Genomic DNA, 57,671 nt, shown 5'->3' on the forward strand with positions numbered 1-57,671 from the left:
CCTCGCCACCAAGCTCGCTCCCACATTTGATCGATGGGGATAGAAGGAAATCAGTTTTCCTTGCGCACGGTGGCTACGTCATCAGCCTTGATGCGGATACGCTTGCCGGCGATATCGGTGAATTCGTAAAAACCGTCGGCGGTTTTGGCGTTCGGTGTGTCCTTGGTCAAATACTGTGTGCCATTTTGCAGCGTCACCACGGTTTGCGTGGCGCAACCGGCCAATACCAGAAAAGTGAGTGCAACCAGCGGCAGACCCAAATTCTTCATGTTCATAACCCTTACCGTTAACCCTGGAAAGTCCCGCGCCAAAGGCGGCGGGGTATAAATGTTACGCCATCGACTCGACTATCTGATCACTTTTATACAAAAAGTTGCGTGCGCCATTTATCTATTACCGATTGCAACACCGCATTGGTAACGGCACTCTGTATGCATAACCAGTATTTGATCAGCGCGCACCATGGCCAACCCCCTCGAAGATCCGCTCTATTACCTGCATAACTTCCGCCAGGTCCTGCATTGGCTGGGGCAGCGCTATGCCGATCTGCTCGATCCTGACGAACAGCATTTCATTCAGCAATTTGACAGGTTGCCGCAGGCGTCCCAGGCGCTGCTGGTGCGCATGGTGATGCGCAAGGGCGTGCATTTTCGCGCGGGTAAGCTCAACTATGTCGAGATCGGTTGTACCCATGCCGCTGCCGCGCCGCTGCTGGCACTAGGCTGGGTCGATGACCAGCCGCTACTGGACGTCGCAGACCTGTTCGCGCTGCTGCAAAAAGCCGAAATCCTGAACGCCTTCAGCCCCTGGATCGACCAGCCGAGAGCCAGGAAAGTCGATTGGCTGGAAGGGTTGTCGCTGCAGTTCACCGACCGCCGCCGCTTTGCCCACTGGTGCCCCGGGCTGGCCGATACGCTGTACAGCCTCACCGTGATGGAGTTGTGCGACCGCCTGCGCTTGATGTTTTTCGGCAACTTGCATCAGGACTGGTCCGAGTTCGTGCTGGCCGACCTTGGCATCTACACCTATGAAAAAGTCGAGTTCTGCGCCGAGTCCCGTGGCCTGCGCAGCCGTGACGATGTGCACGGCTACCTGTTCCTGCAGCAGTGCCAGCACGCTTTTGAAAGCGGTACGGCGTTGGAAGAGGTCCTCGCCGACATTGCTACCCTGGGCACCGATAACCCCTGGCTGGAGAAGCGCCGCGCCAAGCTGTTGTTCCAGATCGGCCAGTATTGCGAGCGCAGCGCCGAACTGGCCCTGGCGCAGCGGATCTACCGCACCTGTGCCTACCCCGGCGCGCGCTCGCGACTGATCCGCGTGCTGGAGCGCCAAGCCGACTACGTCAAGGCCATGGCCCTGGCGAGCGCCGCGCAACAGGCACCGGAAAGTGCGGCGGAACACCAACACCTGTTGCGTGTGATACCGCGCCTGCAACGTAAATTGGGCGGGCCTGCCGTCCCCAGGAGCAAGCCTCGCGAAGTCACGCGCCTGGACCTGGAGCTGGCGCTGCCCGAGCCGTTGATGTCGGTGGAGTACTGCGTGCAGGCCCACCTGAGCGAACCCGATGCGCCGGTGCATTACGTCGAGAATGGGCTGATCAATTCGCTGTTCGGCCTGCTGTGCTGGGACGTGATCTTCGCACCGTTGCCGGGCTCGTTTTTCCACCCGTTCCAGCGCGGTCCGGCGGACCTGCACAGCGAAGACTTCCAGCATCGCCGCGCGCCGCTGTTCGCCGCGTGTTTCGAGCAACTGTGCGATGACCGTTATAAAACCAGCATCCGCCGACGCTACGTGGAGAAATGGGGGATCCAGTCACCGTTCGTGTTCTGGAACCTGCTCAGTGAGGAGCTACTGGAACAGGCGCTGGAATGCCTGCCCGCCGCGCACCTGCGCTGCTGGTTCGAGCGCCTGCTGCTGGATATTCGCGCCAACCGCGCCGGCATGCCGGATTTGATCCAGTTCTGGCCGGCGCAAAAGACCTACCGCATGATCGAGGTCAAGGGCCCCGGCGACCGCCTGCAAGACAACCAACTGCGTTGGCTGGAGTTCTGCGCGCAGTACCAGATGCCGGTCACCGTCTGCTACGTGCGCTGGGCGGAGCAACCTGCTTGAGCTACAGCGTGGCCGTGCGGGCGCTGTGTGAGTTCACGGCCAAGGTCGGTGACCTGGACCTGCGTTTTACCCCGTCGCCCAGTGCCCAGGAAGGGATTGTCGGGCACCGCACCGTGGCTTCGAGGCGCAGCGCGCACTACCAGAATGAAGTGGCCCTTGAGGGCGAGTACCAGCAACTCAAAGTACGGGGCCGGGCCGATGGCTATGACCCGGACGCCAATCGTCTGGAAGAGGTGAAAACCTATCGTGGCGACCTCGATGCCCAACCCGCCAACCATCGGCAATTGCATTGGGCCCAGGTCAAGGTGTACGGCTGGCTGATGTGCCAGAAACTCGGACTCGCGCAAATCGATCTGGCGCTGGTGTACTTCGATATCGTCGGCGAAGGGGAGACGCTGCTCCACCAGCGCTGCCGGGCGGACGAGCTGCAAGCCTTCTTCAACACGCAGTGTGCGCTGTTTCTACGCTGGGCCGAGCAGGAGATGGCGCACCGCGCCGCGCGCAACCGTGCGGCGCAAAGCCTGGCGTTCCCGCATGCCGATTTTCGTCCCGGCCAGCGCTCGTTGGCCGAGTCGGTGTACAAGGCCGCCAGTACCGGCCGTTGCCTGATGGCCCAGGCGCCTACCGGCATCGGCAAGACCATCGGCACAATCTTCCCGCTAATCAAGGCCCTGGCCCCCCAGCAACTCGACAAAATCCTTTTTCTCACTGCCAAGACCCCAGGTCGCAAACTCGCCCTCGATGCGGCCCGGGTGCTGCACGCCGACGAGTTACCCTTGCGCGTACTGGAGCTGGTCGCCCGCGACAAAGCCTGCGAGCACCTGGAGAAAGCCTGTCACGGCGAGTCCTGCCCGTTGGCCAAGGGTTTCTACGACCGTCTGCCGGCCGCGCGCGAGGCCGCCGCCCAGGTTCGCCTGCTGGACCAGCGCACGCTGCGCGAGGTCGCCCTGGCACACAGCGTCTGCCCGTATTACCTGAGCCAGGAAATGGCGCGCTGGGCCGATCTGGTGGTCGCCGACTACAACTACTATTTCGACTTCGGTGCCCTGTTGTTCGGCCTTGGCCAGCTCAACGGCTGGCGCGCCGCGGTGCTGGTGGACGAAGCCCACAACCTGGTGGAGCGGGCGCGCGCCATGTACAGCGCCAGCCTCGACCAGTACAGCCTCAAGACTCTGCGCGATACGGCGCCCGAACCGCTGAAAAAACCCTTGCAACGCCTGAACCGTGAATGGAATGCGCTGCACAAGGACCAGATCGCGCCGTATCAGGCCTACGCCGCCAGGCCCGAAAAGCTGGTGCAGGCCCTGAGCCTGTGCACCAGCGCCATGGGCGACTATTTCAACGATCACCCCGAATCACTCAGCGGCGATCTGCAAGCGTTCTACTTCGAGGCCCTGCAATTTGCGAAGGTTGCCGAGTTGTTCAACGAACACTTTATCTTCGATATCAGCAAGCGCCCGCTCAATGCCAAGCGCAGCAGCTCCACCCTGTGCCTGCGTAACGTGGTGCCCGCCGAGTTCATCCGCCCCCGGCTCACCGCCGCCCGCAGCAGCGTGCTGTTTTCGGCCACGCTGAGCCCACGCCACTATTATGCGGATTTGCTCGGCTTGCCCGCGGACACGGCCTGGATCGATGTGGAATCACCGTTCAAGGCCGAACAACTGCAGGTGCGTATCGTCGACCGGATCTCCACCCGGTTCGTGCATCGCCAGGCGTCACTGGCGCCGATTGTCGAGCTGATTGCGCGCCAGTTCGCGCAACGACCAGGTAATTACCTGGCGTTTTTTTCCAGCTTCGATTACCTGCAGCACGTGGCGCAGTTGCTGGTCGAACGACACCCGCAGATCCCGCTGTGGCAGCAATCGCGGGGCATGGCCGAAGCCGAGCGTCAGGCGTTTCTCGACCAGTTCACCGAACACAGCCAGGGCATCGGCTTTGCCGTGCTCGGCGGCGCGTTCGGCGAGGGCATCGACTTGCCCGGCACACGCTTGATCGGCGCGTTTATCGCCACCTTGGGCCTGCCGCAACTGAACCCGGTCAATGAACACATGAAGGCACGCATGGGCGCGATCTTCGGTGCCGGTTATGACTACACCTATTTGTATCCCGGCATTCAGAAAGTTGTGCAGGCAGCGGGGAGGGTGATCCGCAGTCAGCAGGATCAGGGGGTGGTGCTGTTGATCGATGACCGGTTTGGCGAGGCGCGGGTACGTCAATTGTTGCCGAAGTGGTGGTCAATCGATAGCTGAGAGGGACGGCACTCCAAATGTGGGAGAGAGCAAGTCGCACCGCCCCTCCCACAGTTTTTATCGGTGGGGGTACTTAGACCACTTCCAGATAAGAGCTGTGAATCGAGCGCGCCAACTCACGCACGGTGTCGATAAAGTCCGTCAGACGGGCATGCAGGCCGTCCTCCAGAATTTCGTCGATCCCCGTGTAGCGCAGGCGCGCTTCAAATTCCGCTGCGAGGCGTTGCGCGGTGCGCCCATAACTGCCGGGCAGGTCGGCGAGGATATGGCTCAGTTCCTCGATACACGCATGCAACGAGCGCGGCACGTCGCTGCGCAACAGCAGCAGCTCCGATACCGAGCGTGCATTCAGCGCATTCGGGTACAGCTCGGTGTACGCCTCGAACGATGACAACGCCCGGAGCAGGGCGCTCCACTGGTAATAACCGCGTGCCGACAAATCGCTGACTTCTTCCGATTCCTCGCCAAACATTTCGTAGCGCGCATCCAGCAGGCGCAAGGTGTTGTCGGCGCGCTCGACGAAAGTGCCCAGGCGAATGAACCGATAGGCGTCATTGCGCATGATGGTGCCCGAGGTCGCTCCCCGGAACAGGTGCGAACGCTGCTTGACCCAGTCACAAAAGTGGCTGATGCCATGCCGTGCCAGGCCGCCGGCGGCGATGCTGCGCATTTCCAGCCAGGTGGCGTTCAGGTTTTCCCACATGTCGGCGGTGATACGCCCGCGTACCGCGTGGGCATTGCCGCGGGCGGCGCGCAGGCAGTTGTAGATGCTCGCGGGGTTTTCTTCGTCGAGGGCGAAGAAGTGCAGCATACGTTCGGCATCCAGCGTCTGGTGGCGTTCGAGGTAGCTGTCCAGGGTGCCGCTGCTGAGCAGCGACATGGCCAGTTCATCGAGGCCGTCGGTGTGTCCGGCCTGGGGCATCAACGACAGCGAGTAACTGACTTCCAGCATGCGCGCCAGGTTCTCGGCGCGTTCCAGGTAGCGGGACATCCAGTACAGATCTGCGGCGGTTCTACTCAACATGATTCAGCCCTCCACCACCCAGGTGTCCTTGGTTCCGCCGCCTTGCGACGAGTTGACGATCAATGAGCCTTCACGCAGGGCCACCCGCGTCAGGCCGCCCGGCACCAGGCGGGTTTCCTTGCCCGACAGCACGAAGGGACGCAGGTCGATATGTCGGGGAGCGATGCCGTTTTCGACAAAAGTGGGGCAGGTGGACAGGCTCAGGGTCGGTTGGGCGATATACGCGTGGGGACGGGCCTTGATGCGCTGGCGGAAGTCCTCGATCTCGGCGGCGCTGGCGGCAGGGCCCACCAGCATGCCGTAGCCGCCGGAGCCCTGGGTTTCCTTGACGACCAGTTCGGGCAGGTGGGCCAGCACGTGGGACAGCTCATCGGGCTTGCGGCACTGGAAGGTCGGCACGTTTTGCAGGATGGGTTCTTCATCCAGGTAGAAGCGGATCATTTCCGGCACATAGGGGTAGATCGACTTGTCATCCGCCACGCCGGTGCCAATGGCATTGGCCAGCACCACGTTACCCGCACAGTAAGCCGCCACCAGGCCGGGCACGCCGAGCATCGACTCGGGGTTGAACGCCTGCGGGTCAAGGAAGGCGTCGTCAATGCGCCGGTAGATCACATCCACGGCCTTGGGGCCGTCGGTGGTGCGCATGAACACCTTGAGGTCGTGCACGAACAGGTCGGCGCCTTCCACCAGTTCCACGCCCATTTCCCGGGCCAGGAACGCGTGTTCGAAGAACGCACTGTTGAAACGCCCCGGGGTCAGCACCACCACGTTGGGGTTGTCCAGGCGGCTGGAGCTTTTCAGGGTCTTGAGCAGCAGGTTGGGGTAGTGGTCCACCGGCGCGATGCGCTGCTTGGCGAACACTTCGGGGAACAGGCGCATCATCATCTTGCGGTCTTCGAGCATGTAGCTCACGCCGCTGGGGGTGCGCAGGTTGTCTTCGAGTACGTAGTAGGTGCCATCGCCGTCGCGTACCAGGTCGACGCCGGAAATATGCGAGTAGATGCCGCGATGCAGGTCCAGGCCGACCATGGCCTTCTGGTAACCCTCGTTGCCCAGCACCTGGTCCGCCGGAATGATGCCGGCCTTGATGATGCGCTGGTCGTGGTAGATGTCGGCAAGGAACATGTTCAACGCGTTGACCCGCTGGATACAGCCGCGTTCGATCACGCTCCACTCACTGGCGGGGATGCTGCGGGGAATGATGTCGAAGGGGATCAGGCGCTCGGTGTCCTGCTCGTCGCCATAGAGGGTGAAGGTGATCCCGGCGCGGTGAAACAGCAGATCGGCTTCACGGCGACGCTGAGCCAGCAGTTCCGGCGGCGTATTGGCCAGCCAGCGGGAGAATTCCTGATAGTGCGCACGGCACACGCCGTGAGCGTCATTCATTTCATCAAAGAAAGATCGAGCCATTCCAGTACCTTGTCAGTGCCCAGTGTTACGCGGATGGCACTGCCGCTTAAAAAAACGCATGTCTTTATGAGCCCGTGGCTATGGGTGCCAACAGACCTGGTCCTTACTTTCTTATGGGGTCGGCTCTGGGTCGGGGGGTAACGAATGCTCCTTTATTCGGGCAGATGAATGGTTTAAGCAATGCCTGTGCCGAAACCGCTCTGGCGTGACGATTACCTTGTGCTGAGCGGGTTTGTAGTGAGCGGGTTTACCCCGCGCCGGGCTGCGCAGCGGCCCCAAAAAAGGAGCGCTACGCACTCCAGCGCGGGGCAAGCCTGCTCACTACAGGTCGTGTCGCTCATCCCCACAATAAGGCAGGGCGCGCACAGCTTTGGTGCGTGAACAAACTTGAACTTCACCTACCCCTGATTCTTCTAAACAGTTTCGCCACTGTGTGGAGCATCGCCGTGCCCAGAATCATCGCCCCCGATACCCCCGAAGCGGCCCTGACCGATCACAGCGAACACAATGCCAAGATTTTCGGCTCGCCCAAGGACCGCCTGGACTTCTACCGCCGCGAGATCCAGTACGAAACCTCGATCCTGGCCAACCGCACCGACGCCTACCTGACGGCGCAGTCGTTCCTGGTGATCGCTTTTGTGTCCGGTATGGGCAACCTCAACCCGGAGTGGGGCAAGTTGTTCACGCTGGTGGTGCCGATGTTCCTGGCATTGTTGGGCATTCTCAGCTCACTCAATGCCTGGCCGGGTATCCGCGCGGCCTACGAAATCATCGACCACTGGCACTACAAGCAAAGCGAACTGCTGCGCAGCGAGCCGGTGATGGGCATGGCCTATGACGAGTCGCCGTTGTTCTCGGAAGTGGAGTCATCCCACAAGGGCTATCGCAAGTCCCTGCTGTTCTCGATGCGCGCGCCGTGGTTGTTCATGGTGTTCTGGTTACTGCTGGGGATCTATGCGTTCTACATCCAGATCGACAACCCCATCCGGTGATCCATCGCATGGAACTTCAACCGGCGTCGTAGCGCCTTAACTTTACCCAGCACAGGCAGAGGTGCACCATGAGCACAGATAACGATCCACAAGTAAGCAATCGTAACGACCCGGCCATCGACGGCTCGCAACCCACTGCCGCCGATGCGCCGAAAGACCCCAGGCCCGCCAGCGATCCCAAGGCCAGGGACAACGACTACAGCCCTGACTTCAAGCCTGAGCCCGAGCACAAGCCTGAAACCGATGCCGATATCGACACCCAGGGCGGTTAGAGGAAACGGTCATGTCCAAAGAACTGGATGAAGAACTCAACGACCCGGGCAACGAAGACCCGGGTTCGTTGATGGACGATGCGCAGGTGCCGCTGAATGATCCCGACGCCGAGTCCGAGGCAGACCCGCCCAACCCCTGAAGTCAGTCGGCTACTAGCAAAGGCATTGTGTTCGCCCTTAACTGACTGACATCAGGGGCAGCCCGCTCACTGCTGGCGCAATAACCGCTCCAGGTTGTCCACCGGCAGCGGTTCGCTGAACAGATACCCTTGAATCTGGTCACACCCGGCTTCCTTCAGAAACGCCATCTGGGCCTGTGTCTCTACGCCTTCGGCAACCACGCGCAGTTTCAGGCTGTGGGCCAGTTCGATGATCGTGCGGGTAATCGCCGCGTCCTGGGGGTTGGTGGTGACTTCGCGAATAAACGCGATATCGATCTTCAGCGTGTCGATGGGAAAGCGGCGCAGATACGCCAGGCTTGAATAGCCGGTGCCGAAGTCGTCGATGGCGATCTTCACGCCCTTGGCGCGCAGGCGTTGCAGGCTGGCGATGGTGTGCTGGGTATTTTCCATCAGCGAACCTTCAGTCAGTTCCACCTCCAGGCAATGGGCTTGAACACCTGTCTGATCAAGGATCAGCCCGATATCGGCAATCAGGTCGCCCTCGATCAGTTGATGGCCGGAGACGTTGACCGCGACTTCAACCGCGCCGATGTCGCACTGCTGCCATTTAGCGATCTGTCGGCAGACTGTCTCGATCACCCAGCGCCCCACGGGCACGATCAGGCCCAGGCTTTCCAACACCGGCACGAACACCGCGGGCGAAACCGCACCGTACCCCGGCCGATCCCAGCGCAGCAAAGCTTCCAGAGCGCAGATGCGTCCGCTGGCCACCTCGACCTTGGGCTGGTAATGCAGCGTGAACTCATCGTGCTCAACGGCCGTGCGCAAGGCGGTTTCCAAATCCTGGCGAGCCAGGTCGTGCACGTTCATACGGGTGGTGTCATCGCGCTGGCGTTGCAATTGCTGCTCCAGCATCGCGCTGTGTTTTTTCAACTGGTCGCCATGGCTCTTCAGCCGCAGCAAGTTGCGCACCCGCAGCCACAGTTCGATGTGCTCCACCGGCTTGTTGATGAACTCTTCGGCACCGGTGTGCAGGCCGCTGACCCGTGCGCCGGGTTCGTTGAGGGCCGAGAGCATGATGATCGGGATATTCGACGTCGCCGGGTTACTCTTGAGCCGGTTGGCGACCTCAAAGCCGTCCATGCCCGGCATCATGACGTCCAGCAGGATCAGGTCGGGCGGTTGCTGTGCCACCAGTGTCAAGGCTTCTTCACCGCTACTTGCACTGCGTGTCTGGTAACCCTCGTGTTGCAGCAGGGTTTCCAACAGCTTGCGAACCTGAGGTTCGTCGTCAACGATCAACAGCGTTGCGGGTGAGCTGGCCATGGAGAAGACTCATACGGGGGGTGTGAGGGTCGGGTTCAGCAGGGTGTCGATCACTTGGTACAGCTCTTTGTAGCGCAAGGGTTTGATCACATACGCGTCACAACCGGCCAGGCGGGTTTTTTCGCGGTCTTCCTTCATCGCCATGGCGGTGAGGGCGATCACCGGAATGTGCGTAGTGTGCGGGTCCTGCTTGAGCAAGCGCGTCGCCGCCAGGCCGTCCATGCCCGGCAACTGGATGTCCATGAGGATCAACGCCGGTTTCTGCTCGCGTGCCATGGCCAATCCGGTTTCGGCATCGGCGGCCCACAGCACGCTATGCCCGGCTGTGACCAGCAGCAGGCGCGCCAGGCGCATATTGGCTTCGTTGTCCTCGACGATCAGGATTGTGGCCATACCGCCTCCGTAGGCTTGGCGCGGTGCAGCGGCAGCCACACCACAAAACGCGCACCCTGGCCCTCGCGACTGGTCACGGCCACGCTGCCGCCATGTAGGTCGGTGAGTTGCTTGACCATCGCCAGGCCCAGGCCGGTGCCTTCGAATTTGCGCGCCAGGCTGCTATCGATCTGGCTGAACGCCTTGAACAGCTTGCCCATGTCATCGGCGGCAATGCCGATACCGGTGTCGCTCACGCTCAGCTCCAGAAAGCGTTGGTGCACGCTGGGTTGCAGCGCGAAGCCATACACGGGCCAGTCGCCTGGCACCAGGCCGACCTGGTCGCGACCTACCTCGCGCACCGCCAGGTGCACAAAGCCTGCGTGCGCGCTGAACTTCACCGCGTTGGCCAGCAGGTTGTAGACGATCTGTTTGGTCTTGCGCTGGTCGAGCATCAGGGTGCCCAGGTCGCCCTGGCTGTCCAGTTTCAACTGGATACGCTGCTGGGCGGCCTTTTCCCGCACGATCAGCAGGCTGTTGCCCAACAGACCCGCGAGTTCCACCGGTTCCAGCTCCAGGTCCATCATCCCGGCCTCGACCTTGGACAGGTCGAGAATGTCGTTGATCAGCGACAGCAGATGCTGCCCGCTGGTGAAGATGTCGCCGATGTATTCACGCTGGGTATCGCTCATGGCGCCCACCAATCCATCCTTTAATGCCTCGGAAAAACCAATCACCGCGTTCAACGGTGTGCGCAGTTCATGGGACATGGTGGCGAGAAATTCAGACTTCATGCGGCTGGCATGTTCCAGCTCCAGGTTCTTTTCCTCCAGCGCGCGTTCAAAGCGTTTGCGCTGGGCCTCTTCCTGTTTTCGCGCGGTGTTGTCGGTGCCGATCAACAGGTAGCCGATGATCGTATCGCTGCGGTTGCGCAACGCCGTCACCGAGACCATGGCCGACAGGCGACTGCCATCCTGGCGGATATAGGTCAGCTCGTAAATGTCCTCAATTCCGCGTGAGGCCTTGAATACCAGGGCTTCAAAGCCGGGGGTGATGGGGGTGTCCAGCTCCAGGCTCAGGGCGGCGGCGCGGATGATCAGCTCGGCGGGGTCGGAAATGTCGGCGGGGGTGATGCAGTTGACCACATCGGCGGCGGCATAGCCGAGCATGCGTTCGGCACCGACATTGAAGATCTGGATCACGCCTTTTTCGTCGGTGGCGATGCTGGAGAAATACGCGCTGTTGAAAATCGCGTCTTGCAGCGCACCGGCTTTGAGCAGGGTTCTCTGGCGTTTGAACTCAACCAGTTTTTCGGCCCGCGATTGCGGCAGGGAGGGGGGCGTCATGTCCATCGCTTGAGCATTCCATGATTGTCAGGCCCGCCATCGGCAATCGGCGATGGCGCAGAGCATGCTCACAGAAAATCGCGGGAGGGCGATGAGCAGGAGATGACGTGCTGTGACAATAGCAGAACTGTGCACAGCGCGTGCACAGGCACTCAAGCGGATTTACCGGAAAAACAGGGCGGCAGGCGGCCGCCCTTGATTGCGTCAATGGGCTCAGTCGAATACTTCGGGTGAAACCGTCCATACACTGCACGGCATTTTGTACAACAGCGCTTCGGTGGTGCTGCCCAGCAGGCGCGTGAGGCCAGGATGGCCGACCCGGCCCATGACGATCACATCAACGTTGTAGGCGTCGGCATAGCTGGCCAATACGCTGGCCGGAGTGCCCAGGATCATGTGGCGCTGTTCGGGGGGGATGCCGTTGCGTGCGGCCAAGTCGTCGAACGCCCTGGCTTGCTCGTCGAACAGCAGCTTGGCCGCTTGCGAAGAGAAAAACTCAGCGCCACTGCCAAACCCATACTCCTGGGCACCCAGGTCGGACAGGTCATGTGCGTAGATCACCTCGACGTCGGCATCGCACGCGGTGGCCAGCTTCGTCGCCTCGTGCAGGATTCGATCGTTCAGCCCCTCGTAGCGGCCATCGCGATGGAACGGGTCGACCGCTGCAACGATCTTGCGTGGCAACGCATGCCTGACCTTGCTGACAAAGTGCAGTGGCACCGGGCATTCGCGCAGCAGGTGGACATCCAGCGGGGTAAACATCAGCCGCGACAGCCACGACTCATGCTCCAGCGCCTTGATCACCAGGGCCATCGGTTCTTCCTTGAGGCGAAGCAACAGCTCCTTGAGCGGGTGTTCAACCCAGACCACTTCGGTGGTGACCGTCAGCCCGAGGTTGCGCAAAGGCCGGGCCTGGTCCTCCAGCCAGTGTTGGTGGCGCTCCACATACCCCAGGCGCATCTGCTCCAGCGCCTGCTCGTTGACCAGTCCGGCGGTCGCCAGCCCTTCCAGATAGTCGAAGGCCAGAATATGCAGCGCAGCGCCTTCGGCTTTCGCCAGGGCGGCGGCGCGTTCAAGCGCGGGGCTGCGCTCCATCAACGGTGTAACCAATAACAGGAAACGTGCTTGAGCAGGCATGGTGATCTCCCGTGGCAGCGAGGGGCATCGGGCAGTGATGCCTTTTGCTGATCATGAGCCTGGCAGCCGGGCCGGGGTTGATCTGCATCAAGTGGCCTTGCGGCCGGGTGAGACCGGCGACGATCGGTCAGGCAAGGTTACTGCTCAAGGTGCATCCACGGGGATATCCAGTGTGGCCCTGAAACCACCGGATGCCAGGTTTTCCAGGCGTATCTGGCCTCCGAGGCGTTGGGCGATGGTGCGCACGATAGTCAGGCCCAGGCCCGCTCCCTGTGCATTGCCGCGGCTGTAGAACCGCTCGAACAACCGATCACGTTCGGCCTCATCGATACCTGGGCCCTGATCGTCGACGGTCAGCACAAAACGCCCGGCCTGCTCGCGCAACCCGACGGTGATCACCCCCTGTTGCGGGGAAAAGTTGGCTGCGTTGGTCACGAGATTGGTCAGGGCGATATCGATGGCGGCGGCGTCGGTGCTCACGTCGTAGTCGGCTGCGTCGACGTCGAGCACTAACTCAAGGTGCTTGCTCAATAGCCAGGGCGTCAGCTGGACCAGTGTTTCGCGCACCGTGGTCGCCAGGTCGATGACATGCGTGGGCGGCGTTCGCCGCCCGGTTCCAGGCGCGCCATGGTCAGCAATTGGTTGACCAGTCGGCTCGTGCGATCGACGCCGCTGATCAAAAAAGCCAGGGATTCACTCCGTTCGGAGTCGGTGCCGGCTTCCAGCAGATTTTGCGCGTGCACCCGCAGGACTGCGAGGGGGGTGCGCATTTCATGGGCGGCATCGGCGATAAAACGGCGCTCGCGGCCGACCATGTCCTGAATCTGCGCCAGCATACGGTTCAACGCTGCCTGCATCGGTTCAAGCTCGGTGGGCAAGGGCTTGAGTTGCATCGGCTCCAGGGTGCCGGACTGCCGGGCGCGCAGGGTGGCGGCCATGTCGGCCAGCGGTTTGAGCCCCCAGCCGATGGCCAGCCAGACCAGCGCCGCCAGGATCAGGCTGCCCAGCACATTGGGCCACAACGTATGGCGCACGATGCGGCCGACGAGGTCGGAGCGCACATCGTCACGTTCACCCACCCAGATACGCAGGCCACTGTCTTTGTCCTTGAGCACAAACCCTCGCCATTGGCGGCCGCTGACGTCCTCGACATTCACGTACCCCGGTTGGGTGGGAGGCGTGGCAAATGCCGGCGCGCTGCTGGTAAACACCAGGCGTTCGCCCGCTGTGTTCCACACCTGGAAGGCAATTTTGCTTTCATAAGGATGGCCGTCCACCTTCGGCACCGCTTCCCCCAGCGCCTTGTTGAAGGCCCGATACAGGTCAGCCTGGTCCTGGCTGGCCAGCGGCATGCTCATCACGCCTTGCAGCAGGCGGGCGTTCTGCGCCAATTGTGCGTCGTAGACCTCGGTGATTTCATGATTGCTGTCGTGCAGGTTGAGCCAACTGATCACCAATAGGCCGCTGAGCAGCAGGCCGATGATCAGGGTCAGGGTGCGGCGGCGAATGGACATCATCCGCGCTCCTCCACCAGGTAGCCCACGCCGCGCACGGTGCGGATCAATTCGCTGGAGAATTTTTTGCGCAGGTGGTGGATATGCACCTCCAGAGTGTTGCTTTCAGCCTCTTCGTTCCAGCCATAAAGCAGTTGCATCAATTGGTCACGGGTCATGACGCGGCCGGGCGGCGAGAGCAGTTCATGCAGCAGTTGGTATTCCTTGGGCGTCAGCACCACCGGTTGGTTGTGGTAGGAGACATGCTGGGTGCCGGGGTCCAGGCGGATGCCGGCGTGCTCGATGAGGGCCCGTGCGCGCCCGGCGCTGCGCCGCAGCAAGGCGCGCAGGCGGGCCTTGAGTTCGGCCAGGTCGAAGGGTTTGATCAGGTAATCGTCGGCACCGGCATCCAGCCCGGCGATACGGTCTTCGGTGGCGTCCCGCGCGGTGAGAATCAGCACGGGCACGGTGGCGCCACTGTTGCGCAGGCGACGCAGTACCTCCAGCCCGTCCATGCGCGGCAGGCCCAGGTCGAGCACCGCCGCATCAAAGGTTTCGCTGAGCAGGGCATGCAAGGCGCTGCTGCCGTCCTGCAGCCAGTCGACGGTATACCCCTCGCGTGTCAGTGCCTGGTGAATGCCTTCGCCCAGCGCAACGTCATCCTCGATCAGTAATAAACGCACAGGGTCCCCTGTCAGTTGAGTTTGCGGTGGATCTCGGCCAGCACGCTGTCGATTTCTTGGCGGCGTCCGGCGTCGGCCGTTTCACGTCCGGGGCGTGGCGCGGCGAGCAGAGCTTTGCGCAGGGCGTCACGGGCTTCGCCGTAGCGCTTTTGGCGGTACAGGTGATCACCCCAGAAGTACAGACTATCAATGCCGGCCGGGTTGAGTTGCAAGGCTTGTTTAAGTAACTGATCGGCCTTGTCGGCATCGCCGAAGCCGATGGGCCAGCCGGGGACGCGGTCATACAACGCGCCAAGACTGGTATAGGCCGAGCCTTGCAATGCAGTGGGGTCCAGGGCGAGGGCTTTTTCGAGGTCGATCTTGGCCGACTTGACCTTGCTCAACGCGCCGAGCCCACCCTGGGCGCCGGCCCAACTGCTGGTGACGATGCCGGACCAGATCCAAGCCTCGGCCGCCTGGGGGCGTAGCTGCGTGAAGGCAGTGGCCTGGGTGGCAAGCTGTTCGAAGGCATGTGGGCGCTGCTCTTCGGGCAGGTTGTATTGGATATGCGCCCAGCGCAGTTGGATATCGCTCAGACGTTGTTGGTCGGCGGTATCCAGCGCCCACGCCAATGGGCTCAGAAGGGTGAGCAAAAGTGCGGCGAAGAGGCGTTTCATGGGGCGGCGTCCTTATTGACAGGTGAGTCGCTCAAGCGGCGAATCAGCGGCAGGTGTTTACGCAGGCTGCGGTCCACCAGGTTCGGCAGCAGGCTGTTGAGGCGCACGAAGAAACGCTCCGGCCAACCCAGGTACAGGTCGCGACGGTCGTTGAGAATGGCCTGGGTCACCGCCGAAGCGACGGCGTGCGGGTCGTCGACATTGGACTTGAGCGCGTCGTTCAACGCTTGCGCCGCCGGGCTGTTCATGCCGGTGCGGGTGCGCGCGGGGCGACATACAGCACACCCACGCGGGTGTCCGCCAGCTCCCGGCGCAGGGCCTCGGAAAATCCGCGCAGCGCGAATTTGCTGGCGCAATACGTAGCGTATCCGGGGTAGCCAATCGAGCCGTAGGTTGAGCCGACGTTGACCACCATGGCGCCGGGAGCTTGCTTGAGCAGCGGCAGCAACAGCTTGGTCAGGCAGATCGGTGCGGCGATGTTCAGCGCCAGCATTCCGTTGATGTCGCTGTCGTCCAACTGTTCAAGCATCGCGAAATGATTGATCCCGGCCGTGTTGATCAGCAGATTGACGCCGCCGATGGCTTCGGCAGCCGCCAGCACCTTGCGCCGGTCGGCCAGAAACGTCAGGTCGGCATTCACCCAGCACAGTTGCTGCGGATAGCGCGCGAGCAACGCCCCCAGCGCTGCGCCATGACGGGCCACCGCCAGCACCCGCGCACCACTGGCGCACAGCTGGGCCGCAATGGCCAAGCCGATGCCGCCGCTGGCACCGGTCAGTACCACGCGCGCATCAGACAGGCGCATGGCTGGCCTCTGCGACGCGCGGCAGGTGACGGAACATATCGGTATACAGCGCGTACACCACCCTTGACGCATGGATAACGGCCGCCTGATCGGCCGGGTCGTCCAAGCGGTTCATCAAGCCGCGGTAGGTCGCCATGTGGCCGATGTCCAGGGAGCCGTGGGAACTGAGGTAGCTGAAGGCTGTGTCGGGCAACTGCAAGCGATCACGGATGCTGCCGGCCGCATGGGTCGCCAGGGCGATACTGGTGCCTTCCAATACATTGACCATGCCGAACAGGCCGACAGGGTTGTCGCGGGCAATCAGGTCATACAGGTAACTGACCATCAGCTCGATGGGCAAGCCAGGGCGGCCGTCACGCACCGCGTGCGCATCGCCCCCGCAGGCGGCGATGTCATTGAGCACCCATTGCTCGTGGCCGTATTCCTCCTCGATGTAGTCGCAGACCGCCTTGCGCAGCCACTCCAGGCGCGACGGCAGACGTGCGCCGCAAGCCATCATCAGTGGCACGGTATGCCGGACGTGATAGTACGCCTGGGCCAGGAATGCCCGGTAGCTGTCCAGGCTGACCTTGCCCTCCAGGGCGTCGCGGATGATCGGCAGTTGGAACAGCGCCTCACGTTCGTGTTGGGTGGCATCTTGCAGCGTGTCGAAAAAGTTCACGATGGGGTTTCCTCGTTCAATGCAGGGACAAGCAGGGTTTGATAGCGGGCGACGATGGCTTCGCGCCGTGGTCGGCCATTGGCGGTGAGCAAACCGTTGGCGGCGCTGAACGGCTCGTCCAGACGCGTCCAGTGGTGGACCTGCGCGTAGTCGGGCAGGGCGCTGTTAGCTGTGGCGATGGCGGCCGCCAGTTGTGCGTCGGTGCACTCGGCACGGTGGGGCCAGAGCAGCGCGTGGTTGCTGGGCTGGGCTTCGCCGGAGACAAAGGCCTGAGCAATCACACCGCCCTGGGTCAGTTCGGCTTCGACCCAGTCCGGGTTGACATTGCGCCCGTAACTGGTCACGAACTGATGCTTCTTGCGGCCCTTGAGGTAGAGAAAACCGTCGGCATCAAAGGCCCCCAGATCGCCGCTTGGCCACCACGGTTCGGGCGGCTCGGCCTGGCCCAGGTAGCCGAGCAGGGTCGAACCTTTGATCAGCACCTCGCCGTCCTCGGCCAGACGGATCTGCACGTGGGGCAGGGGTTTGCCGACGCTGCCGGATCGGTGTGCATCGACCTGGTTGAGACACACCACCGAGGCGCATTCCGACAACCCGTACCCCTCGAACACCGGTATGCCCAGCTGTTGCGCGCGTTGCAGCAAGGCGGTGGATACCCGCGCACCGCCCACGGCGGCAAACCGCAGGCTTTGGGGATCGAAGGCCTTTTGCTCGGCGGCAACCACCAGCATCAACAGCAGTTGCGGCACCAGGATCAGGCTGTGGGGTTGACGCATCGCCAGGCACCCAAACAATTGCGCTGCCTCTACCGCACTGGCGCCCTGGATGCCCAGGCTCCTTTGTCCGGGCACACTCAAGGTGGCGCCGGCATACAGCGCGGCGTAACACCCCAGGTTCTCAAGCAGGATGGCCATGGGCAGCAACGCCAGGTGATGGCGTGGATCTGTGACGTGGCTGGCCTGGTGCAATTGGCGAGCGACCCGCAGCAGGCTGTCGGCGCTCAGGCACACCCCCTTCGGCGTGCCGGTGGTGCCGGAGGTGAAAGTCAGCTTGGCAGTGCCGAACGGCATTGGCGGTCGGCCTGTAAAGGTGCGGCACCAGAACTCACCGGCCTTGCGGTATCCGAGGGCGTGCAACTCAGCGTCCAAATACGGCTCGGCAATCACCCGCTCGGCGTGGCTTTGCGCCAGGCAGTGGGCGCGCTGGGCAGGGCTGAAAAACGGCGGCAAGGTTACGCAGGTCAAACCTTCGAACAATACGGCCAGGTCCCAGAGCATGGCGTCGACGCCATTGTCCAGGGCCAGGGCTACCACCTTGACGCGTTCATCGCGCAGGCGTCGCTGACGGTCGCTGACGTCGGCGAACAGCGTGGCGTAGTCCATTTTCAACGTGTCCCCCCACAGGGCGACAGCACCGTCATTGCGTTCGGCATGTGCGCGCAGTACTGCATGGAAACGGCGGGTTTCAGGCGACATGGCTGGTGTCCTCCACAGTGGCAGGCAACCCCAGGCGCGAAAACAGTCCCATGTTGCGCAGATGAATGAAGCCGGCGCGGATATTGCCGACATGCACCCAGGGTTGGCTTTCGTAGTAACTGCCCCAGTGATGACGCTCATCGCCCAGGCGCTGTGGGTCGGCCGCGCACAGGGTGACGGGCTTCAAACCCAGGCGATGGAAGCTGTTGACCAGGCCGATGTTGCCGGTAAAGGCGACCCATTCCAGCCCCGCCATCGCCAGCAGCCAGGTAATGGCGATGATGCTCAGGCGTGCGCTGCCGGTATCGCTGGCCGCCAGGTTGCCGACTTCGGCGATGGCGCTGCGTTCAACGTTGCGCTCGGCGGCGGCGCTGATGAGCGGCTCGATCGAATGGTCCAGATAGCGTTCCAGAAACAGCGGCTCGGCCTGCGCGAGTCGCACCCCGGCGACGGCACACAGTTCACCGTTGGCCTGGCTGACGCCAAACAGCTGAGGCATGAAGTGCCGGATATCGGCCCCATGGGCGAGGCGAAAGCGCTGCTGGATGAACGCCTCCAAAGCCGGGCGTTGCGGGTCGTGGGGCAGGGCGCGGGTAAGGCGCATCGGTGGGCTGTCGGCCTGGCCGAACAGCACGGGCAAGGGAATATTCCAATCGATCCGGGGCATTGGCGCTACGCCTCCCAAGTGAAGTTGGGCGGAGTATCGGCGGCATTTCTTAACGAAGTCTGAAGGTGGCAAAACTGATCATTATTAACGATCTTCAGACTGTCTTAAGACTCCGAGGGCAGTGTGGCGCGGACTTTCCATGGCCGGTCGCGGCCGTCACTCCTGCACAAGGTTGCCTTCCCATGCGCGAAAAACTGCTGCCACAACGCTACACCACGCTGTCGATGACCCTGCACTGGCTGATGCTGGCGCTGTTTGTCGGCGTCTACACCTGCATTGAACTCAAAGGGCTGTTGCCTCGCGGCCATGCGCTGAGGGGCGTGTTGCTGGGCAGCCATGCACTGTTCGGCATAGGCATTTTCCTGCTGGTATGGCTGCGCCTGCTGGGGCGACTGGCACCACGCCCCTCGATCTTGCCGCGCCCCCCGGCCTGGCAGACCACGATGGCGCACCTGATGCACCTGGCACTGTATGCGTTGATGATCGTCACACCGTTATTGGCCTGGCTGATGCTCAATGCCGCCGGCAAGCCGGTGCCGTACTTCGAGTTCGCGTTGCCTTCGCTGGTAGCCGTGGACCCGGACATGGCCAAGTCACTCAAACACTGGCATGAGTGGCTGGGCAACGCCGGCTATGGGTTGATCGGTCTGCATGCGGCGGCGGGGCTGTTTCACCACTATTGGGTGCGAGACAACACCCTGACACGCATGCTGCCAAAACGTTAGAAAACTCGAAAATGACCGATTAAGTGCTTGGTGAAACGTTTCTTCTAGCGACAAACGGACGACGCAAGCGCTTGCGTAAGCAAATGTATCTGATTAGAGTCGGTGGCAATCGGCTCTGATCCACAGAGGGCTGAACTACAAAAATAATAAATCCAGGAGCTCATCCATGAGCCTTGAACCCTTGCTCGAGATGCAGGGCATCAGCAAAACCTTTAACGGGTTGCGCGTGCTCAAAAGTGTCGGCCTGAAGGTCTACCCCGGCGAAATCCACGCCTTGATGGGGGAGAACGGCGCCGGCAAATCGACGCTGATGAAAATCCTCTCCGGCGCCTACCAGGCCGACCCCGGTGGCGAAATCCGCATTCGCGGCCAATCCGTTCCCACGTTCAACCCCGCCACTGCCAAGGCCCTCGGCATCGCCGTGATTTATCAGGAACTGAGCCTGTGCCCGAACCTGAGCGTGGCCGAGAACATCTACCTGGGCCGTGAGTTGCGGCGTGGCTGGACCATCGACCGCAAAGGCATGCAGGACGGTTGTGTGGAGGTACTGCAGCGCCTGGGCGCCGAATTCACCCCGGCGACAAAGGTCAGCAGCCTGTCGATTGCCGAACGCCAACTGGTGGAAATCGCCCGCGCCTTGCATGCCCACGCCAAAATCCTGGTGATGGACGAACCCACCACGCCGCTGTCGTCGCGCGAGACCGACCGCCTGTTCGCACTGATCAAACAGCTGCGCAGCCAGGGTCTGGCGATCATCTATATCAGTCACCGCATGGCCGAGATCTACGAACTGTCCGACCGGGTTTCGGTGCTGCGTGACGGCCAATACATCGGCGAGTTGACCCGCGACGCGTTGTCGGCCGAGGTGCTGGTCAAGATGATGGTGGGCCGCGACCTGTCCGGCTTCTACAAGAAGGAACACGCCGCATACGACCCCGGCGCGGTGGTGATGCGTGTGCGCGACATGGCCGATGGCAAGCGGGTACGCAATTGCAGCTTCGACCTGCACGCCGGTGAAGTGCTGGGCATCGCCGGCCTGGTGGGGGCAGGGCGCACGGAACTGGCGCGCTTGATCTTCGCCGCCGACCCGCGCACCAGCGGCACCCTGGAAGTGGTGGGCAAGACCGTCACCCAACTGCGTAACCCCGCGGATGCGATTCGCGCCGGCGTGGTGTACCTCACCGAAGACCGCAAGGCCCAGGGCCTGTTTCTGGACATGAGCGTGGCCGACAACATCAACGTCTGCGCCTGTGTACCGGACGCCCGTGCCGGTGGTGTGCTCGACCGTGGTCACGCCGCGCAACGCGCGAATGACGCGATCAAGTCGCTGTCGATCCGCGTGGCATCGGGCAAGGTCAATGTGGGCGCGTTGTCCGGCGGCAACCAGCAGAAGGTGTTGCTGGCGCGGCTGCTGGAGGTCAAGCCGCATGTGCTGATTCTCGACGAACCCACGCGGGGCGTGGACATCGGCTCCAAGTCCGAGATCTACCGCATCATCAATCAACTGGCCCAGGCCGGTGTCGGCATCGTGGTGATCTCCAGCGAGCTGCCGGAGATCATCGGCACCTGCGACCGGGTGCTGATCATGCGCGAAGGCCAGTTGGTGGCCGAAGTCGGCGGGGCTTCGGGCCACGCTATTTCCCAGGAACGTATTATTGACCTCGCCACCGGTGGCGATCAGGTGGTTGCCAATGGCTGATTCGATGATTGCAACAATGGGCAAGGCAGAGCGCGCCCGTGGGCTGATGCGCACAGTGGGCATGTTGCCGGTGCTGGTGTTGCTGCTGGTGGGCTTTGCCCTGGCCAGCGAAAACTTCCTGACCCTGCAGAACCTGTCGATCATTACCCAACAGGCCTCGGTCAACGTGGTACTGGCGGCGGGCATGACCTTTGTGATCCTTACGGCGGGCATCGACCTGTCGGTGGGGGCAATTCTGGCGGCGTCGGCGGTGGTGGCGCTGCAAGCGTCGATGTCGCCGCAATTCGGCATGTTCGGGATTGCCGCCGGGATTGGCTTTGGCCTGTTGCTGGGGCTGGTCAACGGCGGGTTGATCGCCTTCATGCGGCTGCCGCCGTTTATCGTCACCCTCGGCGCACTGACGGCCATGCGTGGCTTGGCGCGCCTGTTGGCGGACGACAAGACGGTGTTCAACCCCGACCTGCCGTTTGCCTTTATCGGCAATGACTCGATCCTCGGTGTGCCGTGGCTGGTGGTGATCGCCGTGGCGGTGGTGGCGCTATCGTGGTTCATCTTGCGGCGCACGGTGATGGGCGTGCAGATCTATTCGGTGGGCGGCAACCCGGAAGCGGCGCGACTGTCGGGCATCAAGGTGTGGAAGGTGCTGCTGTTCGTCTACGCCATGTCCGGTGCTTTGGCCGGGCTCGGCGCGGTGATGAGCGCCTCGCGTCTGTTCGCCGCCAATGGCCTGCAACTGGGGCAGTCCTATGAGCTGGACGCGATTGCTGCGGTGATCCTCGGCGGCACCAGCTTTACCGGCGGCGTCGGCACCATCGGCGGCACGCTGATCGGCGCACTGATTATCGCGGTACTCACCAATGGCCTGGTGCTGCTGGGGGTGTCGGATATCTGGCAATACATCATCAAGGGCATCGTGATCATTGGCGCGGTGGCGCTGGATCGCTATCGCCAGTCCGGTGCGCGCACCTGATCTCACTCATACAACAATCACAAGAGAGACTCGCATGAACTTCAAACGCATATTTCCCGTCATTGCTCTGGCTGCGCTCATGTCCCAAGCCGTCGAAGCGCGTGAACTCAAGGCCCTCGGCATCAGCATGGGCTCCCTGGGTAACCCGTACTTTGTGACCCTGGCCGACGGCGCGACCGCACGCGCCAAAGAGCTGAACCCCAACGTCAAGGTCACTTCAGTGTCGGCCGACTATGACCTGAGCAAGCAGTTCTCGCAGATCGACAATTTCATCTCGTCCAAGGTCGACCTGATCCTGATCAACGCCGTCGACCCGTCCGCCATGGCCTCGGCGATCAAGAAAGCCCGTGACGCCGGTATCGTGGTCGTGGCGGTGGATGTGGACGCCAAGGGTGTGAACGCCACGGTGCAGACCGACAACGTCGAAGCCGGCAAACTGGCGTGCCAGTTCCTGGTGGACAAACTCTCGGGCAAAGGCAATGTGATTATCCAGAACGGCCCGCAGGTGACCGCCGTGACCGACCGGGTCAAAGGCTGCAAAGCCGCGCTGGCGGGCGCACCGGATATCAAGGTGCTGTCCGACGACCAGGACGGCAAGGGCTCGCGTGAAGGCGGCTTGAACGTGATGCAGGGTTACCTCACGCGCTTCCCCAAAATCGACGGCCTGTTTGCGATCAACGATCCGCAAGCCATCGGCAGCGACCTGGCGGCCAAGCAGCTCAAGCGCAGCGGCATCGTCATTACCTCGGTGGATGGCGCGCCGGATATCGAAAACGCGCTGAAGACCGACACGCTGATCCAGGCCTCCGCCAGCCAGGATCCATGGGCCATGGCCAGACCGCCGTGAACGTGGGCAATGACCTGCTCAATGACAAACCCCCGGCCGAAGCGGTGACCCTGCTGACACCGAAACTGATCACCCGCGACAACGTCGGCACGTACAGCGGCTGGTCGAGCAAGCATTGATCCAGCGGCATTGATGGAGGAACAGCGCCATGGTCACCATGGACGATGTGGCAAGCCGGGCGGGGGTGTCGACGTCGACCGTGTCCCATGTGCTCAACGGCACCCGCAAAGTCAGCCCGGCCACGGTGCTGGCGGTGCAGCGGGCGATCCAGGCGTTGGGATACATCCCCAATACCCTGGCGCGCTCGCTGGCTCGTTCCAGTACCAGCACCATTGGCGTGGCGATCTCGGCGTTGTCCAACCACTATTTCAGCGAAACCGTGCACGCGATTGAAACCGAGTGCGCCAAACACGGTTACATGATGTTGTTCGTCGACACCCATGACGACCCGGAGCAGGAGCTGCGGGTGGTCACGGCGCTGCATCATCGGCGGGTCGACGGCATTGTGTTGGCACCGTCCAACGGCTCATTGGCCCTGGAGTACCTGCGGGCCAACGAGATTCCGGCGGTGTTGGTGGACCGGATGATGAGCGAGCGGTTCGATCAGGTCGGCGTGGAGAACAGCCAGCCCACCCAGGCCCTGATCGAGCACCTGATCGCCCATGGGCATCGGCGTATCGGCTTTATCGCCGGGCGCAGCGGGTTCAGCACCACGGATGAGCGGGTGGCCGGTTATCGCGCGGCGTTGCAAGCGCAGGGGTTGGGGTTCGACGCGCAGTTGCTGGTCAATGGCGGCTCCAATACCGAACCGGCACGCCAGGCCACGGTGCAGCTGTTGGGCCTGGCGTCGCCGCCCACCGCGATCATGGCCGGTAATAACCTGATGACCCTCGGCGCGATGCACGCCCTGCGGGACGCGCATATCGAGGTGCCGGGGCAGATGGCCCTGGTGGGGTTTGATGATTTTGAATGGGCCGACTTCTTCGTGCCGCGCCTGAGCCTGATCGCACAGCCGGTCAAGGCGCTGGGCGCCCGCGCGGTCGACCTGTTGCTGCAACGCATGGCCGCGCCCGACGCGCCGCCGCAGAGTGTGCGCCTGGCACCGACTCTGCAATTGCGTAACTCCTGTGGCTGTTCTTGATTGGAATAACACGTATATGAGCAGTCCTGTTTCCCTTGGCATTGACCTGGGTACTTCCGAACTCAAAGCCATTCTCATGGGCCTGGACGGAAGGGTGCTGGCCCACACCGGCGTACGCTTGAACGTGTCGCGACGCCACAGCGGCTGGTCCGAGCAGGCCCCTGAAGATTGGTGGCAGGCCTGTCTGCAAGCGCTTGACCTATTGCGCGCCCATGAAGCGTTTGACCGCGTGACGTGTATCGGCCTGTCCGGGCAAATGCACGGTGCGGTGTTGTTGGGCGCTGACGACCGTGTGTTGTACCCGGCGATCCTGTGGGACGACTCGCGCGCTGTCGCCGAGGCCGAACAACTGGGGCCGGGCTTTGCCGAGGTGACCGGCAGCCTGCCCATGGCCGGGCTCACCGCGCCGAAGTTGCTGTGGCTGCAACGCCACGAACCCGAGGTGTTCAAGGCCATCGATTGCGTGCTCTCACCCAAGGATTACCTGCGCCTGCGGCTGTGTGGCGAGCGCATCAGCGAGATGTCGGACGCCGCCGGTACGCTGTGGCTGGATGTGGCGCGGCGCGAGTGGTTTACACCGATGCTGCGCGCTACGGGCCTTGAAGCGGCGCAGATGCCCAGGCTGGTGGAGGGCGGTGCGGCGAGTGCCCGTGTGAGCCTGACGGGCTTGGGTCTACCCGCCGACGTGGTGATTGCCGGCGGCGGCGGCGACAACCCGGTGGCCGCCGTGGGGATCGGCGCGATCAACGCCGGTGACGGTTTCATCACCCTGGGTACCAGCGCGGCGATTGTCGCGATTACCGACCACGCCGCCGGCAACCCGACCAGTGCGGTGCACAGCTTCTGCCACGCATTGCCCGAGCGCTGGTACACCATGGGCGCCATGCTCGCCGGCGCCAGTTGCCTGCGCTGGGTCACGCGGCTCACGGGCATGGCCGATGAACAGACGCTGCTGGAGCAGGTGCAGGCGCAGTTGCCGATCGGGCAACCGGTGCCGCTGGGCACCCCGTTGTTCCTGCCCTACCTGGCCGGTGAGCGCACGCCGCATAACGATCCGTTGTTGCGGGGCGGCTTTATGCACCTGGGCCATGACTGCACCCCGGCGATGCTGGGGTATGCGGTGATGGAAGGGGTGGGCTTCGGTTTGCTGGATGCGCTGCGCGCGGTGCAATCGGCCGGCGCCGACGTGACGTCCTGCGCCCTGGTGGGCGGCGGCGCGCGCAGTGAGTATTGGGCGCAGTTGCTGGCCAATATCCTGCAACGGCAGATCTTTACCTTGCACGGCAGTGAGTTGAGCGCCTGCATCGGTGCGGCGAAGCTGGGGTTTATGGCGATCGGGGCGGGTGCGGGTTTGCTGGCGGCGGGGATGCCGGTCAAGGCGCGGTATCAGCCTGACCTGACGCAGCAGCCGGTGTTGGCGGCGCGCTATCGCAAGTTCCAGGGGTTGCTGACCGCCGCAAAGGCCCTTCATGACTAACCCCCATGTATGAGCGGGGTTGTCGTGGTGAGCCTGCTCATCACAGCAAGCCCGTTTGCCACGGGAATCGGTTTGTTGCCGTTCAGCCGCTGGTCAACGGTGGCAAACGCCGCTTCACCGGGGTTTTCTTGACGATCGCCGTATTGGTCTCGGCATAGCCGTTGAGCCGGTCGAGCAGGCTGTCGAGGTGGTCCATGGTGCGTACATGCAGGCGCGCGATGAAGCAGTCGTCGCCTGTCACTTTGTCGCACTCGGTGAACTCGGGAATTGCCTGGATCTGGCGCTCCACTTCCTGCAATTGGCCTGGCAGGGGGCGGATGCGCACGATGGCTTGCAACAGGTAACCGAAATGTTTGGGGTCGATGTCGACGGTGTAATGGGTCAGTACGCCGCGCTCTTCCAGGCGGCGCAGGCGTTCGCCAACGCTGGGCGAGGACAGCCCCGTAATGCCCGACAGCGCCTTGAGGGACAAACGTGAGTCGTCCATCAAGGCGGCGATCAGTTGCTGGTCGATGGTGTCGATCATGGTTTACGCCTAATAAGAAAAGGTGATTGTGCGACTTTGCCTTGTTTAGTCACTGGAGCCGCTGCCGAGCAGATTGCCATAATTGAGCCTCACTTGAGGAGCATCAATCATGGACTCATCCATTCGTCGCGGTTCGTGGGAAATGATCGCCGCCATGCTGATCTCGGGCACCATCGGCTGGTTTGTGCTGGTGTCGGGCGTGTCGGTGATCGAAGTGGTGTTCTGGCGCTGCGTGATCGGCGGCCTCACGCTGCTGCTGGTGTGTGCGGTGCTGGGTTATCTGCGCCTGGACCTGCTCAGTTGGGCCAAACTCGGACTGGCGATGCTCAGTGGTGTCGCCATCGTCGGTAACTGGCTGTTGTTGTTTGAATCCTACTCTCGCGCGTCCATCGCCATCAGTACGGCGGTGTACAACGTGCAGCCGTTCATCTTGGTGATGCTGGCGGCGCTGTTCCTGGGTGAAAAGATCACCGTGCAGAAGCTGGCGTGGCTGAGCGTGGCGTTTCTCGGGATGCTGGCGATCGTCACTGCCCATGGCGAGCAGCAGAGCGGGGGCGGGGATTACCTGACGGGGATTGCGCTGGCCCTGGGCGCGGCGTTTCTCTATGCGGTGGCGGCGCTGATCATCAAGCACTTGAAGGAAGTGCCGCCGCACTTGATGGCGCTGATCCAGGTCATCACCGGCGCATTGCTGCTGGCGCCACTGGTGCCATGGAACAGCCTGCCGGCGGCGCCCAATGCCTGGGCGGCATTGGTCACGCTGGGGGTGGTGCATACCGGCTTGATGTATGTGCTGCTGTACGGCGCGATCCAGAAACTGCCCACGGCAATTACCGGCGCGCTGTCGTTCATCTACCCGATTGCGGCGATTTTCGTCGACTGGATTGCCTTCGGCCATCGCCTGGGCTGGCTGCAATGGCTGGGGGTGGCGGCGATTCTGCTGGCGGCGGCGGGGTTGCAGCGGGGCTGGTGGTTGCCCCGCGCTCGCCGGGTCAGTGCGTGCCCTGAAAGATGATGTTTTCCGGGTTGAAATGCTCCACGGCGCTGCCCGGTTGCGGCAACCCAAGGATATGCCCCTTGATCTTGCCCACCACATGCATCTCGCACGGCTTGCAGTCGAACTTCAGTGTCAGGACTTCATCGCCATGGATCAACTGCATCGGCGCCACCTTGGTCTTCACCCCGGTCACCCCCTTGGCCTGTTTAGGGCATAGGTTGAACGAGAAACGCAGGCAGTGCTTGGTGATCATCACCGGCACTTCGCCGGTTTCTTCATGGGCTTCGAACGCGGCGTCGATCAGCTTGACGCCGTGACGGTGGTAGAAGTCGCGGGCCTTCTGGTTGTAGACGTTGGCCAGAAACGACAGATGCGCGTCCGGGTACACCGGCGGCGGCGTGGTCTCGGCCTTGCGTCCTCCGCGTGGATGCGCGGCAACACGGGCGGCGGTCAGCGCTTCGATCACTTCACGGCGCAGTGCCTTGAGCTGCGAGTTGGGAATGAAGAACGCCTGTGGCGCATCCAGCTCGATGCGGGTGGCGTGGTACTCGGTGGTGCCGAGTTGGCCAAGCAGGTCACGCAACGTATCCAGTGCCTGTTCCGGCTTGTTGGCGACGCCGAACGGGCCGGGCAGGGCAACGCCGGCGCTGATGCCTTCTTCGCTGGTCGCGGTGATTTGCAGCTGGTCTTCGCGCAGGCGCGCCACCCACGACAGGCCGATACGCCGCTCGGCGGAGGTCTTGAGCAGCGCCTGTTGCCAGTTGTGGTCCAGGTTGCGATTGAGTGGGTGATGCGCACGTAATTGATGCAGGCCGGCGGGCATTTCGTTCGGCTCGACGCGGTAGCGGTAACGCTTCTGGCCGTCTTCTTCGAATTCACCCTTGGGTTCGGCGATGTTGGCGCGGAACCCCACCACCTCACGCTTGATCAGCACATTGAGGCCGTCGCCGTTGGACAGCGGCTCATGGGTGACCACTTGCAGGTCACGCTTGCCGGCTTTTTCCACGGTACCCACCGGCAGGCCGGTAAAGGTCGGGGTGTCGAACGCACCGATGTCGATCTTGCGATCACTGACAAAGTAGTCGGTGCTGCCACGGTGGAAGGTTTTTTCCGGATCGGGCAGGAAGAAATGCGCGGTACGGCCGCTGGACGCACGAGCCAGGTCGGGGCGGTCTTCGAGGATTTCGTCGAGGCGCTGACGGTAATAGGCAGTGATGTTCTTCACATAGCCCATGTCCTTGTAGCGGCCCTCGATCTTGAACGAGCGCACACCGGCTTCGACCAAGGCACGCAGGTTGGCGCTCTGGTTGTTGTCTTTCATCGACAGCAGGTGTTTTTCGAAGGCCACGACGCGGCCCTGGTCATCCTTCAAGGTGTACGGCAGGCGGCAGGCCTGGGAGCAGTCGCCACGGTTGGCGCTGCGGCCATTTTGCGCGTGGGAGATGTTGCACTGCCCGGAGAACGCCACGCACAGGGCGCCGTGGATAAAGAACTCGATGGCGGCATCGGTTTCGTCGGCGATGGCGCGGATCTCTTGCAGGTTCAGCTCACGGCCAACACCAATTGCGAGAAACCGGCCTGGTCGAGGAACTTGGCGCGGCCCAGGGTACGAATGTCGGTCTGGGTGCTGGCGTGCAGCTCGATGGGCGGAATATCCAGCTCCATCACGCCCAGGTCTTGCACGATCAACGCGTCGACACCGGCATCGTAAAGCTGATGGATCAGCTTGCGCGCGGGCTCCAGTTCGTTGTCGTGCAGGATGGTATTGATCGTGGTGAACACGCGCACATGGTAACGGCGGGCAAATTCGACCAGTTGAGCGATATCGCTCACCTCATTACAGGCGTTATGGCGCGCGCCGAAGCTCGGGCCGCCGATGTAGATGGCGTCGGCGCCATGCAGGATGGCCTCGCGCGCAATGGCAACATCGCGGGCAGGGCTGAGCAATTCCAGGTGATGCTTGGGCAAGGACATAGTTTTTTTAGTCAGGCTTGTCACGGTTGAGGCGCGCATTGTAGCTGTGAAATGCGTGGCGGGCATCAACTCAGGCCTTGGCCGCCATCGCCGTAACCTCCACACGCATGCCTTCCACCGCCAGCGCAGCGACGCCAACCGCCGCGCGCACGGGCCAGGGCTTGGCAAAGAAGCGTTTGTAAACCTCGTTGAAGGCGGCGCGATCAGCCATATCGGTCAGATAAATGGTCAAGTGCATGACGCGGTCCATGGAACTGCCGGCTTTTTCCAGGGCCACTTTCAGCGCTTGCAGGGTGCATTCGCTTTGCAGGGTGATATCGCCCAGCTCCAGGCTGCCGTCGGCGCGGGTTGGGATCTGGGTGGAAACCAGGATGCCGTTGAAGCCGATCACGTCCGAGGAAATCGAATCAGCATCGGGATCGGGGGTGTAGGACAGGTCGTGGTTGGCCATGGGCGCTCTCATTGGCAGGAACAGAAAGGCGCCATGGTCCCCGAAAACAAGCGCAGGGGCAAACCAGCGGGGGATGCGGATTTCGACAACGACCCAGATCAAATGTGGGAGCTGTCGAGGGAATGGGAATACATCCCGTGACGCTCTGCGTCACCTGCCAACAGCGCGTATTCAATCGCGCTTATTTGACGCCAGAAAATAAACATTAAAACTGCGTAAAGTCGCGTATTCCGCCGCCGATAGCCCGATTAGAGATGGGTTCTTCGCACGGCTGAGGGTACGTCATGTTCAACACAACGCTCAAAACAGAACTGGCGGCCAGGACGGCCGAAGTCAGTGAATACAAAGGACTGATCGCTGCCCTTGAACGCTCCATGGCCGTGGTCGAATTCGACCTCAATGGCAAGGTACTGAGTGCCAACGATAATTTTCTGAAAACCATGGGTTACAGCCGTGATCAGTTGGCCGGTAAATCCCACCGTGACTTCTGTTTGCCGGCGCTGACCAGCAGCCCGGCCTACGGTCAGTTCTGGAGTGAGCTCAAGTCCGGCAAGTTTGTGTCGGGTACGTTCAAGCGCGTGGACGCCCATGGCCGCACGGTGTGGCTGGAAGCCAGCTACAACCCGGTGCTGGATGAGCGAGGCCAGGTGTTGAAGGTGGTCAAGTACGCCCTCGACGTCACTGCCAAAGTCGAGCAGGAAGCCGCGACCCGCAGCAAGCTGACCGCGCTTGACCGGGCCATGGCGGTGATTGAATTCGATCTGAACGGCCAGGTACTGGATGCCAACGAAAACTTCCTGAGCGTCATGGGTTATTCACTGGCCGAACTCAAAGGCAAACATCACCGCATGTTTTGCGAGCCGGCGCTGATCAACAGCAGTGAATATTCGGACTTCTGGCGCCGCTTGAACAACGGCGAATTCTTCACCGGGCAATTCAAGCGCATCGGCAAACACGGCCGTGTGGTATGGCTGGAAGCCAGTTATAACCCGGTCTACGACGGCGACGGCAAGCTGATCAAGATCGTCAAGTTCGCCAGCGACATCACTGAACGCGTGGAAAAATTCGAGGAAGACTCACGCGGCGCCTCGCGGGCTTACCATATTTCCTCCGAAACCGAGCGTTTCGCCGAGCACGGCACTCAGGTGATCCAGGAAACCGCCACGGAAATGCGCCGGATTGCCGAAAATATCGGCGCCTCGGCGCGTTTGGTCGGCAGTTGGGTGACCGTTCCGAGCAAATCACCGCCATCGTCAACACCATTCGCGGCATCGCCGACCAGACCAACCTGTTGGCGCTCAACGCGGCCATCGAGGCGGCGCGAGCGGGTGACCAGGGGCGTGGGTTTGCGGTGGTGGCCGACGAAGTCCGGCAACTGGCCGGGCGTACCAGCCGTTCTACCGCGGAAATCGCCGAGATGATCGGCATGATCCTCTCTGAGACCCGCGATGCGGTGGCCAGCATGAGCGCCACCCAGGAGGGCGCGCAACGCGGTGTCAACCTGGCGGACCAGGCGGGCTCGGTGATCCTGCAGATCCGCACCAGCACCAGCGATGCGGTACAGGCGGTGAGCATGTTCGCGTCGAAGATGGATGAGTCGGAGGTGATTCCCAAGACTGCCGTCGGCTGGGTAGGCTGATGCCAATGGTCGGCCAGCCGCAACGCTGGCCGGACCGCATGGCTGCCCTAGAGCAAGGTAAACGGGTAGTCGACAATCAACCGCAGTTCATTCAAATCCCCATCACGCTGATCGGCGTTCGACGCCACGATCGCGTCGCGCACGCGCAACGACAGGTTCTTCGCCGGTCCACTCTGAATCACATACTTGGCTTCCACATCCGTCTCGTGCTGCGCGCCGTCCGCGCCGAAGTCACCGGCGTAGGCACTGTGCTGTGGCGTGTGGGTACCCTCAATGTCGGAGCCGTTGATATAGCGCGCCATGAAACTCAGCCCCGGCACGCCGTAACTGACCATGTTCAGGTCATAACGTATCCCCCACGACTGTTCGCCCGGGCCATTGAAGTCCGACCATTGCACCGAGTTGGCCAGCAGGATCGAGTCGCCGCCTTCGCCCGCGCCGTTATTCCCGGTGCCGATGTAGTCAAACGGCGTGTCGCCATGCACCTTCTGAAATGACAGCGTCAAGGTGTGCGCCTGCAGGAAGGTGTAGGCCGCCGCCAACGAATACGTGGTGTTGTTGATTGCACCGGCTTTGGCGCTGCCGGTGTCGAGGGTGCGGTACAGGTTGCCGTCCAGGGCCAATGACTGGTCATGGGGCAGGGCGATGACGTAATTGAGGTTGGTGTAGTACTGGCGCCAGATATCCTCAAGTTCGCCGGCGTACAACGTGGCGCTCAAGGACGGCGTGAAGCTGTATTTACCGCCGACGAAGCTCGCGCTGTTGGCGGCGATATTGGCGTAAGTGGCGTAGATATCGTGGTCGTGGTTGCTAGTCATGCCACTGTTGGTGCTGGTGAAATGCCCGGCTTCCAGGTCCAGGCCGGCGATTTCGCTGCTGGTGAGGTCAAAACCGGTGGCCGTCTGTGGTAACAGGCGCGTACCGCCGGTAGCGAATACAGGCGCGGTAGGTTGCATATCGCCAAATTTGAGCTGGGTCCTGGAGATTTTCACTTTCACTGCTGCGCCCACGGAGCCGTAGGCATTTTCGGGATCGCCGTGGCGGTCGGTGGGCAGGTTGCCGGTGCCGGCGTCGGCGTGCGTGGCATCCAGCTTCAACCCGCCATAGGCGTAGGCATCCACACCAAAACCGAGCGTGCCCGGGGTGAAGCCCGAGGCATAGTTGAGCATCGCGCCTTGGGTCCAGTCGCGGTTGTCGGCTCGGCCGCCTTCACGGTTGCGGTTCATGTAGAAGTTACGCAACAGCCCGGTCACGCTGCTGCCCTCGACAAACCCCTTGGACTCGGCCTGGTCCGTGACGGACTCGGCAAACGCCACAGGGCTGACACTGGCGCACACGGCCAGCGCTAACAGACTCCACTGTTTAAGCATGTTCTGACTTCCCCGAAATAATGAATGCGCGCGGCAACATCGCGCTTTTAGTGGATGGCGCATAAACGCTGTAAGGGCAGGTGTTTTTTCAGCTAAGGGTTAACAGTTTTTGGTCTGTCGGATGTGTTGTCGAGGCCGATTCTAAGCACAGTCTGCGCGGGCTGCAGCCCTGTAGCGGATTAAACTCGATTAATTAAACTTCACTCTTTTTAATCGGCGGGGAGGTGTAGCTTGGAGACTGTCTTAGCCGCTCTGCTTCGACAAAATCCTTTGGTTGCCGCCGCAGATAATGCGGCGGATTTTTTCGTCGGAAAGGGGAGAATCGTCCCTGATTCGCGCTGTTTTATTCTTCCACGTCCATGAATTCCTTGGCCCACGCCACATAGCTTTCCGGCAACGTGTAGGTATGGGTCAGCTCGGTAGCACTCAGGTTCGAGGTGCTGTGAGTCAACTGACGCTGGGCACGCAGGCTGTCGTAGGTGGCCTTGATCGCAGCGAAGTAAGCGCCATGGCCCGCGACCACCACGCGCACGCCGAGGTCGGCTAAACGCTGGGCGTCATGGAGTTTGGGGTTGCCATAGGTCACCAGCATCAGCGGCACCGTAAGGTTCTCCGCGATTTTCTCCAGATGCTCGAAATCGCTGACGCCCACCATGCAGATCCCGTCGGCACCGGCTTTCTGGTAAGCCAGGGTGCGCTCGATGACGGCTTCGGTCGACAGCACACCGGCATTGGTGCGGGCAATGATCGAAAGCTCGGGATCGACACGCGCTTCCAGGGCCGCGCGGACCTTGCCGATGCCTTCGTCGATGGCAATCAAGTCGGTGGATTTGCGCCCGAATTGCGCCGGCAGCAGCGTGTCTTCAATGGTCAGTGCAGCCACGCCGGCGCGCTCCAGTTCTTCGACGGTGCGCATCACGTTGAGGGCATTGCCGTAGCCGTGGTCGGCGTCGGCGATAACAGGCAACTGCGCCACACGGCCGATGCGGGTGGCTTGCTCAACGAACTCACTCAGTGTGATCAACGCAAAATCGGGCGCCGCAAGCACCTGCAACGAGGCGACCGAGCCACCCAGGATGCCCACCTCGAAACCCAGGTCGGCGGCGATACGCGCCGACATCGGGTCGAATACGGAGGCGGTTTCAACGCACGCAGGCGTTGCAAGCAGTTCACGGAAGTTGCGGCGCAACGCTGAGTGAGATTTTTTCGGCATGTTCTTTCCTGGCTCTGGTCATCGTCATGTGACGATCTATGTCTATTCGTGGTGGCGCGAGATTACCACGCAGGCGAACCGGGGATTATGACGTTTGAGCATGGGGCATGCGGATGACACATGGATGTCCGGCGATAAACATCCGCAACAGACATTATTTAAGGCTGGGTACATGATTTAACGATTGGTAGCTGGCTTCGAACAACAGGATCGGGGGAGCACGCCGGCACCAGCAATTGACCCGCGCGTCGATAATCGTGAGGCAGGCCAATGTCGATGAACTTGCCACCTGCTTCCAGGCCCAGGACAGGCGTACCGTTGCCTTGAAGCCACGGCAACAATTCGTCCTCCAGGGACACGGTCTGCTGCGGGCGATACGGCCACTGGTCCAGGCTTGCACGCCGTACCCAATACACCCCGCCGTTGGCCAATACCCCGACCTCACCGCGACGCGGTGCAAAGCCCTGGATCCTGCCTGTGTCGTCGGTTTCGATGCCCATGTAGCGATTAGCTGCATCCGCGCGAAACAGACTCAGGCACCAACCGGCCTGGCGCTGTCGGGCGAAACGCTCGAGGCAGGTCATGTCCACCGCGAACCAGGTGTCGCCATTGAGCAGCAGGAAACTGTCGTCGGCGTCACTCAGGTAGGTCGCGGCCAGCAGCAAGCCACCCCCCGTGCCCAGCGGCCTGGATTCGCGGGCATAGGTCAGCGGTACGTCGCGGTAACGGTCGCCAAAGTGAGTGCTGATGGCTTCGCTGCGATAGCCGGTGGAGAGGATGAAATGTTCGATGCCTTGCTTGATCCAATAGTCCAGCAGGTACTCAATAAAGGGCCGCCCCTCAACCGGCGCCATAGGTTTGGGCAGGTCCGGCACGGCGCTGCGCAATCGCGTGCCGAGGCCCCCGGCGAGAATCACGGCGGTACGTGTGGTCATCTGTGCTCCTTGCTCAAAGTCCATTGGGTTGATACAGCACCACTCGGCTGCCGCCATGCTCGAACTGGAAAGGTACGTGGACGAGGTCGCGCAGACTTTCGCGGACCTGCGCATGCAACGCCGGCTCAACGAACAACAACATGAAACCGCCGCCCCCGGCCCCCAGCAACTTGCCGCCGGTTGCCCCCGCCGAACGGGCAATGGTGTAGAGGTGATCAATGTCGGGGTTGCTGACCTTGTTCGACAAGGTTTTCTTCAGCTGCCAACTGTGGTCCAGCAACTCACCGAAGGCCTCAAGCGGGCCGTGGCCCTGCAGGATCAGCAGCGCTTCGTCGACCATGGCGTGCATCTGTCTCAACTGCGCGTGGCGGTCGGCAAGGTTGTTGATTTGCGATTGAGCAATCTGAGCGGCGATCCGCGAAAACCCGGTGAAGAACAGCATCAGGTGACTCTGCAGCGCATCGAGGCGAGCCTTGGGCACGATGACCGGGCTGACATTGAAGCCACCACCACGCAGGAAGTCGATACGGTTGAAACCACCAAACGCAGCCGCGATCTGGTCCTGGGAACCGACGCTTTCACCGATAACCTGTTGCTCCACATGCATCGCCAATCTGGCCAGGGCTTCGTGGCTGATGTACTCGCCTTGCAAGGCCTTGATGGCATGGAGCAGGCCAACGGTGAACGAGGAACTGGACCCCATCCCTGAGCGGGCAGGGAGATCACCGTCGACATGCACCTCCAGACCGTCGTCGCAGGCCAGGTGCCCCAGCACCGCTCGCACCGCCGGATGTTCGATCTGGCTGGGGTGCATGACGTTCTCGATACGTGAGTAGACGATTCGGTATTTATGATCGAAAAATGGCGGCAGCGGTCGGCAACTGATGTAGCAGTACTTATCGATTGATGTCGACAAAACTGCACCGCCTTGTTCCTGATACCAGGCCGGGTAGTCAGTCCCGCCGCCGAAGAAAGAAATACGATAGGGCGTACGCGTGACAATCATCTTACAGAACCTCCCAAGGCCGGCGAGGTATAACAGTTTCACACAACACCTGATGATAGTTTCGATAAACGCCAGACAATAACAGCGTTCTTGGGAATGACCTGTCCATGGCAATCCTTAACGATTGATGCGAGTAGTGAATTTGGCGGTTATTGCGTTTTTAAAGCATGACTCTTCCGAATTGGAATATTAAATAATTGGACAGCTTCAAGAATGTCACGCGTTGGCATCAGTGCAAGCGTCGTGACGTTCGCGTCCCTGTCAGGCCCGACGGAGAGAGCATAGCAGCTGGCTGGGCGACGCAAGATCAGTTTTTAGGAAACACAAATCGCACCGCAATGCCGGGGTTTCAACGAATGAATTCAAACGCGCTATAAAAATATTTGCATAGTTGAAAACAACTGCTAGCGTGAACTGCATTGACCTCACGGCCATTCGCCTGCGGGGTTGGTGACCGGGATAAAGCATCAGGTTGCGGTCAAAAAACAATACCCATGGAAGATGCAGCTGTGCACCAAGGATGATTCGCCAGGACGCAAATTAAATTTATCGTAGCCGCCACGGCTGATGCCGTGCGCGAGGGGTTGTCCGACTGGAAAAGTTGGTGTTTTCCCACTTAGCGTTTGCATGCAAGGATGCGTGTTCATGAATGAAGTTATACAGTTTATTCAAGTACAAAGTGCTTGTAACCAACCGTCTACGCGCGCCGAATTGCCCAGGGCTATTTACGTAGAATTGACAGATCGTTGCAACCTTACCTGCCCGATGTGTCGTTGCAGCCCGGTCAAAGGCACGGTGCTGCCGCTGCCCTTGTTCAAGGAAATGGCCGCTGCGTTATTCCCCAGTGCCGAGTTCGTCGATCTGCGGGGTTGGGGCGAAAGCACCATCATCCCGGGATTTCTCGACTACCTGGACGTGGCGCTGGCTTACCCGGTCAAGGTCAAGTTGATCACCAACGCCGTAGTGCGCAAGCCTTTGATGTGGGAGCGCCTGGGACGCGAAGGCATTACTGTGGGGGTGTCGTTCGATGCCGCAACCGCAGCGCTGTTTCGGGAACTGCGCGGCGCGCCGACATTGAACAGGTGCTGGCCAACCTGCGCCTGCTGACCGACGCCCAGCGAGCGGCTGGGCATGACCCCGCCGAAAAGCTCTACCTCTGCGTGACCATCAGCGGTCGCAACCTCGACGAATTGGAAGGCATCATTGCCCTGGGCATGGCCCTGGGCGTACGGCGCTTCAAGTTCGAACCCCTGTGGCGCCCGACAACGACCCCAATCGCCTGGAGTTTCATACCGAACGGGTGACGCGAGTGATGCAACGCCTGACCGAACTGCGGCATCTGCACAACCTGCAGATCGAACTGTCGGCGGCGCTATCGGCCGAGAGCATTCAACCCAAGGCCATCAGCAAGGTCTGCATCCATCCCTGGCAATACCTTTATATCAACAGCCGCGGGCGATTGGGTTTTTGCGACCACCTCAATGGTCGCGACGAATTTACCTTCGGCAGCTGGCAGGAGGGCACCTTCGACCAGTTCTGGAATGGCGCCGATATGCGCCAACTGCGCGCCGAGCACTTGCAGCGCCTGGGCGGTGAGGCGATCAAGCGGTGTGGCGACTGCAACTGGTGCTACGAACGCCGCTACATGGACCTCGAAGACTGGCTTGAACCTGAATGGGCCAACTACCGGGTGACCTTATGAGCAACGCCAAGGTGATCGCATGAACAGCCACGAGATGACACTCAACCCGCCCTGGCTGGCGAACTTTTATGACCCGGCGCTGTTCGATGCCGGCGCGGGCGATGCCGATTCGGCGAGCACGATTGCCTACTACTGTCGTCAGCTCAAGGGCCCGGCGTGTTCGGTGCTGGACCTGGGATGCGGTACGGGGAGGCTGGCTTTTGCGCTGCTTGACGACGGACATCGGGTGCACGGCGTGGATATTTCAGCGCCGATGCTCGGCTACCTGGCAACCAAGGCCGAAGCGTTGAAGGTGGATGCCCGCGAGCGGCTGAGCTGGACGTGCGGCAGTGTGCTGGACCTGCCCGTCGGCGAAACCTTCGATGTGCTCGTGGCCGCCGACGATTTCGTCACCCATTTTGATCTGGACGAGTTGGGTCGTTTCCTGGTCATGGCCGGCGACGCCTTGCGCCCCGGTGGCTGGTTGCTGACAGATATGCGAGAGCGTTCACCGGTGAGGCTTGCAGCTGCCGCCGGGGCGCTGCCCAAACCCATGCAGAGTTACGGCCTGACCGGCGGCATTCTCACCGCCACCGGCCCACGCTATGCAGCAATGATGGGCTGGGAAGAATATGACCCGCATAGCCGCTGGCTGGTCAGTCACCAGCTTTACAGTTTTATTGACGCCCAGGGCCGGGAAGAACGGCGTGACTGGAAGACCATCCGTCAGCGCAATCACAGCAATGCCGAATTCATCGAGGCCGCGCTTCAGGCCGGCTTCGCGGTCGAGCAAGCCGTGGGCCGGGGGGGCGACGGGCAACTGGGCGAGCAGGGCGGTTTCTTCCAGCTGGTGCGTTTATGAGCGCCATTTTCAACCTGCTCTGGGTGGTGCCGTCCCTGGCCGGTCTTGGCGGCAGCGAATATGCGGCGGTGACCTTTGCCCGCCTGGTCGCAGGGGACGGGCATCGCCTGCGGCTGTTGACCGGGCCGCAGGTGCATCCTGCGTGGCAGAAGTTGCTGCAGGTCGATGGCCTGCACCTTATCAAGGCTGCGGATGGCAGCCCCGACGCCTTGTGTGAAAGCACCTTGGCACTGCTTGAAGAGCGCCCGGCAGACTTGATTCAGTTCATGCCCATCGAAGCGCATTGCCTGGCCTGGTTACGCAAAGGGCAGGGCGTGCCGGTGATTGGCTGGGAACCGACCGACCTGAGTCCGCGATGCTGGTGGTTGCCTGACGCACTGAACGAGCAGATCCACCACCTCGACGCCCTGTTGGTATTGAACCCGGACGCGGCGCTTCATGCCCGTGGGCACTACGGCTATCAGGGGCCGGTGACGGTATTGCCCAACACGCTCATCGACCCGCCCCAAAGCCTCCCTGCCCGCGCCTTGAACGGGACGCCAGTGGTTGGTTGCATCGCCCGATTGTCGGCGGAGAAGGGCCTGGAGTTTCTATTGGCTGCGCTGAGCTTGCTGCATGTGCGTTGCCCGCATGTCAGGTTACGCCTGTGGGGCGAAGGTGAAGACCGCGAGCGTCTGGGCAACCTCGCGAAAATGCTGGGTGTGGCTGCACACGTTGAGTTCATGGGCGCCTTCGAACCCTTCGGCGGTATTGATGCAGTGGCGGCGGGTGTCGATGTGTTTGTCTTGAGTTCGCTGTTCGAGGGCGCGCCCGTGGCGTTGCTGGAACTGGCCGCGCGGGGGCGGCCGGTAGTCGCTTCAATGACAGCCGGCGCGCGCTGGGTGTGCGGTGACGATTATCCCTGGTTGACGCCGATTGGCGATACCCGCGCCCTGGCCGACAGCTTGGCCAGCGCCTTGGAAGACCCGGCACGCGAAGCGCGGGGCCAAGCGTTGCGCCAGCGTTTTGCCCGACAGTTCAGTAACGAGCAGGCACTGGCGACGCTTTGTGCCGCCTACGCCGACCTGCTGTCTGCCGGAGCTCGATCATGAACCAGCGTTGCCACAGCTTACTGCTTGCGCCGCACTGCGATGACATCGCCTATTCCCTCACCGGGCGTTTGTTTTCCGGAGCCGAAAGCAGTCGGCCGCTGCAACTGTTGACGATTTTTTCCGAGAGCCGCTTTGCGCCTTATGCCGCCGGCATCACCTCCCAGGCGCAGGTCTCGGCGTTGCGTCACGCCGAAGACGCGCGGTTTTGTGCGGTCCTGCGCCTGGAGCCTGCGCGGCTGGGGCTGGCCGAGGCGCCGTTGCGCGGTTATCCGGATGTGGACTCGCTGTTCATCAACAGTGACGTGCCGCTCGAAGACCCGATGGTGGCGCGCCTGGAACAACGCTTGCGTCGACATATCGAGGGCAACGTGCCGACCCGCGTGTTCGCGCCGTTGGGGATTGGCGGCCATGTCGACCACCGGATTACCCGCGCGCTGCGCAACGGGTGTTTGGCGGCGTCTGTCCGCTGTTTTTCTACGAAGACTTGCCCTATGCCGGAGAGTTGGCCCCCGCCGAGCTTGACCGCCAATTGGCGCTCGACGCCAAGGGTCTGCGAGCGCTGCTTACGCCCTTGGGCGACTGGCTCCCGTACAAGCTCGAACGTCTGGCCGAATATGCCTCGCAAGTGGCCGGCAAAGACCTGGATTCTGTGGTAACCCATGCTCATTTGATTGGAGGTGAACGTGTCTGGACCCTGGCCTGAAGTGTGTATCCTGACGTTCGCCGTTGACCGGCCGCAGGCCTTGGCGCGTTGTATCGCCAGTGTCGCCGCGCAGCAAGGGCCGGTACGAATCCACCATCGAATCCTTTCCGAGCGGGTAGATGCCCTGCGCGAGCATCCACTCCTGGCGCCTTGGCGCGACCAGGTGCAGTGGCGCGCGTTGCCTGGCGAGCCGTTTCAGGGTGCCTCGTCATCGCGCATGGCGCGCTTGCGTGCGACAGCGGTGGCCGATGTGACACAGCCATTGGTGGGGTTTCTGGATGATGACAACACACTTGAGCCCGAGCACCTTCAAACTCTCTGCCAACTATTGAACGACCCTGGGCTTGAAGCTGCCCATGCCTGGCGTCAAGTGCTCAACCCTGACGGGTCGGCGTTTTTGTTCGAGCACTACCCATGGCACGACGACCCGGTCGTTGCACAAAAGATGCACCGCTGGGGAGTGGAGCAGGGCGTCTTCACTCCGGGCAGCCCGATCATGCGTGACGGTTTGCGCGGCGCGCAATGCGCCGAAAGTTACGCGACAGTCGACATGAACGAATGGCTGTTTCGCACAGGGTGTTTACAGCGCCTGGGGTTTGACGATGTGTTCAGTCAGTTCGAAGTCGACCAGCGGGTGGGCGAGGACGACAAACTGTTCCATCGCGTGCGTAGCCAAGGCGTGCAATTCGCCTGTTCCGAGCGCGCCACCGTGCGCTACTACTTGGGGGGCGTGTCCAATTTGCGTCTGACCAGCGGCCCTGCGCTGGCTACCGCCGGAGCCTGCTCGTGAGTCGCCTGGCGCAGCATGGTGGCGTGCCGGTACGCACCCAGCCCTGGCCACAGTGGCCACAGTCCACGGCGAAAACCGAACAGGCACTGCTGACGGTAATGCGCAGCGGTCGCTGGTCGGTCAGCGGCCTGGAAACCGACGGTGGTCCCACTTGGGACCGACGCTTCGCCGAAGCATTCGCGCGTTACAACGGTGTGGGTTTTTGCGTGCCGACCGTCAACGGTACCAATGCATTGATGTGCGCCATGCAGGCGCTGGGGATCGGCGTCGGTGACGAAGTCATTGTGCCGGGGTTGACCTGGGTCGCCTGTGCCAGTGCGGTGCTGGCGGTCAATGCCATCCCTGTGATCGTTGATATCGACCCGCTGTCGCTGTGCCTGGACCCCGCCGCGGTAGAAGCGGCCATCGGTCCGCGAACCCGAGCCATCATGGCCGTGCATTTGTACAACGCCATCGCCGATCTGGATGCCTTGCTGGCCCTGGCGCAAAGACATCGCCTGGACCTGATCGAGGATTGCGCCCAGGCCCACGGCGCACGGTGGCGCGGACGGCGGGTGGGCAGTGTCGGCACGGTCGGTACCTTCAGCATGCAAAACGGCAAAGTATTGACCAGCGGCGAAGGGGGGGCCTGCATTTGCGATGACCCGCACCTGGCTGCACGCATCTTCCGCCTGCATGCCGATGGCCGCCGCCTGCGCGCCGAACCGGCGCTGCCTGGTTACATGAGCCTGGAGGAGGACGGCCACGGGTTTGCCCGCAATGCTTGCCTGAGTGAGCTGCAGGCGGCGGTATTACTCAGCCGTCTGGAAGACCTGGACAAGGAAAACGCTCAGCGTGCGCATCAGGCCCGCGCGCTGCGCGGCCATCTGCGGGAAATCGGCGGTTTTACCTTTCAGCACAGCGCGCCTGGCACCGAGGCGACCACCCTCTATCACTTCCCCGTGCGTCTTGAGGCACCCGAATTTGCCGGTATATCGGCAGCGAAGATTGCGGCGGCCCTGTCTGCCGAGCTCGGCTGTTGGGTACACACGCCTTACCCGCCGATGGATGAGTTTGGCCTGCTGGACCCCGGAAGTCCGCCGCGCCTGCCGGCCGCGCCAAGGGTACCCGAGCCGTTGCGCAATGCCCGGGCGGCGCACCGCCAGCACGTGGTGTTGCCGCACTGGTTGTTTTTGACCGACGGCGATGCCATGGCGCAGATCGCCGACGCGTTTGCCAAGGTCAAGCAGCACGCAGGCTCACTGCGTGCAATCGAGGGAGAAGTGTGATGGGGGGGCTTTCGTATAAAACCTCAACGCGGCGCGATGCGGCGGCGATTGCGGTGCAGTCGGTGAGCTTTTGCTTCGGTGACAAGGCCATGGAGATGCTCGTGGGTTACCGGTTCACGGAGCAGATAGCCGCCCGGGCCAGCGAAGACACCGAACACATTATCCTGATCGCCGATCGCAGGGTCTACGAACTATGGGGGGCGCCCTTGCTCGATGCGCTGGAACATTACGTGCCGGTGACCTGCCTGCTCGTGGAGGCCGAGGAAACCCGCAAGACGCTCGATGTCCTGCAGAGCCTGCTCGACCAGGCAGTGGCGGGTGGCGCGACACGACGTTCGGTGGTAGTGGCCTTCGGCGGCGGCCTAACGGGCAACCTGGCCGGGTTGCTGGCGGGTCTGCTGTATCGCGGTATTCGTCTGGTGCACGTGCCGACCACGCTGTTGGCGATGTCAGACTCGGTGCTGTCGCAGAAGCAGGCTGTCAACGGGGCGCAGGCGAAAAACATGTACGGCCTGTACCACCCGGCAGCGTTGTGCTGCGTGGATGTGCAGTACTTGCACACGCTGGCGCAAGATGCGTTTTCCGCCGGCGTGGTGGAACTGTGCAAGAACGGGCTGGCCTTTGACGCGGCCACCGTCCCGACACTCAAACGTCTGGCGGGCAACGCAACCCCCGGCGCCTGGATTGAGCTGGTGAAACTGGGGATCGCCGCCAAGCAACGGCTGCTGCTCGGCGATCCGCTGGAGCACGAATTCGGGGTGGTGCTTGAGTATGGCCATACCGTCGGGCATGCCCTGGAACTGGAAACCGGCACCCTGACCCATGGCCATGCAGTGGGACTGGGCATGCTAGTGGCGGCGGCCATCGCCCGCGGGCGTGGCTGGCTGAGCGAGCAGGACGAACACCTGCACGCCCAGTTACTGGCCAAAAGCGGAGCGCCGCGCAGCCTGCCACGCCGGTGCCCTTTGCCGCGCTGATGGCACGGCTGCGGCTGGACAACAAGCGCGGGCGCATTCGCCTGGGCGATGGGGAATATCCCTTTGTACTGTTGCGTGAGCTGGGCCAGCCGGCCATGAGCCAGGGCCAGCCGTTGGTGGGAGTGGTTGAAGAGGAAATTCTCCTGGCCTATGAAAAATTGCAGTCGGGCTACTACGCCGCACTGACATTTGCTTGAGGCCGTGCGCGCTGTCTTGCGATAAGGAACATCGCTATGTCTGCACTTGCTACCGAATTGAAGGGTCCCATCGCCTGGCTGGATGAGTCGCGCCTTGGCGCCGCCGTCGAACACGCCAATCGCGAACAGCGGCCGCTGTATCTGCTAATCCTTGCGACCAAGCCGTGTTACATCAAACTGGCCAGTCTGGCCCTGGCGCTCGAGGCTGGGAATGTGCCTTTCCTGCTGATCGACAGCGGCCAGCATTATGACCCTGAGCTGACCCAGGCCAAGCACGAGTTGGGTTATGAGCATCTGCTGACCGCGGTGCTCGGTATCCGGGGTTCGCTGCTCAAACGCACGGCACAGCTGGCGTTGTGCGTCGAACAACTCGACGAACGTTTGCAAGGCGCCGGCATTCGCCAGCCAGTGGTGCCGCTGGTGTCGGGTGACACGGCCACCGCGGCGATGTTTTCCCAGTTCTGGTACATCGCCCATGGCGTGCGCGCAGTGCATGTCGAGGCGGGTTTGCGCAGTTACGGGCCTGACTGCCCGGGCGGCTGGCAGGCCCTTCAGGACCTGTGCGAGCAACGCAAGGTGCCCTGGCAACGCTTTCGTGACGAACCGTTCCCGGAGGGTGTGAATACCGCGCTGGCCAGCGTTGTGTCCGACCTGCTGCTGGCTCCGGTGTTGCGTAATGTCGAGCAGTTGCGCGCCGAAGATTACGATACCCGCAAGATTCGTCACGTCGGCTCCCTGAGCAGCGATGCGGTGCGACTGGCCTTGCCTCAGGCGGCCCATAGCCGGATTTTCCAGCTCTACCCGGTCCTGGAGACGGGGCGTTGGCTGCGGGTGGATTTGCACCGGCGCGAGAACATGACACCCACCGCCTTGCGTGCGGTGTTGCTGGGGCTGGCCCGGCTCGCCGGCGACGGTGTGCAGGTGGTGCTGATCCAGACCAACGCGCTGAACGGCGCCCTGGTCCAGCATGACCTGGGTGGGTTGCTTGATGAAGCGTGCCAGCAAGGCGTGGTGGTGCAAGCGATGTGGCCCCACTACACGGATGTGATCCACTTTCTGACCTCCGTTCACTGCCTGGCGTTGTACACCGACAGCGGTGGCCTGCAAGAGGAGGCCAATGTACTGGGAGTGCCTTGCCTGACTTGCCGATTGAGCACCGATCGCCCGGAAACCGTGCTCGACGCCCAGACCAATTTATTACTGCCGCCCCTGTCGGCGGACTTTGTGCATCGGCACCTGAGCCGGATTCTGGCCCAGTCACCGGCCAGTATCTGGCCCGGCTTGAGCCGGCCACAGCGCCTGTATGGCCACGCGGTGGGCGAGCGCATTGTGGAATTGCTCAAGGTGTACCAGGCCCCTGCACCCTTGCCTGGCGCCCGTGCACAGTTCCTCGCCAGGGAGGTCTGAATGAACGGTCCGGCATTGGCCACAACGACGCGTCTCTCGCCGTCGATCATCTGTGGCGGATTCGACGATGGGGCAGGGGATATGTCTGGGCTGCTGGCCCCCATGTGCCGGGCAGTGGGCATTGCTTTTGAACGCCTGCCTTCGCGCGAATACAACCACACCCTGTGGTGCGGGCAGCTGTTCAACCGCACGCAATTGCTCGACCTGCTCGGGATGGCCGCGCAGCCCATGAGCGATACCGACGTGTTGACCCGGGCCTGTTTGACGTGGGGCGTGGGCCGACCCTGAGCCGGATCAGCGGCAAGTTCGCGCTGGCCCACTGGAATGCCGAGCGGCAGACCTTGACCCTGGCGTGTGACCGCACGACGGAATTCACACTGTTTTACGGGCGCATCGACGGTCGCTGGGTGTTCAGTTCCGACTTCGCGGCTTTTCGTCCGCTGCATGGGCACCTGGAGATTGACCGTCAGGCCCTGGCGCTGTTCGTGCGGTATGGCTTCGTGCCAGCGCCGCATTCGCTGTATCGCGAGGTCAGGAAACTGCTACCCGGCCACTGGGTATCGCTATCGGCCCTCGCCCCCCATGCCCCCGCCAGGCAGCAGCCTTATGCGCCATCGTTGTTTGCTTGCCAGCCGAGGCCCCGGGCCAGGATAAGCAATGAGCAGGGCGCCGTCGTCGCCTTCGAAAGGCTGCTGTTGGACGCCATCGAGGCGCGCCTTGCGGGCGGTTCGGTCGGGGCGTTCATGTCCAGCGGCTTTGATTCGACCCTGGGAGCGGCGTTGCTACAGAAAACCTGTGGCCAGGCGATCGACACCTTTACCGTGGGCTTTCATGGCATGCACTGCAACGAAGCCCCGGCCGCCAAAGCAATCGCCCGGCACCTGGGCAGCCGACACCACGAAATCTATCTGGATGACCAGGCACTGGCGACGGTGGTGCAGGACATTCCCGGTACCTATGGCGAACCTCTGGCTGACTCCTCGCAATTGCCTTCGATGTTGCTGGCGCGTGCGGCGCGGGAGCGGGTGACACAGGTGTTTGCCGGTGACGGTGCCGACTGCGTGTTGGGCGAATACGCCCAACGGCTGGACATGTACCGGGGCTTTCTGCGAGCGCAGGCGCTCGGACCGCAGCTCAAGCGGGTGCTGGTTCAAGGGCTGCCACGCCTTGATCGGTGTTGCCCGCGTCTGGGCCGCGCCGTGGCCGCCTGGTTGGCGCAGCGTTTGAGCATTGACGATATGGGTCGCGATGCGGTGGAGGATGTCTGCGGCGTATTGGCCGCCAACGGTTTGGGCCAGGTCGAGCAAACTCTCGGCGCCCGGATACTGGACCCGGCACGCCTGGTGCTGGGTGCGGAACCTGTGGACATTCCCTGGCCAGGGCTGGATCACGCGCCACGCTTGTCGGTGTTGCTGGACCAACTGGTGCAGGTCCAGGGCGAAATTCTGTTGGCGCCGGTGGTGCACAAAACCACCGCCGCCTGCGCCGCACAAGGTTTACAGGTGGCGATGCCGTTTCTCGATGTGCACGTGCTGGGCTATGCCGGCGGCTTGGCGCAGCGTCTCAAATACCGCAAGAAAACCTCCAAATGGCTGCTGCGCCAAGTGGCTTACCGGCACATTCCGCCCGCCTTGCTGGACCGTCCGAAACTGGGCTTCAGCATCTGGCTGAGCCCACTGTTGCGCGGACCGCTGCGGGGGTGGGCCGAAGACTTGCTCGCGCCCGAACGCTTGTCCAACGACGGTTTTTTCGATGCGGCGCAGGTACGTCGGGAATGGAACCGCTTGCTGTATCACGGGGAAAACTTCAGGGAGGAACGGCTGTGGTCGATCCTCATGTTCCAACAGTGGCTGGGGACCTGCCAGACACTGCCCAACAGCCTTCGGAGTGCGTCATGAGCGCGATTAAAATAGCCTTGATCGGATGCGGCACGGTGTGTGATTGGCACCTTGAAGAATTGGCCAAGTTACGCGACCTGTTCCAAGTGTGCTGGCTGTGCGACAACGTTCCGGGCAAGGCCGAGCAACTGGCCCGTAAATGGCAAGTGGCACGCTGGACCGAAGACTACCAGCGCGTGTTGGACGATCCCGCCATCGAATGCGTCTGGGTGCTGACGCCGCCGTTCAATCATGCCGAGGTCGCCATTGCCGCGTTGCGGGCCGACAAGCATGTGTTCTGTGAAAAACCCTTGGCCAAGGACTCTCGGCAATGCCGGGACATTGTGCAAATCGCCGAAGACAGCGAGCGCGTGTTCCTGCTCGGTTATCCAATGCGGTTTTCCGCTGACGCCGGCAACCTGCGCAGCGTTGTGCAAAGCGGTGTGTTAGGCCGCCCCGTCGTGTTTCGGGATATCTGGGCCGTGTGCAAGGGCTCTGACAGCCCGGCGATCCACGATGCGCAACTGGGCGGCGGGGTGGTGTTTGAACACACCCATTGGCTGGATTTCGTGACCTGGATGTTTGGCCCCGCGCAGAAAGTCTATGCCTCGACCCGCAAGCTCAAGTTCGGACCTGCCACCGCCCATGACACGCTGGTGGCGGTGATCGACTTTGCCAGCGGTGACCAAGCGTTGTGGTCCGAGTCCTGGGCCGCCACCGGCATGGGATGGGACCCCCTGTGTGTGGGGCGTGCCGGTATCCGTCCGACCTTCGATGTGATCGGTCAGCAGGGTGTATTGCAATACCCCAACGCCCATGGCGAGAAGGTGTTGAGCCTCTATCAGTACGACCGGCCGGAGCAACCTGTGCGGAGCTGGACCTGGCAAAACGACTGGGGCACCAACGACGACGCCTTTCCCAACGAACATCAGCATCTTTATGACTGCATCCGTCATGGCGCATTACCGGTTTGCCAGGCTCGGGATGGCCTGCGAGCGGTACAACTGGCCGAGGCCATTCTCCAGTCCAGTCGAAGTGGTTTACCGGTGTTCTTCGAGTCATTGCCGTAGGCATTCAACATCAACAAGGAGCGTTCTCGTGCAGCAATTCAATCAGATCGTGTCGGTGAATTTTCAGGGTGTGGTGGTGGTGTTCGGGCGTGAACTGGCCGGCAAGCAGGCGATTTATTTTGATGTGCTCGGCCAGGATGTCGACGTCAATGACGATGACCTCGACTGGTCGGGTTTCACCCAGGTGACCTTCACCGAACAGGTGCGGCAAGTGGGCATGAGCCTGATCACCGTAACGTGCGATGCCTCGACCCTGGTGCCGTCGACGGCGCCGTTTCGGGTGGTGACCGACCAGAAGTACATTTCGGTGATCCAGCAATCGCGCAGCGGCACCTTGTACGTGAACCGTTTTCGTTTGCTCAAGAACAAATCCGGCACCGACCAGAAGACCACGGCCTATGCGCTGACACCGGCCTGGGAAGTGCGCTTTGCCCGCAGTCACAAGGAAGACGTGCCGGCGGACAAGTCTGACAAACAGGACTTCCTCGACCCCAATGCCCAGCCGTTCCTGGAGCCGTCCCTTGAGCTGTCGATGATCACCGGCGTGGCGGGCGGCAACTTCGATGTGCTGCTGTTGCCGGTGGCAGGCAGTGAAAGCTTCGCGTGGCAATTTCTGGCTCTTGATGTGGCCGGGACCTCAGTCAAGCTGTTCAACTTTCCGGCTACCGACAATGGTCTGTTCGACGTCACGGGCAAACCCATTGGCAGCGACTTACGGATCTTGCCGGACAGCGTGTTCAGCGTGGCCAAGGCCGGTTCCACCACGGCCCTGGCGATCACTTCGGCGCCACGCGCCGTGACCTACGTCAAGCACGAAAAAGTGGTACAGCCCGACGGATCGAGCATTGGTGTGCGCCGGGCGACCCGGGCAATGCTGACTCTCACCGTGGCCGACGGCAACGCCGTGGCTACCGCGACCCTGGATTCGGCGATCGGAGTCGCCGGCAACATGGCCGATCTCGCGGGCATGATTGAGACGTCCGACATTGTCCCGGCCGAATTCGATCTACGTTTTGACGGTGTATCCAGCCTGGGCCTGTTGCCGCCCGCCAGCGGCGCCAACCCACTGTCTATCACCGGGCCGTTCGAGGTCCGCCTGATGCTCGCGCCGGGAATCAAGGGGGATGGTCTGCAAGTGCTGGCCGGAGCGGCTCAGGCGGATGAAAAGAACCTCGCCCCCTATGTATCGATTGTCGACGGCGACAAAATTGAAGTGGGCTTTGGCAATGGCAGTGCCCGGGTCAGTTGCCGCACCTTGCACCAGGTGTTGTTCAGCGCGGTATGGACCGACCTGCATCTGCAGTACGGCGGCAAGGGCGACAACCCGTTCACCCTGACGGTGAATGGCTCCGGCGTGCCGCTGACGCCCAGCACCACGGCGGCCGAGCCCTGCGGTACGCCGTTGGCGCTGGTGGGGGCGGCCACCGCCGGGTTTGTCGGAGCGCTTAAATCACTGGAAATCCAGGTGGCCGGCACCCGCGTGGTGCTGCTCGATTGCAACAGCGTGAACTATAGCGTCAACCCGCCCACCACACAGAATCAGGCTGCCTCGGGGGTGACGGTCACGGTGCTCGGCGCTCGCCTGGAGCCTTCCGCCTCGCCGGTCAACAGCGACATGAGCGGTGCGTTTTACATCGACGCCATGGGCCTGACGTACTACGCAGGCCTCGCCGGGTTTATCCGTCCGGGCGCCGCGACCTGTTTGATCGACGGCTCCGATGGCTTGCTGCATTTGTATTATCAGGGCGACGCCGGGCTGCTGACAGTGGCGCAGTTTTCCACCCAGTCGGCGCGTGCCACGTTCACCGTGGACTGGACCACTCAATGGAACAGCAGTGGCCAGAAAGCCTTGGCCCTGGCGCAACCCTCGAAGTCCGTTGCACTGTACCGTGGCTGGCGCTGCGAAGCCTGGACACCAGTGGGCGCACGTTTGCTGGCAGCGCCGGACACACCCAGAGCGGCTTCTTGAATTTTGTCGCGCACCGGGTGGGTACTTACATGAACAGCGCGCAGATCAGTGTCGCTGCGTCGAGCGTGTCGCCGCTGCTTTGCGACATCAGCGTGAAGGCGGCCCAGGGTGTGGGTTCGGAAACCTGGCGCGGATTACCGCGTGATGTTGGCCTGTTGTCGCAGATCTGGAATGGCGCGGGTGCCAATAACCCCGATGACCCGGATGTACTGAACCAGTCAAAACCCTATTACGACTATGCCGCCAGCGCACCGGCGGTATTGGTACCGACCTTGACGGGAGGCAACGGCAGTTTCTTTTTGGTGACTTCGGTGCCGCAACTGCCAGTGACCCTAAGTTCAGTGCAAGTGGCTGCCGGTAGCACCGGGGAGTTTGTGGTCATCGACGTGAAAATCGCCGCGCCGCCGCGCTGGCCCGCCACCGCCAGTCTCAACCAGCACTGGCCTGCCGTACCCGCCGCACCGCGCGCCTTGCTCGATGTGTTTGCCGGCAAGGCAACGCATTACGATTACAGTACCGTGACCACTGCGGGCAGCCGTGCTTACGGTTTGTCCATGAGCCTGGGGCGCTCCGACGAGCAAGTCAGCCATGTGCTGGTATTCGTACGCGATGAGCAAAAGGACTTTACCGTCACGGTCGCGCCAGGCAGCCGACCCACGTTATGCAACGTGGCGATGTGTGGGGTGAGCCTGGTGGATGTGCCGCGCGAACAGGCGGGGTTTGTCCGGGTGCTTAACGGCGACGCCTCTGACTACAGCTACCCCACGGGTTATCAGAGCGGTCTGGCAACCCTGATTTTTGCGCTCGGCAACGGCTTGAGCGCGGACGTGGTTGACACCTCGGCACCCGCACCGCAAGGGGGGGCATTCGCGTATGCCGGTCTGCTGCGCGTATTGTTCCAGGGCCAGAGCTACGATGCTCCTGGCATGGCCACTCAAGCGCTGACGCCGGCGGCGGTGATTCAGGGCGCGCGCCTGGCTTTCAACGGGCGCGACGATGCCATTCGCGGCTCGATGCTGTTTGGCGCGCTGATTGACTCGCCGCCCACCGACGTGGTGTCGGGCGGTTGACCGACACCACCGTGCACCAGGGCGGGGTGGCGCCGGTACTGACGCCAGGGGTGAATGGCGGCTGGATGCCGTTGCCACCGACCTTCAGTCTTGACTTTAATCAGCCGGGCAAAGCCAATTACGTGGCGTTCAACGTCGACAAGGCGTTCTCGCCCTCGGATCAGTTGGCGATATTGTCGGACCTCACGGTCGAGGGCTGGCTGTACCAGAATGACAGCCGGATCAATCCGTCTTCGCGGGCCTTGACCTATAACGTCATGGGCAATCGTCAACACCCGGATTTACCGGTGCAATACATGCTCGGCGCGCGGCAAGGGCCGGCGCTGGTCACCACCGACAGTACGTTTATTACTCGCTCCTTCAACTTCAAGCCGCCGGCCTTGTCGTTGCAGATCTACGTCTATATGGCTGACAGCGACTTGAGCGGCACGCTGCTGACCGTCTCGCAAATACGCGGCAGCGATGAATATGTGTCGCTGACGGTGGATGACACCGGCAGGGCGGTGTTGACGTTCCTGCAAACGGCGGGGCAGGTGCAGACGGCTCAGCCACTGCCGGTCAACGCCTGGGTCTGCCTGACCGCCGTGGTTGAGGAGGCGGGGCAGGGGCAGGTGACGTTGAAACTGTCCGTTAACGCAGGCGTGCCGGTCAAAACCACGGCGGCCAACAACTTCCAGGGGGACCTTGGGGCGTTGACGGTGGGCAGCAACAGCAACGCCGGCTTGCCGGCGCGTATCAACGGGGTGGCGTTCTGGCAACGAGCGTTGTCCGACAGCCAGATGCAAAACAGCTACAGCTATGGTTTTGCCGACACCGATTCGATGCTCGGGATCCGCTGGAACCTGGCCGAAGGCAGCGGCACAGTGATTATCAACTCCGCCGCGACCGGAAGCGACTACGACGCGTCGGTGACCAACCCGGCAAGTACGGCATGGGACAGTCATGGCGCGTTCCAGGTGCCTTATGCCGCGCGTAATGACCTGGTGCTTGCCTCCAACCGCATCCTCAAGGGCTGGACCCACGTCGCACTCGCGTCGAGTCAGGGGCACGGCCTGAAACTGACCGCCAGCAATTATGGCAAGGTCACCGACGGCGATGGCTTCAATCCATCGAGCACCTTCGCCTTGGAGGCCTGGATCTTCCCATCGGCCCTCAACCGCAAACAGACCCTGTTGGAAAAAACCGGCAGTTATTCGCTGTATATCAATACCCTGGGTCAAATCTGCCTGACCGTCCAATTGCAAAAGGACGGGGACAAGTACGACGATCCACCGGTCAATTTCACCCATGAGGTGAAGTTCAACATCAGTGCCGCCACCACCACCTACGTCGCGCTTAATTTCAGCACCGGCACCGTGGCCAATAACAGCGGTAGCCAGAACTATGTGGCACAGAAGTATTTCGTGCGTGCCGGGCTGTACCTCAACGGCGCCCTGGCGACCGAAAATGTGGATAGCACGCTGGACCATCCCGCCACCGTACGCAGTCAGACCTCGTCCTACTATGTGGGGGTCAATGCGGACTTGAGCTTCAACTATGAGGGATTGATCTCCCATGTGCGGGTGTGGAACCGCACCCTCAACACCGACTACATTGCCCGCACCTGGGCGTTGCGCCAAACGCCTGCCTCCACCGACGGGCTGGTAGCCAGTTGGGATTTCGATGAAATGACGGGCACCACCGCCCAAGACCTCACCGGCAATAACACCCTGGTGTTGACCAGTAACCAACTGTGGACGATCTGGCAGGATGTGGCCCAGGCCAACATCATCGTCAATGGCCGCAGCAGCTTGCCATTGCGCCTGACGGTAACCGACGTGGGCGGCTATCAAGACAGTCAGTTGACCTTTGGCGGCGCACTGTCGGGCACTGCCCTGACGGTCCCCTACAGTGGGCAAATCGATGACGTGCGGTTGTTTTCCACGCGGCTGACCGAGCAACAGATCCGCGAAAGCATGAACAAGGCGCTGACCGGTGGTGAGGATCACATCGCGGCCTATTGGCGGATCGAAGCCGGCTCCGGGCCGACGGTGTATGACATGACCGGCTATGGCAACAACGGTACCTTGATGCCGACAGCCAGCCCGCCACTGTGGAAGAGCTCCTCTGCACCGATCCAGAACGAAGCGCAATACGTGGTCAATGCCCTGGGCGGCCTCCCTACCTACTTCGTTGCGCGGATCGACGGGCAGCCCTCGGTCATCGAATACGCCAGCGCCGAAAGGGACGCCTACGGCAAGGTGTTCAGCGTGATGAAACGCGGTTACTTCTACCCCAACGCCGAGGGTGTGACGGAGCTGGAGGTGGGCTACAAGGTCGGTGACCTGGACACCCTGTATGTTGGCCAAGTGCAAAGTAAACCGACCATCATCGGCTTTATCGAAGGCGGCCCACCGTTGCCCAGCGAGAACCAGACCCTGGCCTATTGGGTCGGCGACGGCGGCGGTCCGGCCCCGGACTATGCCTCTGCGTGCTCGGTCACCTACCAGGAAAGCGAATCAAAAAGCTGGACCTTTACCGGCAATAAAACCTCGACCTTCAACGGCGAATTCAATCTCAAGGGCGGCCTCTACCAGAAGAGCAAAAGCGATGTGTCGGCAGGCCTGGGGTTGGAGGCCGGGACCATGGTTCTGGAAACCACCATTACCGGCGGAGCGAAAATGGTGCTTTCAGGCAACCTGGGCGATGGGCTGGAGGTTTCGCAGAACCATTCCAGCAGCGTCAGTCTGTCGACCTCAATGACCCCTTCAGGCACCTGGGAGCCGGCCAACGCCTTGCTCAACCCGGTGGTAGGGCGCCGCTATATCCAGAACAACGTGGGGATCGCGCTGGTCAAGTCGTCCACCGCAGACCTGTACATGCAGGCCCTCAAAGGCACGCAGACCCCGGTGGGCTACGTGCTGGCACCAAACGCGACGATTCCGGTGGACACCAACATCATTGATTTTCCGATCAACCCCCGTTACGTGAAAAACGGCACGCTGGACGGCAAGGTCGGGCTGGTCAACGACCCGGATTACCCTGAAGCCAACGACGAGCGCGGCAGTTACTTCAAGCCGCTGGACGCCTATGGCACCAAGCGAAGGATCGAAAAACAGGAGCAGCAGCTCAAGGCCTACTACGACCAGTTCGACGTCAACAAATACCGCACGGTGGCGGCGATGGACAACCTGCGGGACAAGCTCAAGTCCAACCAGTTCTATGATTTCGCCAACCAGAAAAACCTGCGCAGCCTCTACAACAATTACGTCTGGACAGCGGCGGGGGGGCTGCACAAGGAGGAACACAGCTTCGCCAACAGCTACAGCGAAACCTACACCGGCACCAGCACCCTGACCTTTGCCGCCGCCTTGAGTTCAAGGCCGATATCGGTACGCCGTTCGGGGGGTATTACATCGAGGCCGACACCTTGCTCGGCAACACCTGGACCATGACCGCAACCAAGTCTGAAGCGCTGTCCAACGGTTTTGCCCTGAGTTGCAGCGTGACGCCGACCAACTTCCTGCCCGCACCGATCCTGACCCAGGAGGCCGACGGCCTGAAATTCAGCGGATACGCCGCCAACGCGGCCCCCGGCAAGGTGGACGCCTATCGCTACATGTCGTTTCTGTTGTCGCCGGCGGCTGAGAATTTCACGGTACTGGCCCAGGTGATCGACCCGAACTGGCTGAACAACTCCACGACCGCGGCGGCCGCGGCCATGCGCGAGGCTATGAACAACCCTTGCGAACCCTGGAGAGTGATGTACCGCACCACCTACGTCAGCCGCGTGCCGGCCGCGTTCCAACCGGTCAAGGCCGACACCAATGCGCCCAACATCACCCCGCCGGCGAATCTGCCCTCCAACCGCTGGCTGGTCGACGTGATCGGCCAACAACTGAACAAGCCTGACCCGACGCGTCTGGAAATCGGTACGGCAATTGACACGGTGCTGGGTAGCCCCGGCGCCGTCCCCGGCCTGCTTAAGGATCTTATCCCGTGGTGGGCCGCGTTCTATTCGGCGGCAACAGTTTATGGAACGGATGAATTCCTTGAACTCGCCGAACTGCGGGTCGACTTGCTGAACTACATGTCCAGCAAGTACGAAGCAGAAAACTACCGCACCAGCTGACACTCAACCACATAGTAAAGGAGTTACGAACATGGCTGAAGCCACAAGCTTGGCAGTGACCGGGATCTTTTCCGGTCTACAAATAGCGGCAACAGGTAACGCAGGACTGGTGAAAACGGCTTGCGCCGTTTCGGCGACGACAGGCTATGTCCTCGCCCGCCAACTGACCTCCGATGGCACGGCCTATACCGTGCTGACGGCGACCAACACCCAGCCGGCAACCGACCCGGCAAGCCTGGTAGTGGAAGCTCGCTACGCACAGACCATCAGCCTCGCCGAACTGGATCTGGAGGTGCGGTATACCGACATTCCGGCGGGTAGCGAGTTATCGGTGGAGGCGCCCGACAGCGCGCTGGGGATCTCTCGCCAGGCCATCAACGGTACCGGCCTGGTCGGCTCCCAGAGCAAGAAACAGGCGGCCTTTGAAACGAGCCTGCAATTGAGTCTGTGGGTGACCAACCCGGATCAATTGAAAGCCACCTCGGTGGTGACCCTGAGCCTCTCGAGTATCGAGGGCAGCAGTGGCGGTCCCGTTAAGAAGACATTGCTGCAGAAATTCCAGATCAACTTGTCCCACTGACACTCTGTAAGGAATACAGATTATGGCTAAGGAAACATGGAGCGGGATCGTCGTCCGCGCAACGCTGGCTGAAGACGGTACGGTACCGCGCAGCTCGTCGTCGGGCTCGCCCGACATCATTCTCGCCGGCAAAACGCCGCTGGAGCATCCCGAAGAGCTGACGCTGGCGGCAAATTACAACAACGCCTATGACAACCACCTGTATGTCGGCTGGCCGAACTTTCTCTACGTGCGGGGTAAAAACTTCACCACCGGGGATCTGGCAGGCAGTTGGAGTTTATATTGGGCCACCCCCAACATCCTGTTGTATCCCTACTTGTGGGAGAAGAACCAACTGGCGACGTCTTCCAACGACAAGAACCCGAAGTTCACCATCAAGGCCGGCGCCATCGGCGCCTCGACGGATTGCTTCACCTGGGTGCCGCCGGATACGTCGGACCACTATTGCATGATCGCCGTCGCCATCACCGCGGATCACGGCAACCCGCTGGCAGGGGTGACCAACATTACCGACCTGGCGGACACTCTCTCGAAAAACGCGAACATTGCTCAACGCAATGTGCAGATGGTGCGCGGTGATGCGCCGCAGGTGGTCAGTTACGCCGGTTACAACCAGGGCGACGAGGGCGCAACGGTGGATTTGGCGGTGGTGTTTGAAAACATCCCCAAGGGCACCTCTTATACAATCGCCTCGGGCACTCCGCTCAATGGCAATATCCTGCACCATGACGCCACGAATACTCAGGACAACAACTTCAAATACGCCTGGGTCGGTCAGGAAATCCCCGCCAACTGGACAACCAAGTTCACCTTTACGCTGGTGTTCGGCACTGACTGGTCAGGTATCCCGCCTAACAAGCCGCCGAAGGTGACCATCCGTGGCGAACTGGTCCAGGGTACCCGGGACCGCCTCTATCACAACCCATCGGCCTATCATCCTGATCCTGCGCCCCATCCTAAAACAGGCGTTCTACAAGTGCGTCTCGACGAAGACGGCGGGCCAGTGAAGGTAATCGTCGCAGGCAGCGTGACGACGCAATACACCGACATAGGGCCCAAATAAACACGGCATCGGACAGGTGCTGGCTTGCCGGGGGGCGATCTCATGTTTGAGGTCGCCTGCCTTCAGGTCTCGTGTGTTTTAAATACAGCAATGGCACACATCGTGTGAACGGTGATTTTTATGTCGACGACCGAGTTATGGGAATTAAACAACCTTATGACATCGCTCAACGGTATGAGCGATAGAGTCTCCAAGATCGTCAAACAAGCGCTCGTGGTAACCGAACAAGGATCGATTGATGTATTCATACACGACCTTCCACTCGGACCCGCGCTGGCGACTGCGCAAGATTCATTCAAGCAGTATGCGAATGAATCATTGGACCTGAATGGGGCCTACGGGAACATAGTTGATTACTTGTATGGTGTTACGCATTCTTGCGACAAAATTTCAAGAAGCATAGAGGACAGAACAAGCTCGGCGGCATGTTTTTTACAAGTGTTATATCAAGTGAAACACATGGCAACGGCTGCCGAGGACTTGCCGAAGGATTATTCATCCGATTATCAAACGCCGGCAAAAGTTCTGACAAATGCTATCAACCTGAGGATTGCTGACCTTAGCGGAGCAGATGGCATTATCGGAACACGAAATAAAATGGAACAAGTAAGGCAAGCGTTGTCGGCTGATGTCGACGAGATCATAAAAGACAGTCAGGCCATCGGAAGTGATGTTACGGATTTGGTCATCAACCAGCCAATCAACAAGGCCATACCCGTCGATCAGCTTATTACCGACTGGGCGAAGGGGCTTCAGCAGGCTGCATAACTGATGAAACGGCGCCCGGCCACAAATGCCAGGCGCCTTTTATATAGAAAGGTGATAATCATGGCTAGCAATCTAACATCCAATATCAACTCATAGGATGTCGTTGCGAAGCTTGACGACCTGCGCGCGAAGGTGGCTGGCAATGTCGGTGATATAAGCGAGGCATTGGAAAAAGTTCAAGCGAAATATGATGTGCTGAGCCACCAGTGGCAGGACGCGATAAACGCATGCCGAGGCTCTGAGTTTGGTGTGCAAGTATGTGCCATGGCTCAATTTGGCGACGCCAATTATGATAATTTTATAATTGGCGGCTTTTTAATCAGCAAACTTACATTTGCGAAAAATTGTATATCTGGCCTGGTGGCCGATATCTTGCCGCTTACGTCTGCCTTTGATCAGCTCGAAGACACCA

Annotated in this window: 51 protein-coding genes and 6 pseudogenes (1 of these 57 running past the window's edge); 36 read left to right on the forward strand and 21 right to left on the reverse strand. The window is 61.5% G+C overall.

The window, feature by feature from the left end:
• Positions 1-50: 50 nt before the first annotated feature.
• The gene (locus JWR98_RS22920; protein WP_078733277.1) at positions 51-275 is read right to left on the reverse strand and encodes a YgdI/YgdR family lipoprotein; all 225 of its coding nucleotides are present in this window, start codon (positions 273-275) and stop codon (positions 51-53) included.
• A gap of 187 nt (positions 276-462) precedes the next feature.
• On the opposite strand from JWR98_RS22920, the gene JWR98_RS22925 reads away from it, so the two are divergent.
• The gene (locus JWR98_RS22925; protein ID WP_078733276.1) at positions 463-2,112 is read left to right on the forward strand and encodes a VRR-NUC domain-containing protein; all 1,650 of its coding nucleotides are present in this window, start codon (positions 463-465) and stop codon (positions 2,110-2,112) included.
• Complete coding sequence (locus JWR98_RS22930) at positions 2,109-4,361, forward strand: ATP-dependent DNA helicase (protein ID WP_205491274.1); 2,253 nt, start codon at positions 2,109-2,111, stop codon at positions 4,359-4,361. Before JWR98_RS22925 ends, JWR98_RS22930 begins: the two co-directional genes overlap by 4 nt.
• Positions 4,362-4,434: 73 nt before the next feature.
• Here the strand turns inward: JWR98_RS22930 and JWR98_RS22935 are convergent, their stop codons facing one another.
• Together JWR98_RS22935 and JWR98_RS22940 are read right to left on the reverse strand one after the other, a co-directional pair.
• Positions 4,435-5,385 (reverse strand): alpha-E domain-containing protein, encoded by a 951-nt coding sequence (locus JWR98_RS22935; RefSeq protein ID WP_003174001.1) that lies wholly within the window; start codon positions 5,383-5,385, stop codon positions 4,435-4,437.
• A 3-nt stretch (positions 5,386-5,388) separates the two neighbouring features.
• Positions 5,389-6,798 (reverse strand): circularly permuted type 2 ATP-grasp protein, encoded by a 1,410-nt coding sequence (locus JWR98_RS22940; RefSeq protein ID WP_078733274.1) that lies wholly within the window; start codon positions 6,796-6,798, stop codon positions 5,389-5,391.
• Positions 6,799-7,244: 446 nt separating this feature from the next.
• On the opposite strand from JWR98_RS22940, the gene JWR98_RS22945 reads away from it, so the two are divergent.
• The 3 genes from JWR98_RS22945 (at position 7,245) to JWR98_RS29835 (ending at position 8,202) form a co-directional block, all read left to right on the forward strand.
• On the forward strand, positions 7,245-7,790 hold the full coding sequence (locus JWR98_RS22945; protein ID WP_078733273.1) for a hypothetical protein: 546 nt from the start codon (positions 7,245-7,247) through the stop codon (positions 7,788-7,790).
• A 68-nt stretch (positions 7,791-7,858) separates the two neighbouring features.
• Positions 7,859-8,062 carry a hypothetical protein gene (locus JWR98_RS22950; RefSeq protein ID WP_078733272.1) on the forward strand — a complete coding sequence of 68 codons (204 nt, stop codon included), beginning with the start codon at positions 7,859-7,861 and terminating at the stop codon, positions 8,060-8,062.
• Between the two features lie 11 nt (positions 8,063-8,073).
• On the forward strand, positions 8,074-8,202 hold the full coding sequence (locus JWR98_RS29835; RefSeq protein ID WP_256858187.1) for a hypothetical protein: 129 nt from the start codon (positions 8,074-8,076) through the stop codon (positions 8,200-8,202).
• 66 nt (positions 8,203-8,268) lie between these two features.
• Here the strand turns inward: JWR98_RS29835 and JWR98_RS22955 are convergent, their stop codons facing one another.
• From JWR98_RS22955 to JWR98_RS23005, 11 genes and pseudogenes are all read right to left on the reverse strand, one after another.
• Positions 8,269-9,510 (reverse strand): EAL domain-containing response regulator, encoded by a 1,242-nt coding sequence (locus JWR98_RS22955; RefSeq protein WP_078733271.1) that lies wholly within the window; start codon positions 9,508-9,510, stop codon positions 8,269-8,271.
• A 9-nt stretch (positions 9,511-9,519) separates the two neighbouring features.
• Positions 9,520-9,903 carry a response regulator gene (locus tag JWR98_RS22960; protein ID WP_078733270.1) on the reverse strand — a complete coding sequence of 128 codons (384 nt, stop codon included), beginning with the start codon at positions 9,901-9,903 and terminating at the stop codon, positions 9,520-9,522.
• Positions 9,888-11,234 carry a sensor histidine kinase gene (locus JWR98_RS22965; RefSeq protein WP_205491276.1) on the reverse strand — a complete coding sequence of 449 codons (1,347 nt, stop codon included), beginning with the start codon at positions 11,232-11,234 and terminating at the stop codon, positions 9,888-9,890. Before JWR98_RS22965 ends, JWR98_RS22960 begins: the two co-directional genes overlap by 16 nt.
• A 207-nt stretch (positions 11,235-11,441) precedes the next feature.
• Positions 11,442-12,365, reverse strand: coding sequence for a universal stress protein (locus JWR98_RS22970; RefSeq protein WP_205491278.1), 924 nt, complete (start codon positions 12,363-12,365; stop codon positions 11,442-11,444).
• 144 nt (positions 12,366-12,509) lie between these two features.
• Positions 12,510-13,882 (reverse strand): annotated as a pseudogene (locus tag JWR98_RS22975) (sensor histidine kinase).
• The gene (locus tag JWR98_RS22980; RefSeq protein ID WP_205491280.1) at positions 13,879-14,541 is read right to left on the reverse strand and encodes a response regulator; all 663 of its coding nucleotides are present in this window, start codon (positions 14,539-14,541) and stop codon (positions 13,879-13,881) included. Before JWR98_RS22980 ends, JWR98_RS22975 begins: the two are co-directional and overlap by 4 nt.
• Positions 14,542-14,552: 11 nt before the next feature.
• On the reverse strand, positions 14,553-15,197 hold the full coding sequence (locus JWR98_RS22985) for a tetratricopeptide repeat protein (RefSeq protein WP_078733265.1): 645 nt from the start codon (positions 15,195-15,197) through the stop codon (positions 14,553-14,555).
• Positions 15,194-16,002: pseudogene (locus JWR98_RS22990) on the reverse strand (SDR family oxidoreductase). Before JWR98_RS22990 ends, JWR98_RS22985 begins: the two are co-directional and overlap by 4 nt.
• A complete protein-coding gene (locus tag JWR98_RS22995; protein WP_078733263.1) occupies positions 15,989-16,663 on the reverse strand; it encodes an iron-containing redox enzyme family protein in 675 nt (224 codons plus the stop codon). Before JWR98_RS22995 ends, JWR98_RS22990 begins: the two are co-directional and overlap by 14 nt.
• On the reverse strand, positions 16,660-18,138 hold the full coding sequence (locus JWR98_RS23000; protein WP_078733262.1) for an AMP-binding protein: 1,479 nt from the start codon (positions 18,136-18,138) through the stop codon (positions 16,660-16,662). The genes JWR98_RS22995 and JWR98_RS23000 overlap by 4 nt, the downstream gene beginning before the upstream one ends.
• Positions 18,128-18,805: a thermostable hemolysin gene (locus tag JWR98_RS23005; protein ID WP_205491281.1), complete on the reverse strand. Its 678-nt coding sequence runs from the start codon at positions 18,803-18,805 to the stop codon at positions 18,128-18,130. The genes JWR98_RS23000 and JWR98_RS23005 overlap by 11 nt, the downstream gene beginning before the upstream one ends.
• A 182-nt stretch (positions 18,806-18,987) precedes the next feature.
• On the opposite strand from JWR98_RS23005, the gene JWR98_RS23010 reads away from it, so the two are divergent.
• From JWR98_RS23010 to xylB, 6 genes and pseudogenes are all read left to right on the forward strand, one after another.
• Positions 18,988-19,530 carry a cytochrome b gene (locus JWR98_RS23010; RefSeq protein WP_078733260.1) on the forward strand — a complete coding sequence of 181 codons (543 nt, stop codon included), beginning with the start codon at positions 18,988-18,990 and terminating at the stop codon, positions 19,528-19,530.
• A gap of 166 nt (positions 19,531-19,696) precedes the next feature.
• The gene (locus tag JWR98_RS23015) at positions 19,697-21,229 is read left to right on the forward strand and encodes a sugar ABC transporter ATP-binding protein (RefSeq protein ID WP_078733259.1); all 1,533 of its coding nucleotides are present in this window, start codon (positions 19,697-19,699) and stop codon (positions 21,227-21,229) included.
• On the forward strand, positions 21,222-22,199 hold the full coding sequence (locus tag JWR98_RS23020; RefSeq protein ID WP_078733258.1) for an ABC transporter permease subunit: 978 nt from the start codon (positions 21,222-21,224) through the stop codon (positions 22,197-22,199). Before JWR98_RS23015 ends, JWR98_RS23020 begins: the two co-directional genes overlap by 8 nt.
• A 34-nt stretch (positions 22,200-22,233) precedes the next feature.
• Positions 22,234-23,165, forward strand: a pseudogene (locus JWR98_RS23025) (ABC transporter substrate-binding protein).
• A 29-nt stretch (positions 23,166-23,194) separates the two neighbouring features.
• The gene (locus tag JWR98_RS23030; RefSeq protein ID WP_078733256.1) at positions 23,195-24,187 is read left to right on the forward strand and encodes a LacI family DNA-binding transcriptional regulator; all 993 of its coding nucleotides are present in this window, start codon (positions 23,195-23,197) and stop codon (positions 24,185-24,187) included.
• 16 nt (positions 24,188-24,203) lie between these two features.
• Positions 24,204-25,664: a xylulokinase gene (xylB, locus tag JWR98_RS23035; protein WP_205491282.1), complete on the forward strand. Its 1,461-nt coding sequence runs from the start codon at positions 24,204-24,206 to the stop codon at positions 25,662-25,664.
• 82 nt (positions 25,665-25,746) lie between these two features.
• Here xylB and JWR98_RS23040 read toward each other — a convergent pair whose 3' ends face one another.
• Complete coding sequence (locus JWR98_RS23040; RefSeq protein WP_205491283.1) at positions 25,747-26,190, reverse strand: Lrp/AsnC family transcriptional regulator; 444 nt, start codon at positions 26,188-26,190, stop codon at positions 25,747-25,749.
• Between the two features lie 109 nt (positions 26,191-26,299).
• Here JWR98_RS23040 and JWR98_RS23045 point away from each other — a divergent pair, with 109 nt between their 5' ends.
• Positions 26,300-27,205, forward strand: a complete 906-nt coding sequence (locus tag JWR98_RS23045) for a DMT family transporter (RefSeq protein WP_205491284.1) — start codon at positions 26,300-26,302, stop codon at positions 27,203-27,205.
• Here JWR98_RS23045 and JWR98_RS23050 read toward each other — a convergent pair.
• Positions 27,183-29,161, reverse strand: a pseudogene (locus tag JWR98_RS23050) (peptidase U32 family protein). The gene JWR98_RS23045 and the pseudogene JWR98_RS23050 overlap by 23 nt on opposite strands.
• A gap of 70 nt (positions 29,162-29,231) precedes the next feature.
• On the reverse strand, positions 29,232-29,612 hold the full coding sequence (locus tag JWR98_RS23055; protein ID WP_071484081.1) for a RidA family protein: 381 nt from the start codon (positions 29,610-29,612) through the stop codon (positions 29,232-29,234).
• 374 nt (positions 29,613-29,986) lie between these two features.
• Here JWR98_RS23055 and JWR98_RS30295 point away from each other — a divergent pair.
• Both JWR98_RS30295 and JWR98_RS30300 read left to right on the forward strand, forming a co-directional pair.
• Positions 29,987-30,616, forward strand: a pseudogene (locus JWR98_RS30295) (PAS domain-containing protein); the annotation flags it as partial.
• 254 nt (positions 30,617-30,870) lie between these two features.
• Positions 30,871-31,251, forward strand: a pseudogene (locus tag JWR98_RS30300) (methyl-accepting chemotaxis protein); the annotation flags it as partial.
• Between the two features lie 47 nt (positions 31,252-31,298).
• Here JWR98_RS30300 and JWR98_RS23065 read toward each other — a convergent pair.
• From JWR98_RS23065 to JWR98_RS23080, 4 genes are all read right to left on the reverse strand, one after another.
• Positions 31,299-32,621: an OprD family porin gene (locus JWR98_RS23065; RefSeq protein ID WP_078733248.1), complete on the reverse strand. Its 1,323-nt coding sequence runs from the start codon at positions 32,619-32,621 to the stop codon at positions 31,299-31,301.
• Between the two features lie 343 nt (positions 32,622-32,964).
• Positions 32,965-33,834 (reverse strand): isocitrate lyase/PEP mutase family protein, encoded by an 870-nt coding sequence (locus JWR98_RS23070; protein ID WP_078733247.1) that lies wholly within the window; start codon positions 33,832-33,834, stop codon positions 32,965-32,967.
• Between the two features lie 158 nt (positions 33,835-33,992).
• Positions 33,993-34,769, reverse strand: coding sequence for a sugar phosphate nucleotidyltransferase (locus JWR98_RS23075; protein ID WP_205491285.1), 777 nt, complete (start codon positions 34,767-34,769; stop codon positions 33,993-33,995).
• Between the two features lie 13 nt (positions 34,770-34,782).
• The gene (locus JWR98_RS23080; RefSeq protein WP_205491286.1) at positions 34,783-35,775 is read right to left on the reverse strand and encodes a GHMP family kinase ATP-binding protein; all 993 of its coding nucleotides are present in this window, start codon (positions 35,773-35,775) and stop codon (positions 34,783-34,785) included.
• A gap of 645 nt (positions 35,776-36,420) precedes the next feature.
• Between JWR98_RS23080 and JWR98_RS23085 the strand changes: the two genes are divergently transcribed.
• From JWR98_RS23085 to JWR98_RS23190, 22 genes are all read left to right on the forward strand, one after another.
• Positions 36,421-36,882 (forward strand): radical SAM protein, encoded by a 462-nt coding sequence (locus JWR98_RS23085; protein WP_205491288.1) that lies wholly within the window; start codon positions 36,421-36,423, stop codon positions 36,880-36,882.
• Entirely contained in the window at positions 36,858-37,079 is a 222-nt protein-coding gene (locus tag JWR98_RS23090) for a hypothetical protein (protein ID WP_205491290.1), read from the forward strand. Before JWR98_RS23085 ends, JWR98_RS23090 begins: the two co-directional genes overlap by 25 nt.
• 8 nt (positions 37,080-37,087) lie before the next feature.
• Positions 37,088-37,477, forward strand: coding sequence for an SPASM domain-containing protein (locus JWR98_RS23095; protein WP_205491292.1), 390 nt, complete (start codon positions 37,088-37,090; stop codon positions 37,475-37,477).
• A gap of 19 nt (positions 37,478-37,496) precedes the next feature.
• Entirely contained in the window at positions 37,497-38,318 is an 822-nt protein-coding gene (locus tag JWR98_RS23100) for a class I SAM-dependent methyltransferase (RefSeq protein WP_205491293.1), read from the forward strand.
• Positions 38,315-39,409 carry a glycosyltransferase family 4 protein gene (locus JWR98_RS23105; protein ID WP_078733242.1) on the forward strand — a complete coding sequence of 365 codons (1,095 nt, stop codon included), beginning with the start codon at positions 38,315-38,317 and terminating at the stop codon, positions 39,407-39,409. Before JWR98_RS23100 ends, JWR98_RS23105 begins: the two co-directional genes overlap by 4 nt.
• Positions 39,406-40,065: a PIG-L family deacetylase gene (locus tag JWR98_RS23110; RefSeq protein WP_205491294.1), complete on the forward strand. Its 660-nt coding sequence runs from the start codon at positions 39,406-39,408 to the stop codon at positions 40,063-40,065. The genes JWR98_RS23105 and JWR98_RS23110 overlap by 4 nt, the downstream gene beginning before the upstream one ends.
• Before the next feature lie 27 nt (positions 40,066-40,092).
• Positions 40,093-40,902, forward strand: coding sequence for a glycosyltransferase family A protein (locus tag JWR98_RS23115; protein WP_143480867.1), 810 nt, complete (start codon positions 40,093-40,095; stop codon positions 40,900-40,902).
• Entirely contained in the window at positions 40,899-42,170 is a 1,272-nt protein-coding gene (locus JWR98_RS23120) for a DegT/DnrJ/EryC1/StrS aminotransferase family protein (RefSeq protein WP_143480866.1), read from the forward strand. The genes JWR98_RS23115 and JWR98_RS23120 overlap by 4 nt, the downstream gene beginning before the upstream one ends.
• A complete protein-coding gene (locus JWR98_RS23125) occupies positions 42,170-43,147 on the forward strand; it encodes a 3-dehydroquinate synthase family protein (RefSeq protein ID WP_205491295.1) in 978 nt (325 codons plus the stop codon). The genes JWR98_RS23120 and JWR98_RS23125 overlap by 1 nt, the downstream gene beginning before the upstream one ends.
• Complete coding sequence (locus JWR98_RS23130; RefSeq protein WP_205491296.1) at positions 43,147-43,344, forward strand: hypothetical protein; 198 nt, start codon at positions 43,147-43,149, stop codon at positions 43,342-43,344. The genes JWR98_RS23125 and JWR98_RS23130 overlap by 1 nt, the downstream gene beginning before the upstream one ends.
• A 36-nt stretch (positions 43,345-43,380) precedes the next feature.
• A complete protein-coding gene (locus tag JWR98_RS23135; protein WP_205491297.1) occupies positions 43,381-44,751 on the forward strand; it encodes a UDP-N-acetylglucosamine 2-epimerase in 1,371 nt (456 codons plus the stop codon).
• A gap of 81 nt (positions 44,752-44,832) precedes the next feature.
• Positions 44,833-45,039 (forward strand): hypothetical protein, encoded by a 207-nt coding sequence (locus tag JWR98_RS23140; RefSeq protein ID WP_205491298.1) that lies wholly within the window; start codon positions 44,833-44,835, stop codon positions 45,037-45,039.
• Entirely contained in the window at positions 45,018-46,649 is a 1,632-nt protein-coding gene (locus JWR98_RS23145) for an asparagine synthase-related protein (protein WP_205491299.1), read from the forward strand. Before JWR98_RS23140 ends, JWR98_RS23145 begins: the two co-directional genes overlap by 22 nt.
• Positions 46,646-47,698, forward strand: coding sequence for a Gfo/Idh/MocA family protein (locus JWR98_RS23150; RefSeq protein WP_205491300.1), 1,053 nt, complete (start codon positions 46,646-46,648; stop codon positions 47,696-47,698). The genes JWR98_RS23145 and JWR98_RS23150 overlap by 4 nt, the downstream gene beginning before the upstream one ends.
• Positions 47,699-47,726: 28 nt before the next feature.
• A complete protein-coding gene (locus JWR98_RS23155; RefSeq protein ID WP_205491301.1) occupies positions 47,727-49,667 on the forward strand; it encodes a hypothetical protein in 1,941 nt (646 codons plus the stop codon).
• Positions 49,668-49,696: 29 nt separating this feature from the next.
• Entirely contained in the window at positions 49,697-50,737 is a 1,041-nt protein-coding gene (locus tag JWR98_RS23160; protein WP_205491303.1) for a hypothetical protein, read from the forward strand.
• Complete coding sequence (locus JWR98_RS23165) at positions 50,734-54,171, forward strand: LamG-like jellyroll fold domain-containing protein (RefSeq protein WP_205491304.1); 3,438 nt, start codon at positions 50,734-50,736, stop codon at positions 54,169-54,171. The genes JWR98_RS23160 and JWR98_RS23165 overlap by 4 nt, the downstream gene beginning before the upstream one ends.
• A complete protein-coding gene (locus JWR98_RS23170) occupies positions 54,147-54,848 on the forward strand; it encodes a hypothetical protein (RefSeq protein WP_205491305.1) in 702 nt (233 codons plus the stop codon). Before JWR98_RS23165 ends, JWR98_RS23170 begins: the two co-directional genes overlap by 25 nt.
• Positions 54,849-54,879: 31 nt before the next feature.
• Positions 54,880-55,428, forward strand: a complete 549-nt coding sequence (locus tag JWR98_RS23175) for a hypothetical protein (RefSeq protein ID WP_078733234.1) — start codon at positions 54,880-54,882, stop codon at positions 55,426-55,428.
• Positions 55,429-55,450: 22 nt separating this feature from the next.
• The gene (locus JWR98_RS23180; RefSeq protein WP_205491306.1) at positions 55,451-56,491 is read left to right on the forward strand and encodes a hypothetical protein; all 1,041 of its coding nucleotides are present in this window, start codon (positions 55,451-55,453) and stop codon (positions 56,489-56,491) included.
• A gap of 120 nt (positions 56,492-56,611) precedes the next feature.
• The gene (locus tag JWR98_RS23185; protein ID WP_078733232.1) at positions 56,612-57,259 is read left to right on the forward strand and encodes a hypothetical protein; all 648 of its coding nucleotides are present in this window, start codon (positions 56,612-56,614) and stop codon (positions 57,257-57,259) included.
• Between the two features lie 132 nt (positions 57,260-57,391).
• Positions 57,392-57,671: the 5' portion of a hypothetical protein gene (locus tag JWR98_RS23190; protein WP_205491307.1), read on the forward strand. It continues 80 nt past the right edge of the window; the window shows 280 of its 360 coding nt (coding positions 1-280); its start codon is at positions 57,392-57,394; its stop codon lies off the right edge, out of view.

The sequence above is a fragment of the Pseudomonas lactucae genome (assembly GCF_016937615.1).
GTDB classification, from domain to species: Bacteria; Pseudomonadota; Gammaproteobacteria; order Pseudomonadales; family Pseudomonadaceae; genus Aquipseudomonas; species Aquipseudomonas lactucae.

Coding starts and splice junctions, on each gene's coding strand:
- JWR98_RS23015 (WP_078733259.1), top strand. CDS start 19,697: ATGAGCCTTGAACCCTTGCTCGAGATGCAGGGCATCAGCAAAACCTTT.
- JWR98_RS23095 (WP_205491292.1), top strand. CDS start 37,088: ATGCAACGCCTGACCGAACTGCGGCATCTGCACAACCTGCAGATCGAA.
- JWR98_RS23140 (WP_205491298.1), top strand. CDS start 44,833: ATGTCTGGGCTGCTGGCCCCCATGTGCCGGGCAGTGGGCATTGCTTTT.
- JWR98_RS23160 (WP_205491303.1), top strand. CDS start 49,697: ATGAACAGCGCGCAGATCAGTGTCGCTGCGTCGAGCGTGTCGCCGCTG.
- JWR98_RS22940 (WP_078733274.1), bottom strand. CDS start 6,798: ATGGCTCGATCTTTCTTTGATGAAATGAATGACGCTCACGGCGTGTGC.
- JWR98_RS29835 (WP_256858187.1), top strand. CDS start 8,074: ATGTCCAAAGAACTGGATGAAGAACTCAACGACCCGGGCAACGAAGAC.
- JWR98_RS22960 (WP_078733270.1), bottom strand. CDS start 9,903: ATGGCCACAATCCTGATCGTCGAGGACAACGAAGCCAATATGCGCCTG.
- JWR98_RS23125 (WP_205491295.1), top strand. CDS start 42,170: ATGGGGGGGCTTTCGTATAAAACCTCAACGCGGCGCGATGCGGCGGCG.
- JWR98_RS23110 (WP_205491294.1), top strand. CDS start 39,406: ATGAACCAGCGTTGCCACAGCTTACTGCTTGCGCCGCACTGCGATGAC.
- JWR98_RS23130 (WP_205491296.1), top strand. CDS start 43,147: ATGGCACGGCTGCGGCTGGACAACAAGCGCGGGCGCATTCGCCTGGGC.
- JWR98_RS22965 (WP_205491276.1), bottom strand. CDS start 11,234: ATGGACATGACGCCCCCCTCCCTGCCGCAATCGCGGGCCGAAAAACTG.
- JWR98_RS23020 (WP_078733258.1), top strand. CDS start 21,222: ATGGCTGATTCGATGATTGCAACAATGGGCAAGGCAGAGCGCGCCCGT.
- JWR98_RS23085 (WP_205491288.1), top strand. CDS start 36,421: ATGAATGAAGTTATACAGTTTATTCAAGTACAAAGTGCTTGTAACCAA.
- JWR98_RS22955 (WP_078733271.1), bottom strand. CDS start 9,510: ATGGCCAGCTCACCCGCAACGCTGTTGATCGTTGACGACGAACCTCAG.
- JWR98_RS22985 (WP_078733265.1), bottom strand. CDS start 15,197: ATGAAACGCCTCTTCGCCGCACTTTTGCTCACCCTTCTGAGCCCATTG.
- JWR98_RS23135 (WP_205491297.1), top strand. CDS start 43,381: ATGTCTGCACTTGCTACCGAATTGAAGGGTCCCATCGCCTGGCTGGAT.
- JWR98_RS23180 (WP_205491306.1), top strand. CDS start 55,451: ATGGCTAAGGAAACATGGAGCGGGATCGTCGTCCGCGCAACGCTGGCT.
- JWR98_RS22925 (WP_078733276.1), top strand. CDS start 463: ATGGCCAACCCCCTCGAAGATCCGCTCTATTACCTGCATAACTTCCGC.
- JWR98_RS23040 (WP_205491283.1), bottom strand. CDS start 26,190: ATGATCGACACCATCGACCAGCAACTGATCGCCGCCTTGATGGACGAC.
- JWR98_RS23105 (WP_078733242.1), top strand. CDS start 38,315: ATGAGCGCCATTTTCAACCTGCTCTGGGTGGTGCCGTCCCTGGCCGGT.
- JWR98_RS22950 (WP_078733272.1), top strand. CDS start 7,859: ATGAGCACAGATAACGATCCACAAGTAAGCAATCGTAACGACCCGGCC.
- xylB (WP_205491282.1), top strand. CDS start 24,204: ATGAGCAGTCCTGTTTCCCTTGGCATTGACCTGGGTACTTCCGAACTC.
- JWR98_RS23175 (WP_078733234.1), top strand. CDS start 54,880: ATGGCTGAAGCCACAAGCTTGGCAGTGACCGGGATCTTTTCCGGTCTA.
- JWR98_RS23045 (WP_205491284.1), top strand. CDS start 26,300: ATGGACTCATCCATTCGTCGCGGTTCGTGGGAAATGATCGCCGCCATG.
- JWR98_RS23080 (WP_205491286.1), bottom strand. CDS start 35,775: ATGATTGTCACGCGTACGCCCTATCGTATTTCTTTCTTCGGCGGCGGG.
- JWR98_RS23185 (WP_078733232.1), top strand. CDS start 56,612: ATGTCGACGACCGAGTTATGGGAATTAAACAACCTTATGACATCGCTC.
- JWR98_RS23075 (WP_205491285.1), bottom strand. CDS start 34,769: ATGACCACACGTACCGCCGTGATTCTCGCCGGGGGCCTCGGCACGCGA.
- JWR98_RS23055 (WP_071484081.1), bottom strand. CDS start 29,612: ATGGCCAACCACGACCTGTCCTACACCCCCGATCCCGATGCTGATTCG.
- JWR98_RS22935 (WP_003174001.1), bottom strand. CDS start 5,385: ATGTTGAGTAGAACCGCCGCAGATCTGTACTGGATGTCCCGCTACCTG.
- JWR98_RS23150 (WP_205491300.1), top strand. CDS start 46,646: ATGAGCGCGATTAAAATAGCCTTGATCGGATGCGGCACGGTGTGTGAT.
- JWR98_RS23005 (WP_205491281.1), bottom strand. CDS start 18,805: ATGCCCCGGATCGATTGGAATATTCCCTTGCCCGTGCTGTTCGGCCAG.
- JWR98_RS23030 (WP_078733256.1), top strand. CDS start 23,195: ATGGTCACCATGGACGATGTGGCAAGCCGGGCGGGGGTGTCGACGTCG.
- JWR98_RS22970 (WP_205491278.1), bottom strand. CDS start 12,365: ATGCCTGCTCAAGCACGTTTCCTGTTATTGGTTACACCGTTGATGGAG.
- JWR98_RS22920 (WP_078733277.1), bottom strand. CDS start 275: ATGAACATGAAGAATTTGGGTCTGCCGCTGGTTGCACTCACTTTTCTG.
- JWR98_RS23065 (WP_078733248.1), bottom strand. CDS start 32,621: ATGCTTAAACAGTGGAGTCTGTTAGCGCTGGCCGTGTGCGCCAGTGTC.
- JWR98_RS23010 (WP_078733260.1), top strand. CDS start 18,988: ATGCGCGAAAAACTGCTGCCACAACGCTACACCACGCTGTCGATGACC.
- JWR98_RS23070 (WP_078733247.1), bottom strand. CDS start 33,834: ATGCCGAAAAAATCTCACTCAGCGTTGCGCCGCAACTTCCGTGAACTG.
- JWR98_RS23100 (WP_205491293.1), top strand. CDS start 37,497: ATGAACAGCCACGAGATGACACTCAACCCGCCCTGGCTGGCGAACTTT.
- JWR98_RS23000 (WP_078733262.1), bottom strand. CDS start 18,138: ATGTCGCCTGAAACCCGCCGTTTCCATGCAGTACTGCGCGCACATGCC.